23 protein-coding genes (1 of these 23 running past the window's edge) are annotated in these 57,671 nt (G+C 68.9%); 8 read left to right on the plus strand and 15 right to left on the minus strand.

Features of this window, described 5'->3' with window-relative positions:
- Nucleotides 1-153: 153 nt before the first annotated feature.
- Nucleotides 154-618 (minus strand): MarR family winged helix-turn-helix transcriptional regulator, encoded by a 465-nt coding sequence (locus ACWEV3_RS23285; protein ID WP_452616042.1) that lies wholly within the window; start codon nucleotides 616-618, stop codon nucleotides 154-156.
- A 163-nt stretch (nucleotides 619-781) separates the two neighbouring features.
- Here ACWEV3_RS23285 and ACWEV3_RS23290 point away from each other — a divergent pair, with 163 nt between their 5' ends.
- Nucleotides 782-1,984, plus strand: coding sequence for an MFS transporter (locus ACWEV3_RS23290; protein WP_452615935.1), 1,203 nt, complete (start codon nucleotides 782-784; stop codon nucleotides 1,982-1,984).
- Between the two features lie 57 nt (nucleotides 1,985-2,041).
- Nucleotides 2,042-2,860 (plus strand): aldo/keto reductase, encoded by an 819-nt coding sequence (locus tag ACWEV3_RS23295; protein ID WP_452615936.1) that lies wholly within the window; start codon nucleotides 2,042-2,044, stop codon nucleotides 2,858-2,860.
- Between the two features lie 64 nt (nucleotides 2,861-2,924).
- Here the strand turns inward: ACWEV3_RS23295 and ACWEV3_RS23300 are convergent, their stop codons facing one another.
- Nucleotides 2,925-3,824: a LysR family transcriptional regulator gene (locus ACWEV3_RS23300; protein WP_452615937.1), complete on the minus strand. Its 900-nt coding sequence runs from the start codon at nucleotides 3,822-3,824 to the stop codon at nucleotides 2,925-2,927.
- Nucleotides 3,825-3,966: 142 nt separating this feature from the next.
- Between ACWEV3_RS23300 and ACWEV3_RS23305 the strand changes: the two genes are divergently transcribed.
- Nucleotides 3,967-4,977 (plus strand): aldo/keto reductase, encoded by a 1,011-nt coding sequence (locus ACWEV3_RS23305; RefSeq protein WP_452615938.1) that lies wholly within the window; start codon nucleotides 3,967-3,969, stop codon nucleotides 4,975-4,977.
- 31 nt (nucleotides 4,978-5,008) lie between these two features.
- Nucleotides 5,009-5,422, plus strand: a complete 414-nt coding sequence (locus ACWEV3_RS23310; RefSeq protein ID WP_452615939.1) for an SRPBCC family protein — start codon at nucleotides 5,009-5,011, stop codon at nucleotides 5,420-5,422.
- A gap of 65 nt (nucleotides 5,423-5,487) precedes the next feature.
- Here the strand turns inward: ACWEV3_RS23310 and ACWEV3_RS23315 are convergent, their stop codons facing one another.
- From ACWEV3_RS23315 to ACWEV3_RS23325, 3 genes are read right to left on the minus strand one after another with little or no spacing between them, the layout of a single operon-like run.
- Nucleotides 5,488-6,585, minus strand: a complete 1,098-nt coding sequence (locus ACWEV3_RS23315) for an NAD(P)/FAD-dependent oxidoreductase (RefSeq protein WP_452615940.1) — start codon at nucleotides 6,583-6,585, stop codon at nucleotides 5,488-5,490.
- A 32-nt stretch (nucleotides 6,586-6,617) separates the two neighbouring features.
- A complete protein-coding gene (locus tag ACWEV3_RS23320) occupies nucleotides 6,618-8,096 on the minus strand; it encodes a peptide MFS transporter (protein WP_452615941.1) in 1,479 nt (492 codons plus the stop codon).
- Nucleotides 8,097-8,140: 44 nt separating this feature from the next.
- Nucleotides 8,141-8,764, minus strand: coding sequence for a helix-turn-helix domain-containing protein (locus ACWEV3_RS23325; protein ID WP_452615942.1), 624 nt, complete (start codon nucleotides 8,762-8,764; stop codon nucleotides 8,141-8,143).
- Nucleotides 8,765-9,031: 267 nt separating this feature from the next.
- Here ACWEV3_RS23325 and ACWEV3_RS23330 point away from each other — a divergent pair, with 267 nt between their 5' ends.
- Together ACWEV3_RS23330 and ACWEV3_RS23335 are read left to right on the plus strand one after the other, a co-directional pair.
- Complete coding sequence (locus ACWEV3_RS23330; protein WP_452615943.1) at nucleotides 9,032-9,574, plus strand: histidine kinase; 543 nt, start codon at nucleotides 9,032-9,034, stop codon at nucleotides 9,572-9,574.
- A 319-nt stretch (nucleotides 9,575-9,893) separates the two neighbouring features.
- Entirely contained in the window at nucleotides 9,894-10,301 is a 408-nt protein-coding gene (locus ACWEV3_RS23335) for a CAP domain-containing protein (RefSeq protein ID WP_452615944.1), read from the plus strand.
- A gap of 5 nt (nucleotides 10,302-10,306) precedes the next feature.
- Here the strand turns inward: ACWEV3_RS23335 and ACWEV3_RS23340 are convergent, their stop codons facing one another.
- The 4 genes from ACWEV3_RS23340 to ACWEV3_RS23355 form a co-directional block, all read right to left on the minus strand.
- Nucleotides 10,307-11,419: a sensor histidine kinase gene (locus ACWEV3_RS23340; RefSeq protein ID WP_452615945.1), complete on the minus strand. Its 1,113-nt coding sequence runs from the start codon at nucleotides 11,417-11,419 to the stop codon at nucleotides 10,307-10,309.
- Nucleotides 11,416-12,165 (minus strand): response regulator transcription factor, encoded by a 750-nt coding sequence (locus ACWEV3_RS23345; RefSeq protein WP_452615946.1) that lies wholly within the window; start codon nucleotides 12,163-12,165, stop codon nucleotides 11,416-11,418. The genes ACWEV3_RS23340 and ACWEV3_RS23345 overlap by 4 nt, the downstream gene beginning before the upstream one ends.
- 209 nt (nucleotides 12,166-12,374) lie before the next feature.
- Nucleotides 12,375-13,055: a helix-turn-helix transcriptional regulator gene (locus ACWEV3_RS23350; protein WP_452615947.1), complete on the minus strand. Its 681-nt coding sequence runs from the start codon at nucleotides 13,053-13,055 to the stop codon at nucleotides 12,375-12,377.
- 379 nt (nucleotides 13,056-13,434) lie between these two features.
- Complete coding sequence (locus ACWEV3_RS23355) at nucleotides 13,435-14,823, minus strand: helix-turn-helix transcriptional regulator (protein WP_452615948.1); 1,389 nt, start codon at nucleotides 14,821-14,823, stop codon at nucleotides 13,435-13,437.
- Between the two features lie 376 nt (nucleotides 14,824-15,199).
- Between ACWEV3_RS23355 and ACWEV3_RS23360 the strand changes: the two genes are divergently transcribed.
- Entirely contained in the window at nucleotides 15,200-17,857 is a 2,658-nt protein-coding gene (locus ACWEV3_RS23360) for an AAA family ATPase (RefSeq protein ID WP_452615949.1), read from the plus strand.
- Between the two features lie 8 nt (nucleotides 17,858-17,865).
- On the opposite strand, the gene ACWEV3_RS23365 is transcribed toward ACWEV3_RS23360, so the two are convergent.
- Together ACWEV3_RS23365 and ACWEV3_RS23370 are read right to left on the minus strand one after the other, a co-directional pair.
- On the minus strand, nucleotides 17,866-18,975 hold the full coding sequence (locus ACWEV3_RS23365) for a sensor histidine kinase (protein ID WP_452615950.1): 1,110 nt from the start codon (nucleotides 18,973-18,975) through the stop codon (nucleotides 17,866-17,868).
- 393 nt (nucleotides 18,976-19,368) lie between these two features.
- Complete coding sequence (locus ACWEV3_RS23370) at nucleotides 19,369-20,673, minus strand: aspartate aminotransferase family protein (RefSeq protein WP_452615951.1); 1,305 nt, start codon at nucleotides 20,671-20,673, stop codon at nucleotides 19,369-19,371.
- Between the two features lie 84 nt (nucleotides 20,674-20,757).
- Here ACWEV3_RS23370 and ACWEV3_RS23375 point away from each other — a divergent pair, with 84 nt between their 5' ends.
- Nucleotides 20,758-21,684 carry a LysR substrate-binding domain-containing protein gene (locus ACWEV3_RS23375; protein WP_452615952.1) on the plus strand — a complete coding sequence of 309 codons (927 nt, stop codon included), beginning with the start codon at nucleotides 20,758-20,760 and terminating at the stop codon, nucleotides 21,682-21,684.
- 126 nt (nucleotides 21,685-21,810) lie between these two features.
- Here ACWEV3_RS23375 and ACWEV3_RS23380 read toward each other — a convergent pair whose 3' ends face one another.
- The 4 genes from ACWEV3_RS23380 to ACWEV3_RS23395 form a co-directional block, all read right to left on the minus strand.
- Nucleotides 21,811-23,100 (minus strand): YrhB domain-containing protein, encoded by a 1,290-nt coding sequence (locus ACWEV3_RS23380; protein ID WP_452615953.1) that lies wholly within the window; start codon nucleotides 23,098-23,100, stop codon nucleotides 21,811-21,813.
- 167 nt (nucleotides 23,101-23,267) lie between these two features.
- The gene (locus tag ACWEV3_RS23385) at nucleotides 23,268-23,912 is read right to left on the minus strand and encodes a type VII secretion system-associated protein (protein ID WP_452615954.1); all 645 of its coding nucleotides are present in this window, start codon (nucleotides 23,910-23,912) and stop codon (nucleotides 23,268-23,270) included.
- A gap of 29 nt (nucleotides 23,913-23,941) precedes the next feature.
- Nucleotides 23,942-24,580, minus strand: coding sequence for a type VII secretion system-associated protein (locus ACWEV3_RS23390; RefSeq protein WP_452615955.1), 639 nt, complete (start codon nucleotides 24,578-24,580; stop codon nucleotides 23,942-23,944).
- 54 nt (nucleotides 24,581-24,634) lie between these two features.
- A protein-coding gene (locus tag ACWEV3_RS23395; protein WP_452615956.1) for a DnaJ domain-containing protein crosses the window boundary here: on the minus strand, nucleotides 24,635-57,671 show its 3' portion. The gene runs 887 nt beyond the window's last position; 33,037 of the gene's 33,924 nt are visible here — the last part of the coding sequence; its start codon lies beyond the right edge, outside the window; the stop codon is at nucleotides 24,635-24,637.

Here is a 57,671-nt window from a genome sequence, read left to right on the forward strand (position 1 = left end):
CACCCCATACACCCGCACCAAACACCCCACCCCACCCCCCACCCCCACCCCCCCCCACCCCCCCGCCCTCCGCCCCGGCCGACCACGTCCCACACCTGCCCACGCACCGGCCTGAAACGACCCCTGGGCCGAGGTTCCGTGCGCCGGCGCTGATCAGCGCGGCAGTGCCGGCGGGCGGTGCGCCAGCCCGTGCAGCGCCTCGACCAGCGGGGCGAGCTCCGGCGTTCGCCCCGCCGCGGCGAGTGCCGCTTCCAGCGCCGCGTCGTGGGTCGGACGCGCCTGCTCCAGCAGGGCTCGGCCCGCATCGGTGAGCTCGGTGTAGATCCCCCGCCGGTCCTCCTTGCAGAGCACGCGGGTCAGCAGCTCGCGGTCCTCCAGCCGGCTGACCAGGCGTGTCGTCGCACTGCCGCTGAGCGCCGTGGCGCGGGCGAGCTGCTGCATGCGCATGTGCCAGCCGTCCTGGCGGCCGAGCGCGTCGAGGACCGTGTACTCGACGACCGACAGGCCGTGTTCGGCCTGGAGCGCCTTCTCCAGCGCGGCGTCGAGCATCCCGTGCAACGCGGCAAGCGTGCGCCAGCCGTGGGCACGCACTTCGACGGCATCGTCGGCGATTCCCACGAGCACCTCCTGTCGGTCGACCTGCAACACCAAGCTTGCACCTTTATGACGCGCCTGCAACTATCTGCCACGTCACAATGCCTTCACATTGAACTAGAACGCGTCTGCAACTATTGTCGACGCTCGTAAGGTTCAGACGCAGTCATACAGGAAGGCCGTGCACATGCCTCTCGCGCTTCTGGCCCTCGCCATCGGCGCCTTCGGGATCGGCACCACCGAATTCGTGATCATGGGTGTGCTTCCGCAGGTCGCCGGCGAGTTCGGCGTCAGCATTCCCGCCGCGGGCTGGCTGGTGTCCGGCTACGCGCTCGGCGTCGTCATCGGCGCCCCGATCCTCACCGTCCTGGGCACCAAGGTCTCCCGCAAGAAGATGCTCCTGTTCCTGATGGGCGTCTTCATCGTGGGCAACGCGCTCTCCGCCGCCGCTCCCACCTTCGGCGTCATGCTCATCGGCCGGGTCGTCGCCTCGTTCGCCCACGGCGCGTTCTTCGGCATCGGGTCCGTGGTCGCCGCCAGCCTGGTCGCCCCCGAGAAGAAGGCCTCGGCCATCTCGCTGATGTTCATGGGGCTGACCATCGCCAACATCATCGGCGTCCCCGGCGGCACCTACGTCGGGCAGGCCGCCGGCTGGCGGTTCACCTTCGCCATCGTCGCCCTGCTCGGCGTGATCGGGTTCCTCGGCGTCGCCATGCTCGTCCCGGAGCAGGGCAAGCCCGAGGCCGCGAGGATCCGCACCGAGTTCACGGCCTTCCGCAACGTTCAGGTCTGGCTCGCGATGGCGATGACCGTCCTGGGATACGGCGGCGTGTTCGCCGCGATCACCTACATCGCGCCGATGATGACCGATGTCGCGGGCTACTCCGAGGGCGGCGTGACCTGGCTGCTCGTGCTGTTCGGCATCGGCATGTTCCTGGGCAACCTGCTGGGCGGCAAGTTCGCCGACAAGGCCCTGATGCCCATGCTCTTCGTCACGCTCGCCGCCCTCGCGGCCGCCCTGCTGCTGTTCACCGTGACGGCGCACAGCCAGGTCCTCGCCGCGATCACCCTGCCCACCATCGGCGCCCTGGGCTTCGCCACCGTGCCCCCGTTGCAGAAGTGGATCCTCGACCAGGCATCCGCCGCCCCGACCCTGGCCTCCGCAGCCAACATCGGCGCCTTCAACCTCGGCAACGCCCTCGCCGCCTGGCTGGGCGGTGTCGTGATCGCCGCCGGATTCGGCTACACCTCGCCCAACTGGATCGGAGCGATGCTCGCCGGCACGGCGCTGCTGCTGTCCTTCCTCGCGGCCTTCCTCGATCGCCGCAGCCGGGCGACCGGCCCCAGCACCGCGCCCGCGCCCGCCGAGCCAGTGGCCGCCCAGCGCTGATCCCGCTCCCCTGACGGGGACGCAAATCCGCAACACCCACAAGGAGTTCCGCACATCATGGTTCCCACCACCACCCTCAACAACGGCATCGAAATCCCGCAGCTCGGCTTCGGCGTCTTCCAGGTGCCGGACGCGGAGACCACGGCCGCGGTCGCGGCCGCCCTGCAGGCCGGTTACCGCTCCATCGACACCGCCGCGATCTACGGGAACGAGGCCGGGGTCGGCCGCGCCATCGCCGAGTCCGGGATCGCCCGCGACGAACTGTTCGTCACCACGAAGCTGTGGAACGCCGATCAGGGCTACGACACGACCCTCGAGGCGTTCGACCGCAGCCTGGACGCCCTCGGGCTGGACCACGTGGACATGTACCTCATCCACTGGCCCACCCCGGCCCGCGACCTGTACCTGGAGACCTGGAAGGCCATCGAGAAGCTGGTCGCGGACGGACGGGTTCGCGCCGCCGGCGTCTCGAACTTCCAGCCCGCGCACCTGCGTCGCCTGCTCGACAACAGCGCTCTCGTCCCGGCGGTGAACCAGATCGAACTGCACCCCGGGCTCCAGCAGCGCGAGCTGCGCGCCCTGCACGCCGAGCGCGGAATCGTCACCGAGGCCTGGAGCCCCCTGGCCCAGGGCGCGATGCTGCGCGAGAGCACGCTGACCGAAATCGCCGCTCGGCACGGCAAGTCGCCCGCCCAGGTCGTCATCCGCTGGCACCTGCAGCTGGGCAACATCGTGATCCCGAAGTCCGTCACCCCGTCCCGCATCCGCGAGAACATCGACGTCTTCGACTTCGCGCTGTCCGAGGACGAGATGACCGCGATCGCCGCGCTCGACCGCGGCCTGCGCACCGGGCCGGACCCCGACACCCTCAACTGACCATCCGCACAGGTCGCACGGGCGGATCTTCCCCGCCCGTGCGACCTTTCCGCGCGGTTGCGGGCTATTCGGCGCCGCTCGTGCGGAGGACGGTGGCGCGGAACGAGGTCACCACGGGCCGCAGGTCGACTCGGTGCCATGCGGCCCACAGCCGGACGCAGCCGTCGTGCCAAGGGAGTTCGCGCACCTCGACCTCCTCGGTGGTGGCGCCGGCCATGCTCCTCTGCACGAATGCGAGCCCGAGCCCGGAGGCGACCAGGCCGAGCGCGGTCAGCGGTTCGGCGGCGTCGAGGCGGATGTCCGGCGTGAAGCCGGCCGCGGCGCAGGAAGCGATGAACGTGTCCCGCCAGGCGGGATCCTGGGCGTTCTCGATCGCGATCCACGACTGACCGTCGAGATCGCCGGGAGCGATCTCCGCCTTGTCGGCGAGCGGGTGCCTCGCTGGCAGGACCAGCAGCAACGGGTCCTGGAACAGGGGCGCGGCCAGCAGGTCGGGATCGTCCGCGGATGGCGGTTCGTGGACGAGCGCGATGTCGAGGCTGCGCTGCCGAAGTCCTTCGAACTGCGCGTTGGGCACCAGGTTGTACAGCGCGATGTGGACGTCGGGGTTCGTGTCGTGCAGTGCGCGTAGTGCGCCGGGGAGGATGCCGGTGTGGATGGCGTCGGCGACGTAGCCGATGCACAGGCCGCCCTCTTCCCCACGGCCCAGCCGACGCCCCAGGTTCTCCAGGCGGTCGGCATGCCGCAGCAGTGCACGGGATTCGGCCAGGAAGACCTGGCCGTCCCGGGTGAGCCGGATTCGCTGCTGGCTGCGCTCGAACAGGGTCAGCCCCAGGTTCTTCTCGAGCTGCGCGATCTGCCGGCTCAGCGGCGACTGGGAGATGTGGAGCCGCTCGGCGGCCTGGCCGACGTGTTCGGTCTCGGCGACGGCGACGAAGTAGCGGAGTTGCCGCAAGTCCAACATTGTAAGACCTCAGAAGACTTAACTCCGTCCAAGTAAGTCTTGGACAGTCTCAAGTTTCGTCCCTAACCTCGAACTTGTCAATCGACGAAGCGACGCAGGAAGCACCTTCCCGTCGCACCTCGCACAGCAAGGAATCCGCACCATGTCCATCAATTCCTTCCTGCCCGGCCGGCTGGGCTTCGGCACCGCACCGCTGGGCAACATGTTCCGGGCCATCCCCGAAGAAGAGGCCGCGGCCACCGTGGAAGCCGCCTGGGACGGGGGAATCCGCTACTTCGACACCGCCCCCTTCTACGGCGCGGGCCTGGCCGAGATCCGGCTGGGCGACGGGCTGGCCGACCGCCCCCGCGACGAGTTCGTGCTGAGCACCAAGGTCGGCCGCGTCATCCTCGACGAGATCGAAGACCCCGCGGCCCGCGACCTGGGTGAGAAGGGCGGAATCTTCGAACACGGACGCCCCAACAAGATCGTCCCCGACTACTCGGCCGACGCGACGATGCGCTCCATTGAGGACAGTCTCAAGCGACTGAGGACGGACCGCCTCGACATCGTGTGGGTGCACGACGTCGCGCAGGACTTCTACGGCGACGAATGGCTGGCCGCATACGAGTCCGCCCGCACCGGCGCGTTCCGGGTCCTGCAGCAGCTGCGCGACGAAGGCGTCATCAAGGCCTGGGGCCTCGGCGTCAACCGCGTCGAGCCCCTGGAGCTGACGCTCGACCTCGACGAGGCGAAGCCGGACGCGTTCCTCCTCGCCGGCCGCTACACGCTGCTCGACCACGAGCGCGCCCTGCAGCGGCTGCTGCCGGCCGCCGAGGCGCAGAGCGTCGACATCGTCGTCGGCGGGCCGTACAGCTCCGGCATTCTCGCCGGCGGACAGCACTTCGAGTACCAGGAGGCCCCCGCCTCGATCATCGCCAAGGTGGAGCGCATCAAGTCGCTCGCAGCGCAGCACGGCGTGGGAATCAAGGCGGCGGCGCTGCAGTTCTCGCTCGCCCACCCCGCCGTCGCCGCGGCCATTCCCGGCGCTACGCGTCCGAGCCGCATCGCCGAGGACGTCGCCGCGCTCAACGAGACCGTCCCAGCGGCGTTCTGGGCTGCTCTGCGCGCCGAAGGGCTGGTCGCGCAGGACGCCCCTCTTCCCAACGCCTGACCCACCACCCCACCAGTTTCAGGAGACGACCGTGGCGACTACGACCGCGACCATCGACATCCAGGTATCCGCGGACCGCATCTGGCAGCTCATCGGAGGCTTCGACTCGCTGCCCGACTGGCTGCCCTACATCCCCACGAGCAAGCTCAGCGAGGGCGGACGCGTCCGCAGCCTCACCAACGAGGAGGGCGGCACCATCGTCGAACGCCTCGAAGCGTTCGACAACGACGCGCGCACGTACACCTACTCCATCGTCCAGGCCCCGTTCCCCGTCACCGGCTACCGCTCGACCATCACCGTGCACGAGGTGTCCGGCGCGCAGAGCCGCGTGGACTGGTCCGGCACCTTCACGCCGGTGGGAACGAGCGACGAGGAAGCGATCGCCCTGTTCCACGGCATCTACGCCGACGGCTTGGCCGCGCTGACGAAGACTCTGGGCGCGTGAGCCCGGATACGGGATGCCCGCGCGCCACAACCGCTGGGCCACGGCACGGGGCACCGGGCGGAACCTCAGCGCAGCGGGTCGTACGGCGCCAGGTCGATCCCCGGGTCGACCTGGCGGGCGAGCCGCGCCGCGACCGAACCCGCGTACGGGCCGATCGTCAGGCCCGAGGCCCCCAGACCGTTGACCACGACCAGCCCGGCGACCTGCGGAACCGCGCCGAGCAGCGGCCGGATGTCGGGTCCCATCGGGCGGAACCCGATGCGGGTCTCCACGTGCGTCGCACCCGCCAGCCCGGGGGCCACCGACAGCGCCTCGCCGAGCACCTCCGCCATCCCGGCCGCGGTCACCCGGTGGTCGAAGCCCGCGTCGTCCTCGCGGGTCGCGCCGACCACGACCCGCGAGTCGTCGAAGGCCAGGATGTAGTGCCGCGACTGCGGCAGCACGACCGGCCAGTTCGCGGTATCCGCGCCCGGCAGCCGCAGGTGCATGATCTGGCCGCGCTGCGGCGTGACCCGCACCTGGACGCCGATCGGTTCGAGCAGCTGCGGCGACCAAGCACCGGATGCGGCGATCACGGCGTCCGCGCCGATGAACACGTCGTCGACCCGCACTCCGCGGACCGCGCTGTCGGCGACGATCGCGGCCGTGCCGTTGATGATCCGAGCGCCGCGCCGGGCGGCGGCGCGGCGCATCGCGTCGCGGACCAAGCGGCCGTCCAGGCGCGCTGCGCCGGGGATGTGGATCGCCTTGCCGTCGTGTTCGAGCGGCGGGAACAGCTCGCCGGCCCGGCGACCGCTGATCAACTCCACTTCGCCGGCCATCGGGGACTCCGCGGCGCGCTCCGCCACCCGCTGGAACGCCTCCTCCGATTCGTCTTCGGAGACCAGCCGCAGCGAGCCGACCCGCCGGTAGCCGAGCTCGGTCTCGCCGTCGGCGGCCAACGCCGACAGCAGCTCCGGGTAGTGCTCCGCCCCGGCGACCGAGATCCGGTACCAGTCCGGATCGTCCACTTTGGACGACCATGGGCAGATGATGCCCGCACCGGCCGACGTGGCGCGGCCCGGGGCCGGCGAGTCCACCAGGACCACCTCCACCCCGGCCCGGGCCAGCTCGTACCCGGCTGCCGCACCGGCGATGCCGCTTCCGACGACCACCACCCGCATTTCCCGCTCCTCCCGGTTCGACCGACTTCTCCTCATCGCACACCGCCCATGCGCCGCTGCACCCAAGGCGCGATCAGGTGCATGACGACCCCGGCGGCCATCACCGCCGCGCCGACCCCGGCGAAGTACCCGACCTCGGTCTCCGCGCGGTAGAGCTGCACCAGCTGAGCGTTGATGCCTGCCGCCGCGGCGGAGGCCAAGAACCACAGGCTCATCATCTGGGCCAGGAACGCCCGCGGGGCGAGCTTGGTGGTGGCCGAAAGGCCCACCGGCGACAGGCACATCGACCCGCAGATCACCACGAAGTAGCTCGCGACGAGCCACCACGGGCTGGCGAGCGCGTCCACGCCGTGCAGCAGACCGGGCCCGGCCATCAGCACGAACGACGCCCCGCCGAGCAGCAGTCCGGTGGCGAACTTGCGCGGTGTGGTGGGCTGGCGGTCCCCGAGCTTGATCCACAGCCAGGCGAAGGTCGGGGCCAGCACGAGCGTGGCGATCGGGTTCAGCGACTGGAACCACGAGGACGGCACCGCGAACCCCAAGATCTCCAGATCGGTTCGCGTGTCGGCGAACTGCGCGAGCACCGAGCCGGACTGCTCGTTGACCACCCAGTAGCAGACCGCGCCGATGAACAGCGGGATGTAGGCGATCAACCGGGACCGCTCCACGGCATCGGTCTTCGGGCTGCGCAACATCGTGATCGTGTACGCCGCCGGCAACAGCACCGCGAGCACCGACACGGCGTTGATCAGCACCTGCACGGTCAAGAACCCGGTGGCACCGAGAACCGCGACCACCACCGCCAACACCGCGACGCCCACGGCTGCGCGCATCGCCACCTGGCGCCGCTCGCCGGCGCGAAGCGGATTCGTCGGCACGTCCCCGGCCTGGCCCAGCCGCGTCCGCCCCCGGACGTACACCACCAGGCCCGCGGCCATCCCGACGGCCGCGAGGCCGAAGCCGAGGTGGTAGTCGACCTGCTGCCCGAGCGTGCCCACGAGGTACGGCGCGATGAAAGCACCCAGGTTGATGCCCATGTAGAAGAGGGAGAACCCGGCGTCGCGGCGGTTGTCCGCCGGCGTGTACAGCTCCCCCACCATGCTGGACGCGTTGGGCTTCAGCAGCCCGGTGCCGACCACGATCAGCAGCATCGACACCAGCAGCGCGGGCAACCCGCCGGGCACCGCCAGCGCCAGGTGGCCGCACATGATCAGCAGGCCGCCCAGCAGGACCGCGCGGCGCATGCCCAGCAACCGGTCCGCCAGCCAGCCGCCGAGGATGCCGGACATGAACACCAGGGCGCCGTAGACCGACACCAGCGCCGACGAGGTCGGCTTGTCCAGCCCGAGCCCTCCATCGGAGGTCTGGTCGTACAGGTAGTACAGCAGGATCGCGGACATCCCGTAGTAGGAGAACCGCTCCCACATCTCCAGGAAGAACAACGTGGCCAGGCCGCGGGGGTGGCCGAAGAAACCTCGGTCGCTCGTGGGGATCTCCGTCTGCTCGCTCATGGCCGCCTTTCGATGGATGGCGTGCACCGGCGGGAGAAGCGCGGTCAGCGAGTCGTGCCGTCGGGTCGCCGCAGCAGCGGGCGGTCGACCGTCCAGAGCACCTCCGCGATCGCGGTGCCGCGGTTGTGGATGGCGTGCGGAATCCTGGACTTGAAGTGGATCGAGTCGCCGGCGCCGAGCACCGCGGTCTCGTCCGGCAGCAGGAACGTCAGCTCGCCGCGCAGCACGTAGCAGAACTCCTCGCCGTCGTGCTGGGTGACCGGTGACGGCTCGGCGGTCGGGTGCACCGCGGTGATCATCGCCTCGATGCACTGGCCGGGCAGGTCCGCGGTCAGCACGCGGTGCTCCCGCTCGCCCATCACCACCCGCGTGGCGTGCGGGTCGTCGTGCCGGGCGATCGAGTACTCGCGCCGGCTGCGGCGACCGGCCGCACCGAGCAGCTCGACCGCGTCCACCTCCAGCGCCCCGGCCAGCGCGAAGAGCGAGGTCAGCGAGATCGAGTTGATGCCGCGCTCGGCCAGCGAGAGGAAACCCGGCGACAGTCCGCAGCGTTCCGCCAGGTCTCGCAGCGTCAGACCGCGCTCGGTGCGGATCCGCTTGATCGCCGCCCCCACCAGCCGGGTCGGGCCATCGGCGGCGGGTTCGGCCGGATGAGCGCTGTCGGCCACGGTTCCTGCCTCCTTCCCTCGGGTACTGGCATTTAGTCACACCAAACAGGGGCAGTCAATACTGAACATCTCGGCAACCGGCCCCGGCAGAGCCCCTACCAGCGCCGCTTCAGCGAAGAATCCGATGTGGACAGTCCAGCGCGACTCCCGGCAGCGGACCGGACGCGGTCGTGGACCCGAACCGGCGCCGTGCACGGGAGATGAGGGATATCCCCGTCCTGCCGGGTTTGCATTCTTTCTCCCGGGCTTGACCGGGATGATGCTGTTATGACGACTGAAATCGCGCGCAGGTTCACCTGGCTGGGCAAGTTGCTGCCCGGCTGGTTGCGCGCGCCCGGCCGCAGCACCGTCAGGTACCGCTACGAGCTGGAACGAGAGCTGCACGACGGGCCGGCGGCGGGCCTGTCGGCACTGGCCCTCCAGCTCGGGCTGATCTCCGCCACGGCCGGTGACCCGCAGCTCTCCGCCCGGATCGACGCACTCCGGGACACCGTCTGCCTGCTCGTCGAACGCATGCGCCTGCTCGGCACGACCATCCACCCGCCGGCACTCGCCGCCGGTCTTGAACCGACGTGGATGTCCGTCGCCGAGCACGGCGACCTACGCCTACGACTCGACCTGCCGGAACACGATCTCGGCACGCAGCTCTCCGGCCGGACGGGTCTCCTCGTCGCCGATCACCTGCGCACGCTGGAACCCGGCACCACCGTGCAGGTGCGAGTGCGGGGCAAGAGGCTCGTGCGCGTGCACATCACCGAACAGCGGCCGGGAACCGCACAGCAGCAACATTTCCGGGCGGTACTGGGATGAAGGTGGCCATCGCCGAAGACGGCGCGCTGTTCCGGGAAGACCTGCTCCTGGAGGCGGGTCGCCGAATGCTGAACCTGTTGGTGGGTGGGGGAATCAGACCGCGCCGCGCGGAAGCGAGGGCTGTCTGAGGCCGATCGGGCGGCCCGTCGTGGTCTTCCGGTCGAAGCGACGGCCGGCGAGGGGCAACGGTGCGGCCGGAACGTTGCCCGAAAGTCGCGGATTCCTGCCCGTTCGCCGACTTCGCGGCCCGGCCGGTTCGTCCCGCCCGCCGCACGGGCGAAGCTGGTGCCGGTCGGTGAAGTTCGGGAGGCTCGGGAGAATGGCTTTAGGTTCCAGCCGCGATCTGGTGCGAACCCAGACCGAGGACAAGGTCGTCCGGCTGGTGAACGTGGAGCGGGCGAAGCGGCGGCTCGGCCCGTTGCACGTCGACGAGCGGTTGCGCCGCGCCGCGCGCGGGCACAGCGCCGACATGGCGCGGCGCGGCTTCTTCGCGCACCAGGCGACGCGCGGCCCGTCGCCGTTCGAACGGATGCTGGCCGCGGGTTTCGAAGACCCCGGCGGCGAGAACATCGCCGCCGGTCAGGAAACGCCCGCCGCGGTGGTGCACGCCTGGATGCAGAGCATCCCGCACCGCGCGAACATCCTGAACGCGGACTTCCGGTTCATCGGCGTGGGACTGCACGTCGACGCCACCGGCCCGTGGTGGACGCAGAACTTCGGCTACTGACGGCCTCAGGCCGCGGGCAGCGGGAGACGCACCTCGAAGCAGCAGCCGCCCGGAACGTTTCGCACCGACACGTTCCCGTTGTGCGCCTGCACGAGACCCTGCACGATGGCCAGGCCGAGACCGCCGCCGCTGCTGCCGCGCGTCCTCCGGTCCTCCCCGCGCCACCCCATGTCGAACACCGAGGCCAGGTCGCCTTCCGGAATTCCCCCGCACTCGTCGCTCACCGCGACGGCCGCCCAGCCCGCGACCGCGCGGATGTCCACGGTCACCGTCGAACCCTCCGGGGCGTACCGGATCGCGTTCCCCAGCAGGTTGTTGAACACCCGCGTGAAGGCGCGGTCGTCCACGTTGACCACGATCGGCTCGATCGTCCTCGCCCGCAGGCTGATCCCCCGGTCACCGGCCACCACTTCGAGCGCCGCCACCTCGTCGCTGATGAGGTCGTCCAGCGCCACCATCCGCGGGGCCAGGCGCAGCGTCCCGGACTGGATCCGGGAGAGTTCGAAGAGGTCGTCCACCATCTCCGACAGGACCTCGGTGTCGCCGCGGATCTTCCTGCAGTAGTCCGGCAGGTCGTCCACCACGCCGTCCTCAATGGACTCCGTCACGGCGCGCAGCCGCGCCAGCGGGCTGCGCAGGTCGTGCGAGATCCAGGCGACCAGCCGCCGCCGGGACGCGTCCATCGCCTGTTCCCGGCGCCGCGACTCGGCGAGCTTGTCGTTGGCGATCCGGAGCTCCTGCGCGAGCTCGGCGAACTCGGCGCTCGGCAGGTCGGCCGGCTGCTGGAACCGGTACCGCTGACCGAGCGAGCGCGTGGCATCGGTCAGCTGCCGGCTGCCGTTCATCACCGACCGGCCGAGCACCAGTCCGACGCCGATGGCCACCGCCCCGGCGATGAGGACTACCGCGAGGAGCAGGTCTGCGGGCAGCTCCGCCGACCGCGCGACGAGCACCACGGTGAGGGCGCTCGTGTTGATCGCGTACACGGTGATGATGATCACCGCCACCAGCGAATATCCCACCGGGTACTTGCGGAGCAGCCGCAGGACCACCATGCCGACGAGGCCCACGCCGACCGATTCGCACACCGCGATCAACGCGACCAGCAGCGGCGTCATGCTGGTCCGGCGCCGGTCTCGGGGAGGTCGAGCCGGTAGCCGACGCCCCAGACGGTCTTCAGCAGCGCGGGGCGGGACGGATCGTCCTCGATCTTCTCCCGCAGCCGCCGGACGTGCACCGTGACCGTGGAGGCGTCGCCGAAGTTGTGCGCCCAGACCTCGCGCATCAGCTCGTCCCGCCGCACCACCCGGCCCGCGTTGCGGATCATGAAGACCAGCAGCTCGAATTCCTTGATCGGCATGTTCAGCTCGCGTCCGGCCTTGCTGACCGTCCGCGCCGACCGGTCCACCAGGAGGTCGCCGACGCGCAGCACGCCGTCGACCCGGGCCGGCGGCATGGCGACCGTCCGGCGCAGCACGGACTGGACCCGCAGCACCAGCTCGCGCGGGCTGAACGGTTTGGTGAGGTAGTCGTCGGCGCCGGATTCCAGGCCCCGCAGCCGGTGCTCCTCCTCCCCCAGCGAGGTCAGCATGATGACCGGCACCTGGTTGGACGCGCGCAACTCGCGCAAGACCTGGATGCCGTCGAGCCCCGGCAGCATCACGTCGAGCACGACGAGGTCCGGCGACATCTGCCGCGCCAGCTCCAGCCCCATCGTGCCGTCCGAGGCGTGCACCGGGGTGTAGCCGGACCGGCGCAGGTAGCCGGTGACCACCTGGGCAACCGTCGGATCGTCCTCCACGACCAGGATCCGCGGTTCTCGCCCCCGGAATCGGTGATCCGCGCCAAGATCAGCCTGCGTCATCGTCGAAACCTGCTTCTTGCCGTTTTCATGCCACCCTAGTCCGAACCACCGAGCCGCGTGCAGGCGGCCGAAGTGCGCCGTGCCGCGAGATGCGTGCGCTCCCGCAACCGGAAACCGCGGTCGAGCACGGGCGCGCTCGCACGAGCGACCGCGAAAGTCGTTCCCCCGCAGGGACGACGTCCGTGCGCATCCCGGCGTCTCCGGATCGCTCAGATCACGCCCGTCCGCACACCGTATGCCACCAGCTGCGGCCGGTTGCGCAGTTTGAGCCGACTCGTCATGGCGTAGATGACGTTCTTCACCGTGCGCTCCGAGTAGCAGAGCTTCTTGCCGATCTCCTCGGTGTCCCAGCCTTCCGCCAGCAGCCGCAACACGCCGATCTCCCGGGAGGTGAAGCCTGCGGAGTTCAGGCCGCGCGGCTCCAGGACCTCGCGGTTGAGGTTCTCCACCTGCCGCAGCAACTCGCCCAGCAGGTTGGCCGGCAGCACACCTCCTCCCTCGGCCGCAACGCGGATCGCCTCGGCCAGCCGCTCGCCCGTGGCCACACCGCGGTGCAGCACCGCGACCACGCGGCACTCGACCACCCGCAGCAGCACGGCGCGCTCCAACTGCCTGGCCACCAGCACCGCGGGCGCCGCCGATTCCGAGGCCGCCTTGCTCATGCTGGCGAGGACTTCCGGGGTCACCCGGTCCGCGGCGAACACGAGCACGTCGACGTCGGCGGGAAACGCGTCCGCCGCGACGAACACGTCCGCGGTGCCCAAGAGCATTTCGGTCAGCCCGGTCAAGGTGATGGGGTCCGATGCCCACACCGCGACGCGAACCTGCTCGCCGGGCTCCCGCGCTGCCGAGTTCACCGTGTGCGTTGCCGATTCGACCTTGGTCATCATCGCGCTCTTCCTCCGACCTGCGTTTCGGGCGTGCTGTTCGACGCGACGCCCGATCTTCCGTTCCGCCCCGGCGCTCTCGGCGGCACAACGCGCGAGCCACATGATTCGAGTGTCCGGCGCCGGGAGGGCCGATCGCGGCCTCGGAGCGGGCTCGCGGGAATCCCCTCACCGGGTTTCCCCGACGACCGCGCCGATCCACTTGTCCCAAGGCGACACCGCATTCCCTGCGGCGCCACGAACGAACATCCTCGGAGAACATGACGAATCCGCAAGGCATTGTGGGTAGAACTCATTTCGCGACAAGGAATTCGTCCGTCCACGGCAGGATCCGACCAGTTCACCAACACAGCTTCGCGCCTGATGTCCACTTCGGACACGTTCAGGCCGCGGACCGGCCGCGCAGCGCGGCGCCCCGCAGGCTTCCGGCCGAGTTCGCGGCCGCCACGAGCGCCACGCGGGAGCGGCAGCCGGTCTTGGCGAACAACCGGGTGAGCTGGCTCTCCACGGTCTTCTCGCTCAATCCGAGCGCCGAGCCGATCCGGCGGTTGGTGAGCCCCATGCCGATCAGCTCGACGATGCGGGACTCGGTGGCCGACCAGGGTTGCGCGGCGGACGGGGGCTGCGCCGGGGCCGCCGTCAGCGGCGAACCGCCGGTTTCGCGGAGCAGCGCCGGTTTCGGGAACTCGGCCGCCGGGCCCGCCAGGCCGCGCACCGCGGCGCGCTCCTCGGCCACCGCGGAGACCGCGAGCGCCGGGCACAGGCAGCACAGCCGTCCCCGAAAATCCCCCACCAGCAAGCCGTTCTCGACGAGCTGGTCCACGGCCCGGCCGCACTCCGCGACGTCCTCGCCCAGCGCGTCCGCGACCGCGGGCAGGTCATCGATGCCGAACGCACCGAGCCAGGCCGTCGTGGCGAGCAGCCGCGGGCCGAGGCCGCCGAGCCGCCGGGCGCGCAGCAGCAGGTCGTGGTCGTAGGGCAGGCAGATGGATGCCTGGTCGTCGAGGCGGAGGCGGTCGCCATCGGCGACGAGCCGTCCCCTGTCCCGCAGCGCCTCGACCGTCGCCAGAACCGTGCCGGGGTTGCCGTACAACGGCCCGAGCGCCGCGCGCAGCGCCACGTGAACGCTCTCGTCCAGATCATCGCCCGCGAGGGCCTCGATGTGCTCGTCGGCGAGCGGGTCCAGGTCGATCACCTCGTCCGCCAGGTCGAGCAGTTCGGCGGATGCCGACGCCACCGCGTCGTCCCGCCGGATCGACGCGACGACCAGGCATCCGGGGCGGCGGGCCGCCTGCAGCAGCGGGACGGGGTCGGCGATGTCCAGCACGTCGTCGACGAGCACCGCGACGGGACCGCGGCTGCTGATCCGGCCGAAGACCCAGTTCAGCTCGGCAGCCACGGCGGGGAACCGCGCGGCCGGCTCCTCGGGCCGGCGCTGCTGGAACCGGGCCAGCGCGCTGATCGCGTCGACCAGCCCGCAGTCGCCGAGCCGGTCGAAGTCCTGCCGGAGCGCGTCGACGACCGCGCCGACCCCGTACCGGTCGGTGCCGGATTCCGCCGCCGTAGCGCGGGATCGGCCGCGCACCTGCGCCACCCGCGTGCCCCTGGCCCGCCAGCGGCGGCCCGCCGCGTCCAGCAGTCGCGTCTTCCCGATGCCGGCGTCGCCGCGGACGATCAGCAGGCGACCGCCGGGCGCGCTGGTCCGCAATGCGGACCGCAGCGCCGCCAGCGCGTCATCCCTGCCCTCGATCGCCATCTGTTCCCGCCCCATTGCCGTCCGTCCCCGTTCCCGGCGCCGTCGCGCCAGACTCGATGCACTTGCCGCGTCGGGGCGGACGCTAGCGCCGGATGGGCCGGGAACCGGGGCGTGGAAAGGCTCCTGAACGACAGAATTCAGAAATGCGCAAGGATTCCGAACCAGCGAGCGCCTTTCATCCTCTGTGCGGAATGCCTGTGTCTCCGGGTCGTGAGTGGTCATGGCTGCTGTGGCGACCACAGGCACTCACGACCCCTGTGCGTTCGGGACCGGATCCGACACCGCAGACCAGGATGAAAGCGCTCATCCGATGACCTGGCAAGAAAAGCTTAAGAATCTCCTCACGACTTGGCACTCGATGCGCCGGGGCGGGCTGGCAATACTGGGCTTCGTGCTGAACTCCCGACGGACGATCCCCACCCCGAACCGGACCATCCCGACCCTGCCCGAGGCCGCGGTCCGGCGGACACCCCGCGCCGCCAACGCTGCCCGAGAGGCCGGGCCGGATGCCCGTTCGTCCGGCCGCGAGGAACTGATCGCCCGCGTGCTCGACGTCTGCACGAGCCGCCCGGGGCGGCCGCTGGTCGTGATCACCGGTCCGGCCGGGATCGGCCGCAGCCGGGTGCTGGCGCAGCTGCGGACGCGGCTGTCCGAGCTGGACGTCTCCACTGCGGACGTCAGGGTTTCCGCCGGGGATCGCGATTTCCCCGGTCTCGTGGGCAGGATCGCCGACGAGCTGGGCGCGCCGCCGGTCCGCGGCGAGTCCGGCGCGGCCGCGGTGCGGCGGCTGTCGGCCGCACCGATCCGAGGAGGCCGGCTCGTCGTCCTCATCGACGACGCACACCGGCTCGACCCCGAATGCCTCCCCGCCGCGCTCGACGCGCTGGCCGGCGACCGGATCACGTTCGTCTGCACCGCCACCACGCCCAACGACGGCAGCGGCGCCGACTTGGCGTCGCTTCGCGCCCGCGGCCTGGTGCACGAGGAACGACTCCGGCCGCTGCCGGTGTCCGCAGTGGACGACGTCCTCACTTCACTCCTCGGGGCCAAGCCCACGCCGGGGCTGGCCGCCGAACTCCGCGACGCGTGCCGGGGCGTGCCCGCCCTGGTGCACGCCGCCATCGAGGGCTACCTGGCGGCCGATCGCCTGCGGGTCGTCGACCGCCGGGCGCACCTGATCGGCACCGGTGCGCCCCGGCTGCCGATCACCCACCCGCTGTTCGCGGCCCTGCGCGATCCGGCGATCTGGCCCGTGGCCAAGGCCCTGTCGGTGCTGCACCCGCTGGGCGAGGCGGCGCCGGCGCTGATCGCCGCGACTGCCGGGATCGGCGAAGACGAGGTCCTCGAAGTCCTTCGCGAGCTGCGCGCTTCGGGAGTGGTCGCGTTCCGGAACGGCTGGCGGTTCCGCGCGCCGATGCTCGCCGCGTTGCTGACCGCGTGCCTCGGCCCCTACGAGCGGAGCAGGAGCGCGCAGCTGGCCGTGACCGCGCTCTGGGAACGTGCCGCGACCTGCCCCGATGACGGCTACCTTCCGGATCGGATCGTGGACGCGGGCAGGCTGGTGGACGCCGAGCGGGCGGCGGCGGAGCTGCTGGCCCACGGCGAGGCGGCACCGGAAGACGCTCGCGCCGTCCGGTGGCGGTGGGCGGCGTGCGGGCTGATCGCCGATCCCGCCCGCCGCGCCGCGGCGCTGCACCGGCATTCCGTCCTCTGCGCCCAGCACCAGAGGTTGGCCCCCGCCGCCGAGGCGGCCGAGGCGGCGCTGCGCGACCACCAGGACTGGCTCGCGGCGGATTCCTTGCAGGAGCTGCAGATCATCGCCACCGCCGGGCTCGCGAGCAACGGGAACACGGCCGCGCTGCGCGACATCGCCGCGGCCGGATGGCACTCGGGCGGCGACGCGACCCGGCTCGTGACCCGCGCCGCCGCGCTCTGCCTGCTCGACCGCTGGTCCGACGCGCGCGACGAACTCCTCGCCGGGCACGGCAAGTGGCACGCGGGCGGCACCGGCCCGGCCGCGTTCGGGCAGGCCCTCACCGAGGCCGCGGTGGCGGTCGCGGGTGGGACGGCACCGACGGCCGCCCCACCCGCCGTCGAGGCGGCCCGGGCTCTGCTCCAGGCGCTCGGCTTGGGCTCCCCCGACGCTCCGGCGGATGGCGGGGCGGTCCGCGCCGCCAGGTCCGGGCAGTGGGACCGCTCGCTGGACCTCGCCCGGTCGGCCATCGCCACCGCGTCCCTCCACGGCGATCCGCCCGGACAGGCCGCGATGTTCCGGGAGATGGCGATCATCCTCACCGCGCGAGGCCGGCTGAACCGGGCCCGGGCCGCCATCGAGGACGCCCGCTCCCGGCACCTGCTGCTGCCGCACCGGCTAGCCCTCCCGGAAGCGTTGCTGGACCTGACGATCGGCGAACACAAGCAGTCGCGAGCCGTCGTCGAGCAAGCGCTCACCGCGGCCGCCCAAACCGGTGCGATCGCCGGGACCGAGGAGTTGTGGCTGCACATCGCCGAGCTGGAATCGCGGCGCGGGAACCAGGACGCGGCGAAGCGGTGCGCGGAACGGATCGAGCGGATCGCGGACGAGCTCGGCACCGCCGAGGCCCACCAGAACCGGCTGCTCGCGCGGGTATTCGTCGAAGGCGCCTCCGACGCCGCGGCGGAAGTGCTGGAACTCGCGGCGGAGCGGGGCCGGCCCTTCGAGTTCGCGACCACCGTCACCGCCGTGGCGGAACGCGGGTTCGCCGACCGGAAGCTCCTGCTCGCGGCGTACGAGGCTTTCGGCGAGCTCGGCGCCCTGATCCCCCGCGCGCGGCTGCGGTTGCTGATGCGGACGCGCAACGTGGCCGTCCCCGGCCGCAACGCGACGGTCGCGGAGAACGAGCGGCTGCTGGCCACCCTGATCACCGAGGGCCTGACCAATTCGCAGGTCGCCACCGTGCTGGGGACCAGCGAGAAGAGCGTTGAAGGACGGCTGACCAGGTACTTCCAGCGCACGGGTTACCGGTCGCGCGCCGAACTCGCGACCGCGACGCTCCGCGGCTGCGCCTGACCCGCGGCTCAGCGGATCAGGGGCAACCGGACGTCGAAGCAGCAGCCGCCGGGCACGTTGCGCACCGACACGTGGCCGCCGTGGGCTTGCACCAGCCCGTGCACGATGGTCAGCCCGAAACCGCCGCCCCGGGCCGCCCCGTTGTTCGCCTTGCGGCCACGCCATCCCATGTCGAAGACCGAACCCAGGTCCTGCGGCGGGATCCCGCCGCACTCGTCCGACACCGACACCACCGCCCAGCCGTTCACCGCGCGGACGTCGACCACCACCGTCGTCCGCTCCGGGCTGTACCGGATCGCGTTCGACAGCAGGTTGTTGAACACCCGGGTCATGGACCGGTCGTCCACCCGGACGGTGACCGGCTCGACCGTCCTGGCGCGCAACCGGATCCCGCGCCCCGCAGCCAGCACGTCGAGACCGGCCGCCTCGTCGCTGACGAGATCGTCGAGAGCCACCTCGCGCGGGTTCAGGCGCAGCGTCCCGGTCTGGATCTGGGAGAGCTGGAAGAGGTCGTCCACCATCGCGGTGAGGTGCTCGGTGTCCGCGCGGATCCTCCCGAGGTAGTCGTCCAGGTCGCCCACCACACCGTCCTCGATGGACTCCGCCACGGCCCGCAGCCTCGCCAGCGGGCTGCGCAGGTCGTGCGAGATCCAGGCGACCAGCTGCCGCCGGGACTGCTCGACCGCCCGTTCCCGCCGCCTGGACACCACCAGCTTGTCGCTGGTGATCCGCAATTCCCGCGCCAGCTCGGCGAGCTCCGCGCTCGGCGGGTCCTCCGGCAGCCGGAACCGCTCGGCCACGCCGAAGGTGCGGGTGGCATCGGCCAGCTGCCTGCTGCCCTTCATCACGGACCTGCCGAGCAGCAGGCCGATCCCGAGCGAAACCGCGCCGGCGACGAAGTTGACCAGCAGCGGCACCGCCACCGGCACTTCGGCGGACTGCGTCACGATGACGACGGTGATGGTGCCCGCGTTGGTGCCGCAGACGGTGATCACGATGACCGCGATCAGCGAGTTCCCGACCGGGTACCGCCGGAGCAAGCGCAGCGCCACGGCGCCGACGAGCCCCACGCCCACTGACTCGAACACCGCGATCAGCAGGATCAGCGACGTACTCACCGCGGACCGCCCGCGGGGCCGGGCCGACCGAACCGGTGGCCGATGACCGCCCGCGGTACGAGCTCACGAGAGCCTGAGCGCGACCGGTCATCTCCGGCCGGCTCCGGCCTCGCGCCCGGAACGATGACCGGCGAGAAGCCGGTCCGTCCCGGGCGGCCGGTGCGCACCTGAGCGACCACGAGGTCGTCCAGGATCCGCTGCCTTTCCTGATCGGGGCGGGGATCCGCGGCGTGATCCGTCTGCGTCATGTTCCGAACCTGCTTCAGAGCGTTGATCGGTCCACACTAGTCACCGATCAACACGACCCGGAAACGCTCTTGCCGTTGTGGCAAGTTCGACCCGCAGCGGGCGGTTCACGCCGTCACGATCGAATCGGGCGAGGACGCCGGATCGTCAGCGGCCGGTCGTCTCGGCCAGCGCGGTGTCGAGGATCGCCAGGCCGCGATCGATCTCGGCGTCGGAGGCGGTCAGCGGCGGCGCGATCCGGAACGTCCCGCCCATGCCGGGCAGCTGCACGATGTTCATGTGCAGGCCGAGTTCGGTGCAACGGCGGGTGACGGCGGCGCCGAGCTTGTCCGCGTCCTCGCCGCCCGGCCCGTCGACCAGCTCCAGTCCGACCAGCAGGCCGCGCCCGCGCACGTCGCCGATCACCGGATGCCGCGCGGCGAGCTCCTCCAGCCCGCCGCGAAGCCGCACGCCGAGCTCGCGGGCGCGCACGTCGAGGCGGTCGCGGCTGAGCACGTCCAGGACGGTGTTGCCGACGGCCGCCGGGAGCGGGTCGTTGACGTGCGTGGTGAAGAACAGGAATCCGCGGTCGTGGGCCTGCTGTTCGATCTCGGCGCTGGTCAGCACGGCCGCGAGGGGCAGCCCGGCGCCGAGTGTCTTGGACAGGACCAGGATGTCCGGGACGACGCCGTCGCGCTCGAACGCGTACCAGTCACCGGTGCGGCACAGCCCGGTCTGGGCCTCGTCCAGGATCAGCAGCATGCCCCGCTCGCGGCACTTGTCCCGCAGCGCCGCCAGGTAGCCCGGCGGGAGGTCGATGACGCCGCCCGAGCTCAGCACGGGCTCGACCAGGCAGGCCGCGAGGCTGCCGACCGACTGGGCGTCGATCAGCTCGAAGCCGAGGTCGAGCTGCCGGCGCCAGTCCAGGTTCCCGTCGGCGTCGACGATTCCCGGCCGGAACCGGTCGGGGACCGGCAGGGCGAAGTTCCCCGGAGCTGCGGGACCGTACCCGACTCGCCCGGCGCTGTAGGTGGCGTTCGCCGCGGCCTGGGTCATGCCGTGCCAGGACCGGGCGAACGAAACGACCTCGTGCCCGCCGGTGACGAGCTTGGCGATCCGCAGCGCGGCCTCGTTCGCCTCGGCACCGGTGGTCAGGAACATCGCCTTGTCCAGCGGCTCCGGCAACGTCCCCGCGAGCCGCTCGGCGAGGTCGAGCACCGGGCGGCTCAGCATCCCGCTGTAGAGGTGGTCGAGCCGGGCGACCTGTTCGCGAACGGTCGCGACGATCTCCGGGTGGGCGTGGCCGAGGATCGCGCTCATCTGCCCCGACGTGAAGTCGAGCAGCTCGCGCCCGTCCTCGGTGAACACCGAGCTCCCCTCGGCGCGGGCGATGATCCCGGGGCTGAAGGCGCCGCGCCCCGAGTAGCGGACCAGGTGGCGTTCGGGTGCGGTGCCCGCGATGTCGTCCAGCATGGCCCCGACGCTACGAACGGACGTAGCTTCACGTCCATCACACGATTTCGATGATGCTGTTCGATGGAACCGCACAATGGTGGCATGCTCAACCCGTGGCGCCTGCGCCTGCTCGGGCTGCTCGACAGCCTCGGCACCGTCCGCGCGGTGGCCGAGACGCTGCACATGAGCCCGTCGACGGTGTCCCAGCAATTAGCCGTGCTCGAAACCGAAACGCGCAGCCGGCTCATCGAGCGGTCCGGGCGCCGGGTGCGGCTGACCCGGACCGGGATCGCGCTCGCCCGCCGGGGCCGCGAGATCCTGGCCCAGATCGCCGAGGCGGAGGCCGAGCTGCGCGCCCTCAACGACGAGCCGATCGGCACCGTCCGGCTCGGGGTGTTCCAGAGCGCGATCTACACGCTCGCCGTGCCGGCGGCGGCCCGGTTGGCGGACTCGCACCCGCACCTGCACGTGGAGCTGATCGAGTCCGAACCCCACGAGAGCGGGGCCGCGCTGCGCACCGGCGAGGTGGACGTGATCGTGACGACCACGGACTACGTCAAGTTCCCGTGGGACCGGGACCTCGAAGTCGTCCCGCTGGGGACCGACCCGGTGGTGCTGGTCCTGCCGCCGGACCATCCGCTCGCGAGGCGCCGGGTGATCGACCTCGCCGCATGCGCGGAGGAGACCTGGGCGTGCGACCGGCCGGGCTCGTACATGGCGGAGCTGACCCAGCGGCTGTGCCACGAGTCCGGCTTCGAACCCCGGGTGGCCTGCCGGTTCAGCAATTGCCTGCTGCTGCTCCAGCACGTCGAGTCCGGCCGGTCGGTGGCACTGCTGCCGGCGCTGGCAGTTCCGCCCGGCACCCCGGTCGTCACCCGCGAGCTCAGCACGCCGGTGCACCGCAACGTCGCGATCGTGCGGCGCCGGGAGGCGGGACTGCGCGCGGCCGTGGACGCCGTCGTCGAGACGCTGCTCGACCACCCGGAAATCCCGGCCCTGTCCGCCCCCGGCTCCGCCGGACACCGGTGACAGCCCGCTTCGGCGCCCGCGTGACGTTCGAACCGGTCGTGAGTGCGTACCGGGGCTCCGGCCCGGGTGCGCACCCACGACTACATTGTGGACGGTGGTCGGCGTGGCGCGAACCGCGCCGACCTGTCACGAGCCGTAGCGGATGACGTGCAGGGCCAAGGGATCCTGGTCGAAGGATGGTTGCCCGTTCTCCGCCAGCGAGTCGATGAGCCGCACCTCGCCGCCCTCGTTGACCGCCACCAGCAGGTTGCCCACCGATTCCCGGCCGCGGAAGTCCGTTCGGCGGATCCACACCAGCGCCTTCGCGCCCGTCGGGGCGCTCGCGATCTCGGTCAGGACCTCGCCCCAGCCCTGGTGGATGGTGGCGCTCAGCGGCGGGCCGAGCTCGCGCATCGTGGGCTCGAACCACGCCGCGGCGGCGGGGCCCGGGGGCGCGGAAAGCCCGTCCTGCCGCGCGTCCCACCCCATCAGGTAGCTCCACGGGTCGTTGTTCGGCAGGCCGAACGGGGCCTCGCCCGCTTCCTTCGGCACCACCAAGGCGGCATCCAGCATCTGGTCCCGCCAGTCGCCGGACTCCTGGAAACGCCGGGTGGTGCAGGCGAACAGCCAGCCGCGTTCGGTCTCGTCCGCCTCGTCCGGGTGCACCACGACGACCGGCTCCTGGTAGGTGTGGTCGAGCCAGCTGTTCGCCTTCTCCAGCGCGGCCTGCAGGTCCGGCGCGGCGTTCTCCCAGGGCGCCCGGAGCACCTCGACACCGTCCACGGCAGGCCGGTGGAAGCGGGCCACCACGAGCTGCCCGATCTCGTCGTCGTCCAGCCTCGCCAGCGAACCCCGTTGCCCGTCCAGGAAAATGGCCTTGCCGTCGTCGTTGAACGCGTAGAGCAGGTGACCGGTGATCTCCACCCCGGAGTGCTGTCTGCGCAGCCACACCGCGCTGCGCGTGCCGGGCCCGCCTTCGAGGAGCATCGACGTCACGTCCGCCCAGGTGGAACAGGTGGATACCTCCGCGGTCGGGAAATGCGCGGACAGCATCCGGTCCCACCAGCCGGGCGCCTCGTCCAGCGGCTCCCACGGCAGCGCCGAAGCCGGGCGGCGGTCCACCGCGGCGTCCGTCGCGACCAGGCAGCTGCGCGCGTTGACCCGCCAGCGCCACGGCTGCTGGTCGGAGAATCCTGCCGCCGCGTTGAGCTCCTCGTCCAGCGGGTCGGCGTTGGCGACCGGGAACGGCTGGCCGCCATCCTTGGGCACCGCGATGGTGGCGGCCAGCAGCGGCTCGGCGGAGCCGCCCGCGTAGTCGCAGCCGAACAGCTGGGTCCGCTCGCCGTCGACCAGGGGCTGGTCATCGGTCAGGGTGACCAGGTCCCCGTACGTGCGGTCCAGCCAGTCGGCGGCCCTGCGGGAGAGATCGTCGCTCATCGTCACCTCGGTCAATGCTCGTCCGACAGCTCGGACCTCTTGGATCTGTTCAGTACGCGGCGGAAGCCACTTGCAGCGTGGGCCACCGCCGCCGCCGAGGGGCGCGCTCGGCCGCCGCGCACGGGAAATCCCCCACCACCGCGCAGGCGTCTCGGGCGCTCGCCGCGTCATCCCAGCAATGTGACGTCCGCAGTCCCAGCGACTCCTGCCTGTTCTGCCGCGGGTGCGGGCGCACCGGCCGTGTCCGCGTGGTCGCCGCCCGGACCGCGCACCGCATCCCGGAACTCCTGCGCCCCGATGCGCGTGGATGCGGGCGCGCCCGGGTTGAGCAGCACGTCGACGCCTTCTTCGGGCAGGGCGTCGGCGACCTCCTCGGCGGTGATCTCCGCCCACGCCGGGACGGTCAACCGCTCCGCGTGCGCGAAGGCGGTCAGCACCAGCACCGACGGCTTGCCGTCCGGTGCGCGGGTGACGATCGGTGTGTGCTCCTCGTCCAGGCCGATGACCAGGTGCGAACCGGGCAGTGATGCCAGCAGTTCGGGAACGGGCAGCTCGCCCCGCATCACCAGCCGCAGCGTGGCGTCCACCGGGTCGGTCGGCGAGTCCGGGCTGGACGGCTGGTAGGCGCGGTTCGGGCGGAAGTCCCGCAGCGAGCCGTCGCCGTCGATGTACCAGGAACCGACGATCGCGGTTTCCGGCGGCTGTTGCTGCTCCTGCTCGGGCTTCCAGTCGGGGTCGATGAGCACCACCCACTGGTCGACGGGCTCGCCCTCGGCAACCGGGGCGGATTCGGGCGTTTCGTCCTCGGACATCGAAGGCTCCTCGCTGCTTCCTGTCGGCTTCAACGTTGTTCCGCAGGCGGCTCGGGCGGAGTTCCGGCCGCGCCCGGATCGCCGGTTCCGGCGTCGGCCATCGCGTGCTTGAGCGAGCTCGCCAGCACCCGCATGGACGTCGGCGCGCCCGGGTTGAGCAGCACGTCGACCCCTTCCTCGGGCAGTGAGTCGGCCAGCGCCTTCGCCGTGATCTCCTGCCAGGTCGGCACGTCGACCCGCCGGGCGTGCACCGGCGAAGTGGCGACCAGCACTGACGGCACCTCGTCCGGGGAGAGTGTGACGACGGCGTTGCCATCGTCGTCCAGCGCGATCAGCAGCAGCGCCTCGCGCATGGCCTCCAGCAGCGCCTCGCCGCTGTAGTCGCCGCGTACTACCAGTTGCAGCACCGCGTCCACCGGGTCGGTGGCGGAATCCTCGCGGGAGGGCTGGTAGTCCGGGTTGGCCTGGAACGTGCTGACGGTGCCGTCGGCTCCGATGTGCCAGGAACCGAGGACGGCCTCGTTCGGCGGCTCTTCCTCGTCGGACTCGGGCTGCCAGGCCGGGTCGATCACGAGGGCCCACGCCTCCTGGTCGGGACCGGCGGGTGTTTCCTCGCTGGGACCAGCGGGAGCTTCGCCCTCCTCCGGAGTGGGGTGGTCACTGGTCACTGTGGATTCCTTTCTGCATGCGCAGTGCCTGGTAACGCCGGTGAGGCGGGAAGGCTAGCGCGGTTTGAGCTTGGGGAGTTTCTTGAGTTCTTTCGGGCTGTACTGGGTTTCCCCGTGCACCTTGATGCGTTCACGGCCTTCCTCGTCGGGGTAGCTGCTGGCCCAGCCCGCGTTGTTCGAAGCGGTGACCGGAATGGTCGTGAACACGTCATCCCGGCCGGCGTCGTAGATGTTCTTGAAGCCAAGCTCGCGAGCTGTTGCCACCGAGTCCCGCAGCAGCGTCGCGGCTTGCTTGGGCTGGCGGTCCGCGAAACCGGTCTCCGTGCCCTCGGCGGCCCGGCAGAACATGAACAGCAGGCGGCCCTTCGGGTTCGCCGCATGCATGCGGTGGAACTCTTCCCGCTGGAACAGCACCTTGGTCAGGGTCGCCCCGGACACCGACAGCTTGATGCCGCGTTTCAGGCGGAGCGCGGCGGTCTTCTTGTTCCCGTGTCCGGCGAAGAGGTTCGGGCCCGCCTTCACCCGGACCTGAGCGCCCGTGTCGGGGTGGGTGAGAGTGGTGGTGACCGGCGCGAACGGACTGGGCGCCAGCCGTTTCAACGGATCCCGGCGGTGCACGTCTTCGTGGCGGAGGGCCGTCGGGCCGTCTTCCATCGGCCTGGTTCGCCCCACGGAGCCCATGCTGTCGAGTTCCTTGGCGAGCAACTTGTCGGGCAGCTGCTGGCCGAGATCCAGCGCCAGGCCGTTGACCCGTGCCCATCCGGTGCTGGTGCTGGTGAGCTCGAACGCCTCCACTTCGCGTGCGTAGAACTCGACCTCCTTGCCATTGGCCTGGTCGATTCCGGTCAATCGCTGGTCGGCGTCCAGGATGTGCGAGGCGTTCGGGAGGAAGCGCTCGAAGAACTCGATGTTGGCGATGTTGCCAGGCGAGTACTTGTTGTTGACCTGGCTCGTCCAGCGATTGGTGTGTTCGGTCCAGCCCTGGTTGTCGGACGCGCCGAAGCGGCCGTCCGGCAGCTGGGACACCTCGCCCTCGGTTCCTTCGACCGAGCCCAAGAAGCGCGAGTCCGCCAGCTGCTTGGCAGTGGCGTTCAGCTCCGCGTTGCGCGAGGTCAGCAACCGGACCTTGACTCCAGGGGCACGGACGAGATATCGGAACTTCCCGAGGTTCATCAGGATGGCGGTGAGGCCATCGCTGCCGATGCGCACGTCACGACCGTCCCGCAACGGCATCGCGTACTTCAGCCTCGGCCCGGCGCTGTCGATGTCGACGTGGAAGACGTCTTCGGTCTGCTCGGTCGTCGGATCGGGGCGCTTGGGGTGGCGTGCCGCTTCGGCCGGCGTTTCGCCGGGCATCGTCGCAATGGTCCGGCGGTAGTCGCCGGTCAGGTCGTACTTGTTGGCGCGGGTGAACGACACCCCGTGCCCGTCTCCCCGCATCATCGCGTACGCGAGGTCGGTCATCCGGACGGTGGTCTCCCGGTCACCGTCCCACGCCCGCACCGTGACATCGGGGTCCAGGAAATCGTCCAGGAAATCGGAGCGCACCGGCACGATCCGGCCGGGATTCGTCGAGCCGCGGCGGGTAGAGCCGATGAGGCGGGAAAGCAAGCCCGGTTTGAGCTTGGGGAGCTTCTTGAGTTCTTTCGGGCTGTACTGGGTTTCCCCGTGCACCTTGATGCGTTCACGGCCTTCCTCGTCGGGGTAGCTGCTGGCCCAGCCCGCGTTGTTCGAGGCGATGACCGGGACCTTCGCTGCCACGCCATCCCGGCCGGCGTAGACGACGTTGTCGAAGCCGAGTTCACGGGTCGTTGCCACAAAGTCCCGCAGCAGCGTCGCGGCTTGCTTGGGCTGGCTGTCCGCGAAGCCGGTTTTCGTGTCCGTGGCGGCGTGGCAGAACAGGAACAGCATGCCGCCGTTCGGGTTCGCCGCGTGCATGCGGTGGAACTCTTCCCGCTGGAACAGCCACTTGGCCAGAGTCTCCCCGGACACCGCCAGCTCGAGGCCGCCGATGTAGAGCTTGGCGCTGTGCTTGTAGCCGTGTCCGGTGAAGTAGTTCGGGCCTACCTTCACCTGGACCTGAGCACCGGTGTCGGGATGGGTGAGAGTGGTGATGACCGGCGCGAACGGACTGGGCGCCAGCCGGTTCAGCGGATCGCTGTCGTGCAGATCCACGGAGCCGATTCCGTCTTCGTTGCGGAGAGCGTCCACGCCGTCTTCCATTGGCCTGGTTCGCGCCACGGAATCCATGCTGTCGAGATTCTCGGCGACCAACTCGTCGGCCGGCCCCTGGCCGCGAACCAGCGTCAGGCCGTTGACCCGTTCCCATCCGGTGCTCGTGCTGGTGGTGAGCTTGAGATCCACCTCGTCCGCGTAGAACTTAATCTCGCGAAACCCGACCTCGTCGCGGAAGCGCGTGGTCAACGGCTGGTCGGCGTCCAGGATGTGCGAGGCGTTCGGGAGGAAGCGCTCGAAGAACTTGATGTTGGCGATGTTGCCAGGTGAGAACTTGTTGTTGACCTGCCTCTTTCCGCTGCGGTCGTACTCGGTCCAGCCCTGGTTGTCGGACACGCCGAAGCGGCCGTCCGGCAACTGGGACACCTCACCCTCGGTTCCTTCGACCGAGCCCTTGAAGCCCGAGTCCGCCAGCTGCTTGGCAGTGGCGTTCAGCTCCGCGTTGTGCGAAGTCAGCAACCGGACCTTGACGCCAGGGACACGGAAGAGAACTCGGAACTCGCCGAAGTTCATCAGGATGGCGGCGAGGCCATCGCTGCCGATGCGCACGTCACGACCATCCCGCAACGGCATCGCGTACTTCCGGCCCGGCCCGGCGCTGTCGATGTCGACGTGGAAAAGGTCCTTGGTCTGCTCGGTCGTCGGAGCGGGGCGCTTGGGGTGTCGTGCCGCTTCGGCGAGCGTTTCGCCGGGCATCGTCTTGATGGTCCGACGGTAGTCGCCGGTCAAGTCGAACTTGTTGGCGCGGGTGAACGACACCCCGCGTTTCTGCTGCATCATCGCGTACGCGAGGTCGGTTATCCGGATGGTGGTTTCCCGGTCCCCGTCCCACGCCCGCACCTTGAGACCGGGGTCCAGGAAATCGGAGCGCACCGGCACGGTCCGGTGGGCGGAGCCGTGCCTGGTGAAGCCGATGAGACGGGAGAGCAGGCGTGGTTTGAACTTGGGGGTCTTCTTGAGTTCTTTCTCGCTGTACCGGGTTTCCGGGTGCACCTTGATGCGTTCATCGCCGTCCTCGCCTGGGTAGCTGCTGGCCCAACCTGCGTTGTTGAAGACGGTGGCCATTTGAGCCACCCCCACGTCATCCCGGCCGGCGTAGTAGACGTTCTCGAAGCCGAATTCGCGGGCTGTCGCCACCGAGTCCCGCAGCAGCGTCGCGGCTTGCTTGGGTTGGCGGTTCGCGAAACCGGTCTCCGTGCCCCCAGCGGCGTGGCAGAACATGAACAGCATGCGACCGCTCGGGTTCGCCGCGTGCATGCGGTGGAACTCTTCCCGCTGGAACTGCACCTTGGTCAGCGTTGACCCGGACACTCCAAGCTTGATGGTCTTGCCGCTGCGGTTGATCTTGAGCTCGGCGTACTCCTTGTGGCCGTGTCCGGCGAAGAGATTCGGGCCCGCCTTCACCTGGACCTGGGCGCCCGTGTCGGGGTGGGTGAGCGTGGTGGTGACCGGCGCGAACGGACTGGGCGTGAGCCGCTTCAACGGATCCTTGCCGTGCAGCTTGCCGAAGTTCTCCCCGCTGTCGGCGTACGCTTGCTCGCCGCTCTCGTTCGGCCTGGTTCGCACCACGGCTTTCGTGATGTCGAGCTCGTCGGCGAACTCTTGGTCGCTGGCCCGGTTTTCGTTGGCCAGCGTCAGGCCGTTGACCCGCTTCCATCCCGTGCGCTTGGTGGTGAACTCGTCCACCTGCACCTCGTGCGCGTAGAACTTGACCTCCGCGCCGCTGTCCAGGTCGATTCCGGTCAACGGCTGGTCGGCGTCCGGGATGTAGGAGGCATTCGGGAGGAAACGCTCGAAGAACTCGATGTTGGCGATGTTGCCCGGCGAATACCTGTTGTGGACCTGCCTGTTTCCGCCGTGATCGTATTCGGTCCAGCCCTGGTTGTCGGACACGCCGAAGCGGCCGTCCGGCAACTGGGACACCTCGCCCAGGGTTCCTTCGAGCGAGTTCTTGAATCCCAGTCCCGCCAACTTCCCGATGGTGCGCTCCAACAGCACGTTGCGCGAGGTCCACATCCGGACTTTGTAATGCTCACCTAGACCGGCGAAAGACCGGAACTCCTCGGAGTTCATCAGGATGGTCGCGATGCCTTCGTCGTCGACGCGAACGTCACTGCCGTCCCGCAACGGCGTGACGTACTTCTTTCCGTCGATTTCGATATCGATGTTGAAGACGTTCTTGGTTCGTCCGGGCGCTATTTTGGGTCGGTTGGGGTGCTTTGCGGCCTCGGCAGCCGTTTCGCCGGGCATCGTCGGAACAGTTTGGTCATCACTATCGCCCACATTGAGCTTGTTGTCGCGCGTGAACGACACACCGAGTCCGTAGCCCCGCATCTGGTGGATCTCGAGGTCGGCCAACCGGACTCTGGTCTTCCGGCCCTTGTCATCCCATGCCTGCACCGTGACATCGGGGTCCACGAACTCCCATGACACCGGTACGGACCCGCCCCGGGCTGTGCTGATGGGGCCGGAATTCGGCTTCGGTACGAACTTGGGGTACTTCGCTAGTTCTTCTGCGCTGTAACGGGTTTCCTCGTGGACCTTGATGTGTTCACTGCCGTCCTCGGCGAGGGAGCTGGTGAGCCAGCCCGCGTTGTTCGAGGCGAGCGGAATCTGGTTCACCGCCACCATGTCCCGGCTGGCGATGTAGGGGTTGTCGAAGCCGAGTTCGCGGGCGGTCGCCACCGAGTCCCGCAGCAGCGTCGCGGCTTCGTCGGGTTTGCCGTCGGCGAAGCCGGACTGCATGTCCTTGGCGGCGTAGCAGAACATGAACAGCATGCGGCCGTTCGGGTTCGCCGCGTGCATGCGGTGGAATTCTTCGCGCTGGAACTGCATCTTGGTCAAGGTCGCCCCGGACACGTGCAACTTGTAGGTCCTGCCGCCGCGGTTGATATTGAGTTTGGCGCTCTTCCCGTTCTTGAGGCCGTGTGCGGTGAAGAGGTTCGGACCTGCTGTCGCCTGGACCTGAGCACCTGTATCCGGATGGGTGAGAGTGGTGAGGACGGGTACGAACGGACTGATCGCCAGCCGCTTCAACGGATCGTGCGCGTACAGCTGGCTGAAGTTCCTGTCGGTGCCTCCGAAAGCATCCAAATTGTCTTCGTTCGGCCTGGTTCGCAACACGTGGTACGCGTAGTCGAGCCTGGCGGCGAAACGCTGGTCGACCTGCCGCCTTTCGGGGACCAGCGTCAGGCCGTTGACCCGCTCCCATCCGGTGCTGCTGCTGGTGAGTTCGTACGCCTCCACTTCGTGGGCGTAGAACTCGAACTCCGACCCATCCAGGGTTCCGACCAATGGCTCGTCGGCGTCCAGGATGTACGAGGCGTTCGGGAGGAAGCGCTCGAAGAACTCGATGTTGGCGGCGGTGCCCGGCGAGTACTTGCCGGTGACCTGGTGCGAGAGCTTGGAGGGGTCCTCGATCCAGCCCTTGTTGTCGGAAACGCCGAAGCGGCCGTCCGGAAGCTGGGACACCTCGCCCTGGGGTCCTTCGACCACGTCCCCGAACCCCGACTTCGCCATCTGCTGGACAACGCGCTCCAGTTGCCTGCTGTGCGGAGTCAGCAACCGGATCTTGAGGTCGGGATCGTTGTAGGAGAGATCGCCGATCCCTCTGAGGTTCATCAGGATCTTGCCGAGGCCCGTGCCGTCGATGTTCACCGAACGGCCGTCTCGCAACGGCATGGCGTAGTACCGCCCAGAGCTGTCGATGTCGTTGTCGACGTGGAAGACGCCTCTGGATTCCCCGGCATCGGCTCCGGGGCGGTTGGGGTGCTGTGCGGCACTGGCGGGTGTTTCGCCGGGCATCGTCTTGATGGTGTGGAGGTAGTCGCCGCTCAGGACGTACTTGTTGTCGCGGGTGAACGCTATGCCGACCCCGTCTCCGCGCATCCGGTGGTACGCGAGTTCGGCCATCCCGATCCTGACCTTCTGATTTCCGTCGTACGCCGCCACCGTGAGATTGGGGTTCAGGAAATCGGCCAGCACCGGCACGGTCCGACGGGGATTCGCCGGTCCGCGCTGGTAAAGGCTCGGGTCGGTGCTTTCCGGCGTCGGTCCGCCGTGCCGCTGCGCGGAGCTGGATCCGGTGTTCGAGTTCGGCGTGTACGCGGGAAGGTTGCTGAGTTCAGCTGCGCTGTACTGGGTTCTCCTGTGCACCTTGATGTAGTCGCGGCCGTCCTTGACGAGGTAGCTGCTGGCCCAGCCCGCGTTGTTCGATGCGGTGACCGGGTTGGTCGCCGCCACGACAGCTCGGCCGGCGTCGTAGATGTTCTTGAAGCCGAGCTCACGGGCCGTTGCGACCGAGTCCCGCAGCAGTGTCGCGGCTTGCTCGGGTTGGCGGTTCGCGAAACCGGCTTCCGTGCCCTCGGCGGCGTGGCAGAACATGAACAGCATGCGGCCGTTCGGGTTCGCCGCGTGCATGCGGTGGAACTCTTCCCGCTGGAACTGCACCTTGGTCAGCGTTGACCCGGATACCTCCAGCTCGATGTCCTCGCCGTCGCGGTTGATGTGGAGATAAGCGTGCTCCTTTTCGCCGTGTCCGGCGAAGATGTTCGGTCCCACCTCCACCTGGACCTGAGCACCGGTGTCGGGGTGGGTGAGCGTGGTGGTGCTCGGCGCGAACGGACTCGGCGCGAGCCGTTTCAACGGATCGCTGTCTGCCAGCTTGGCAAAGCTTCCACCGTTGCCGAGGAAAATCCCCACGTTGTCTTCATTCAACCTGGTTCGCGCCACGGAAGACATGCCGTCGAGCTCGCCGGCGAGCTCCTCGTCGAACCGCCGCGCTTCGGGCGGGGACAGCGTCACGCCGTTGACCCGTTCCCACCCGGTGCTGTCGCTGGTGAGCTTGCGGGCCACCACCTCGTGCGCGTAGAAGGTGAACTCCTTGCCATCCGAGGACCTTCTTCCGACGAGTGGCTCGTCGGCGTCCAGGATGTACGAGGCGTCCGGGAGAAAGCGCTCGAAGAACCTGATGTTGGCGAGGTTTTCCGGCGAGTACTTGCCGGTTCGGCGCTTCTCGCCGTTGCGGTATTCGATCCAGCCCTTGTTGTCGGAAACGCCGAAGCGGCCGTCCGGCAGCTGGGACACCTTGCCGTTGGTTCCTTCGACCGTACCGGTGAACCCCGATTTCGCCAGCCTCTTGGCAGTGCTCCCCAGGTCCAAGTTGTCCGAGGTCAGCAACCGGATCTTGAGGTCCGGATCACTGGCCGCGAGGTCTTGGACATCCCTGAGGTTCATCAGGATGGCGCTGAGGGCCTTGTCGTCGACGTTCACCGAACGACCGTCCTTATGCAACGTCATGACGTAGCTCTTCACGTCGTGATCGATGTCGACGTGGAAGGTGTTCTGCTCGGTCGTGGTTCCGGGACGGTTGGGGTGTTGTGCCGCTTCCGCGGGCTTTTCCCCGGGCATCGTCTTGATGGTCCGGAGGTGGTCGCCGCTCAAGTCGTACTTGTTCTCGCGCGTGAACGACACACCGTGGCCGGTACCCCGCATCCGCTGGTACGCGAGGTCGCCCATCCGGACCTTGATCTCCTGGCCCGTCCTCCTGTCCCGCACCCGCACCCTGGCATCGGGATCCACGAAACCGGTCCGCATCGGCACGGTCCGGTGGGGATTCGCCGAGCGCCCGGACGACGGTTGCTTGGACAAAGATCGGAGGTCGACTCCCCCGGCCGGTGCCCCGATCAAGAGCCTCCGGTCCAATTGAGTTCCGCCGAGCGGCGCCGTGCCGGTGTTGAGGAGCGGGATGTACCCGCGGACCTCGTCCGGGTCGACGTCCGCGATCGTCTCGCGGTGCGGGTCCACGAACACCGGGGCTTCGGTTCCGCGGCTCTCGACCAGCACGCCGTGCGCCACGAACCGGTTCCCCTTCAGAACCACGACCCCGAAGGAACCCTCCGGCTGGTCGCGCGTATGCGTCAAGACCTGGTCGTACGTCGCTTCCACCGCAGTGGCATCGAGAGCTTCCTCCAACGAGCTGACCTTCATCGGACCGCCGGGGTCGGCAACGACCGTCACGCCTCCGGTGGCCCCGGTGAGGGTCCGCTCGGCCGCGATCAACACCAGCGCGCAGTTCCGGGTTCGTCCGAACGCACCCCGCGCGTAGCCGTTCTCGTTCACCCCTCGCAATGCCGGGTAACGATGCCGGTAGGCCGCGGCAGCGCTCGCCTCGTCGGGGAAGGAAGCGGCGGTGATCACCGACCCCAGGGGCAGCGACGGCCACGCCCCGGCAACCTCGGCGTATGCGGGTGGGTCCGCCGGGCGGGGGTCGGCGTACGCGGGTGGGTCCACCGGGCGCACGTAAAGCGGAAGCGGCTCCACGTCGTTCAAAGCCAACGTGCTGAGCTGCTGGATCTCCTCCGGCGCGAACCGGGTGTAGGTGTAGCTGGAGATGGTGCCGTCCGGCTGGAAGCTGAACCAGCCGCCGTTGTGGCTGACCGTGATCGCGGACCGGCCGGGATTCGGCGAGCGGTCCGGCGCAACGGCCAGCGTCGTGCCGCCTCCGACGTGGATGACGACGGGATCGTTGTTCTGGTGAGCCGCTGTGGCGAGCTGATCGGTGGCGTCCTGCTCGACGTCGTCGGTGAGCAGGACGATGTCGGAGTTGGTGTTGTAGGCGCGCAGCGACCGGTATTCGGGCATCTCGCGGAGGATCCGGTAGTAGGTGTCGCCGGAGACGGAGACGTCGACGAGATCTTTGCCTCGCTCCACCCGGAGGTGGAAGCGGTCGCCATGGATGCCGATGGCGAGCCAGACCGGATCAACGGTCCAGGGCGCCGGCACGTTCCCGTTCGTCCGCCCCGGGTGGAGGGCGGCATGCGGGATGGTCTCGTGGGGCATCGTGCGCATCACGTGCTGCACCCGCTCCATGCCTGCCGCCCACCTGTTCAGCTCCTCGTGCGACGTGGGCTGGGTGCCGAAGCTGAGGACCCGTGCTTGTCGCTGCACGTTCACCACGAGCAGGCGGTCGACATCGCGGCTGCGGAACTCGAACGGCTGGCCGTCGTCCAGCCGGTGCCCGCTGTGCAGCTCGCCGTCCGCGCTCCGCGTCCCGGGGAACAGGTGCGCGAGCGATGATCCCGGTGCAGGCCCCGCCTGCTCCGCACCGGTCAGTTCTTGTTCGATCGCGCGGATCTGGGCGACTTCCTCCGCCGAGAAACGGGTTTCGTCGTGGACGACTCGCCGTCCCCCGATGCGATGGCTTTCCCAGCCCTGGTTTTCGCCGACGCAGATCGCGGACGGGTCCTCCCGGTTCGCGGGAAGGAGCCCGTACGGACCCCGTGGGCCGAAAACGGTGGCGTCGCCGCCGTTCTCGTGACCGGTTCGGGCGAAGAGCCCGAGTCCCGGGGAGTTCTCGTCGCGGTCGTGGACCAGGACGATCCCGGGGTCACCGTGGCTCTCGAACCAGCCCCGGTTCTCGGTGACGTGCCAGAATTCGTCACCCGCGACCACGACGGTTTCGGACTGCTTGCCTCGGCGCAGCGGCACGGAGAAGGTTTCGCCGTCCGATTCGACGAAGAGCCAGCCGGGATCGCGCCAGGGTGCCTGGACGTAGCTCCCGGGGCGGAACAGCACCGAGGGCGCGCGCAACGTGGTCTCGCCCGGGAGGGAGCGCAGGACGTCGCGCATGCGCCCGAACCCGGCCGCCCATTCGCGGACGGCATCGGACTCCTGCGGCCTGAGGTTGACGACGGGCGCCCGGTCCTCGTCGGTGCGCATCACCTCGGCGTCGACGTCGCGGGCGTCGAAGACGACGGGTGCGCCCTGTTGGTCGAAACCGAACCGGATCGCCGGATCGGGATCGCCCGACGCGGGTTGGGCGATGTCGTTGCGGATGGTGCCGTGGACGGTGCCGACCGCCAGGCCCTTGAAGCGGCCGATCATGGTGCCGTGGATGATGGCGTCGTCGACCGAGATACGTCCCGCTACGGACCTGGTGCCCTCCGCACGGGTCGTGACCACGCCGTAGATCTTGCCGGTGAAGGCGCCGATGAAGGCGCCGTCGACGACGCCTTCGCGGACGCCCGCGAAGGGTTCGGCGAAGGTCCGGTCCGCGACCCGCTCGACCGGCGCCGAGTCGTGCCCCGGCAAGCCCTCGTCCCAGCGCCGCACCAACGGACCACTGCGGCCGGAATCCCCTGCGTCGGACTCGCCCGGACGATCGGATGGCAGACCCTCGTCCTCCCGCTGCAACGACGCCCTTGGAGCACCACCCGTCCGGCGCCGATTGCCCCGACCATCGAAATCCTGTGCCGTGGGCTCACCCTGGCGATCGGACGCCAAGCCCGCATCCTCGCGCTGCAACGGCCTCGGAGCACCACCACCGGTCCGACGCGGATTGCGCCCACCACCACCGGAATCCCGATTCGGCATCCCGACCAGGAGGTTCGGGTCCAGCTCCGTACCGGGCAACGGCGTCGCTCCGGTCTCGGTCAGCGGCAGGAAGCCCACCACGTCGTCCGGTCCGGGTTCGGCCATCTCGCCTTGGTGCACGTCCGGGTACCTGACACGGCCGTCCGCGCCGGTCTCCACGAGCACGCCGTGCACCATGCCGCGCGGGCCGCGGAGGAACGCCGCGCCCCAGGCACCCGGCTGCGCGCCCATGTGCGCCTCGACCTGGTCGCGGGTCGCCACGACGGCCTGCCCGCCGAACTCCTCCTGCAACGACGCCACGGTGACCGGACCGCCGGCGTCGGCCGCGACCGTGACCCCGCCGGAGCGGGTCTGCGCGGCCGCGATCAACGCCAGTCCGCAGTTCTCCGTGTGCCCCGGCCGGTTTTGCCGGTAGTTCTCCGCGTTCACGCCCCACAGCTGCGGGTAGCGATCCCGGAACTCCCCGGCGGAGGCGCGGTCCGGCGTTTCGAGCCACACCTCCACCTCCGTCGGCCCCTCGGAGCGCACGAAGTGCGGCGCCACGTCGAAGCCGAGGTCGCTGCGGCCGAGCCGCTCAGCGCTCGGCGTCGCCGACTGCGCCAGCTTGAGCAGGCGGTCCAATTCCTTTGCGGTGGCGGAGAAATCGACCGCCGCACGCGACGATTCGACATCACCGTGAACCCGGTACCGCACGGTCGGTCGCGCACCGGACTCGTGCGCGGCCAACACCTGCCGCACCAGCGGGTACAGCTTGCCGCGCTCCCCCAACGGGAGCCGGTCCGCGCCGACGGGGAACACCACGCGCACGTCGGGTTCCACGCCGCCGAGGCCCGGGTCCTGCCGGGCGTGCGCCAGTTCCTGCTCGTAGACCTGCTTCGCCCGCCAGAACGCCGCCGCGGCGGCCTGCTCGGCTTCGGCGGCATCCCGGAAGACGGACTCGGCGTCCACCTGGGCGCCCAGGTCACCGTCCGGATCGTCCAGCCCGAACGGGTTGGCGGCGCGCCACCGGCCGTGGGCCGCCGTCCACTCCGCGTCCCGCGCGGCGAGCTCCTTGGCCGCCTTGACCAGCGGCTCGGACAGCAGATCGTTGCGGTCCGCACGACGGACCTCGTAACCCTGCGCGAAGTCGACGTCCACGACGGCGGTGCGCCGCAAGCCGACCCTGGACGTCGGCTCGACGACGAACCGGAAACCGGCGCCGTGCAACCAGGCGCTGGTGATCCCGTCCGTGGCGGGCTTGTCACCGGCCTTGGGCAGCTCGCTGCCACCGGTCTCGTCGACGTCTCGGTGCTCGTGCCCGGTTTGCCTGGCGCCGAGCGGCTCCATCATCAGCGCCCAGCCGCTCATCGAGCCGAACGGCTTCCGGTCGGGGTAGTTGGCCGAGTCCGGGTGCTGGGGCACGCCCGCCGCGACCAACGGGACCGCCGCCAGCATGGTCGAGTTGCTCGAGCCGGCCTCCGTCTCCGACGTGCCGTGCGACGTCTTGGCGCCGACGATGCGGATGCGGTCGCTGACGCCCCTGAGCTCGCCATGACCGGGCAGCTTCGGGTACACGCCCAGTTTCAGCCCGAGACCCGGCGGCAGCTCCAGCTGCGCCGCCTCGGTGCCGTACATGCTCTGGATCGCGCTCACGCGGCTCGGGGTGAGTTCGGCACGCAGCATCCTGCGGGTGTGCGAGTCCACCTTGCCGCCCGCCGCTTCGATGGCCTGCTCCGCCGCGCGGACCAGGTCCGCGACGTCGCCCTTGAAGTCCATCACCCGGAACTGGTTCGGGTCGTCCGGCAGCGCCGCCGGGGTGTCGGCGGCGCGCCACTCCGCGAGGCGCTGCTCGTCGGCGTCCTCGGCGGAGCGCCGGACGACGTTGCCCCCGCGGGACTTCTCCCCGGCATCGGAAACCGCGGTGTCCTCGATCGGGGTGTGCGCGGTGACGGTGCGCCAGACAGGTGCCGCCGCGATGCGCTCGCCGTGGCGCTCGATGCGCACGTCGAACAACACGTCCGCGCGGTGCTCGGCCAGCGCGGCGTCCGTCACCGTCTCGGTGTGCACGAGCTCGGTGGAGCGAACGCTCCTGGTCCCCCGGACCTGCTTGAGCCATTCGACCACGTGCCCGAGCCCGAAGCCGAGGTTCGCGTACGCCGCGCCGTGGTCGCCGGGCTTCGCCGCGGCATCCGCCGCGGCGGACTCGTTCTGGAACGTCCCGGCGGGCAGCAGGACGGTGAAGAACTCGGCCAGCGTCCTGGTGAACTTGCGGCTGGAGCTCTCCTGGAAGGTCGCCTTGGTGGCCCTGGTCAGCCCGCCGTGCTTGATCCCGGCCGGCGTCGGCGTGCTCAGCAGCTCGGCGTCCACCCGCAGCTCGTAGGTCTCACCGGTGATCCGGTCCTGCAACCGCAGCGGAGTGCCGGTGCCGCCGTTGGCGAGATCGCCCAGGGATGCCTGGACATGCGACAGGTACCGCTTGGCCTCGCTGGGGTTGTCGTGCTCGGTCGCCAACGAGAAGGAAGGCAACAACAGGTCGGCCCGCTCCTGGCCGAGACGCTGCACCAGGCCCTCGCGCAGCCTGTCGATGGTTTCGGAGAGGTCGATCGGCTCGGTGACGCCGTCGGCCCACTTCGGGGCGCCGATGTCGTGCCCCTCCGGCACGGGGCTGAGCCCGTCGGCGTCGGTCGGCGCGTCCGGTTCCCGTGGCGCCGGCGGTTCCTGCCCGGCGCGCCGCGCGTCCTCCTCGGCCTGCCTGATCCGGATCTCGTGCAGTTGCTCGTCGTCGACCCAGGCCTCCACGGCGCGCGGCAGTTCGAAGCGCTCGGCGGCCCGGCCCGTCTTCGGCTTGAACAGCGCCATGATGGGCGCCAGCGCAACGGACATGGCCGAGCGCGCGGTGACCTCGCCGACCTTCGGCTTGAACAGCTTCCAGCGGTCCAGGTTGCTCCAGTCCACCGTCTCGACCGCCATCGTGGCCTCCGCGGTGGCGATGATCCGGTGCATGCGGCGGGGCTCCCCGGACACCGAGCGCCCGTGGGAAACGGTGGTGCGGTGGCCTTTCTCGCGGCCGAAGCTGACCAACCACGGACTCACCTCGTGCAGGATCAGCCCCATGCCCTGGGTGATCGTGCCGGGGATGTCGTCCGAGGTCTCGCTGGTCGGGCCGATGAATGGTTCGATCTGGGTTTTCGCGGTCCAGGTGCCGCCTTGTTCGCTGCTGGTGGTGCTGCCGCCGGCCGCCGACCGGTTCGATGGCTGCCAGACGGTCTCGAGCACCTCCGGGTCGCGCAGCATGAAGGACACCGCGGCCTTGGCCTCCGCGTCCGTCCGCCTGCGGCTCCAGTGCAGCAGGAACTCGTTGCCCTGCAACGAGAGCTTCTGGTCGCGCAGGCCCGAGGTGTCGCCGTCCTCGAACTGGTAGATCGGGTCGTTCGAGGCATGCACCAGCAGCGAACGCAGCTTGTTGCGCACGTGCTCCAGCCCGTGGAACGACACGATCTGCAACCCGTCGAGCTTTCGGGACGCGCCGCGACGGAGTTCCCTGCTCCAGTTGATCGAAATGTCGTTGAGCTGCGCGTGGTTGACCGGTGCCACGTCGGCGCGCGGAACACGGTACGAGGCGGGTAGTTCGAGTACTACGTCGACGATGACCGTGCCCGGTTCGCGGCCCTGCTCGGCGGCCGAGGGGTCCACGATCGTCAGCGGGTTCAGCTGCGGGGTTTTCTTCCCGGGGAGGCCGAGCGAGATGCCTCGGATCAGCGCGGTGTGCCGGGACCAGTGGTTTCCGGAAACGCTGAGCTTGACTCGCGCCCGGTACCGCCGCAACGGTTCGGGGCGCACGTTGCCGGACTCGTCGAGTTCCGAACCGCGCACGCCGCCGCCGCTGGAAATCTTCGTTTCCTGCGCCATTCCGGACGTCTTCGAGCGGTGGTAGGAGATCTTCGGGAGGTTGACGGTCAGCATCGCCCCCAACATCGACATGTACACGCGGGCGATGATGCCGCCGGAGAGCATCCAGTTCCGGCCCTTGGTGTAGCTGCCGCTCGTCACCTCCGAGAGCTCCTCGGCCGTGTTGGGGCCGCCGGCAAGGTCGTCCAGGGGTTCCAGGTCGCCTTCCAGGCTTGCCTGCAACTTGAGCGAGGCGTGGTAGTCGTGGGCCAACCCGGGTTCCGGTTCGAGGTCCAGCACCAGCGGGCGGCGGTCGGCCAGGATGTCCGATGCGTGGCGGGCCAGGTGCTCGGCGGTGATCTCGCCGCGGATCTTCTCGACCCTGCCCAGTTTCCGCTCGTCCTTCGGGGTGATGCCGTCGGCCAGGTCGGGGTCGTCGAGTTCGGTGCCGAACTTGGTGGTCCGCACCCCCTTCGATCGGTAGTGTTCGAGCATTTTGGCCGTGGAATCCCGCATGATCTTGCTCAGCAGTCCAGCGGCCTCGTCGAGCTGCAACGCCGCGCGGGCCGCGGTGTCGGCCAGCTCTTGGCGTCCGGGTGCCTTCCCCGCCGCGACGGCGCTGATACCGGCACGTTCCGCGTCCGCCTGCTCCGCCAAGTGGATGCCGTTCACGGCTCCGGCGAACTTGAGCGGAGAATGCCCGGGCTTGCGGACCTGCAAGTCGTAGCGGGTGTAGTAGCGGGTCACCGAACCGGTGTAGGAACGGGTGGTCTCGGCACTCTCCGCGCGGTCCAGGTCCTGCGCATGGCTGCTGCCGTACGCCCCGCCCGTGGAGATACCGGCGCCGACCGATATCTCGCCGACGTCGTAGACGGGACCTCCCGCGATCGTGAAGCTCGCGTCGTGGTGCGCCTGGTGGGAGCCCTTGGTGGCGGCGGTCTTCGAGGTGGTCTTCTCGATGTGCGAGCCGTCGATGACCTGGTCGAAGTAGACGCGCCGGGCGACGAGGCGCATCTGCACCCGCTGGCTCCTGGGGCGGAACAGCCTCTTGAGCGGATTGCGCTTCCGCGGCAATTCGGGCGAGGACACCCAGCCGTCGCCCCGCGCGGCCTGTTCCGGGGTCACCGCCATCTCCGGCAGGCGCTTCTTGATGTTGCGGGAGCCGACGAACTCCCGAAGGGTGCTCAGGCCCTCCTTCGTCAACGAACCGACGTACTTGTGAACCTCGTCGAACGGGTCTTCGTGGACGTCGGCGTGCTCGACCCCCGAAATGGGCAGCTCCGAGGGCAGCGACGGAACCTCGGTCCCGCCGCCGTTCAGCCCGAGGGGCACGCTCAGCTCGACCGACACCGGGGTGTCGTCGCGGCCCACGGCCCGTCCGACCCGCATCGTGGGCAGGGTCGGTTTCCCGTCGTCGCCGAGCCGGCTGAGGAAGAACGTCGCCGGGGCGCGCATCGGGAGCATTCCCCGGAAGCCGGTCTCGCTCGTCGGGTTCTCCGGGAACGAGACGCTGGTCCGCACGAGATGCGAGTTCCGCTGCGAGAGGCCGCGGGAGGTCGACGCGCCCGTCGGCGCGTTGGCGGTGCCGGTGAGGAACAGGCCCGGAGCCATCGGGACGAAGTAGAACCACCGCGACATCGCGGTGCGGCCGGCCGAGGTTCCGGCGGTGGAGGCCCGCGCCTGTTCGGCGCTCACCGAACTCGTCCCCGCGTTCGCGTCGATGGGCTCGGCGCGCGACAAGTCCACTTCGACGCGGACCAGGACGCGTTCCCCGCCCAAGGTCACTACTCGGCCGTTGTCCATGAACGACTCGGAATCGTTCTCCACGGCCGCCCGCAGGTCCTCGAGTTCCTGAGCGGTCGGCGCACCGTTCGCCACGCTCTTGGCGGCGGCGACCACCCGGTCGGCGCCTTCGGTGCGGGTGAGCTGCTTGCCCACACCGAGACCCCGGTTGCGGCGCATGTAGCGCGGCAGGAGCCGCCGCCAGCCGCGCGGAGCGGACGACTCGTTCCGGGCGGGCTCGGTGGTGGAGGTGTGCTCCGCCGCGTCAGTGGCGTCGCGGTGCTCGACGACCTCGGTCTCGGCGCGCCGCTCCGCTGACACGCCATCGCGGTTCTCGATGGTCGTGCTCTCGTCGCGCTGCTGCGCGGCGGTGGCGTCATCGCGGCTCCCGGCGGTGTCCTCCGGTGCCTCCTGCCGTGAACCGCTCACCACGTGCCGGCTCTCCGTCGGCCGGGCCTGCTCGTCGGTGTCCGGCCGGGCCGTCCGATCGGCTTCGGCCGTGGTGCTGCCGTCGAAACCGGTGGCTTGCTCCGCCGATTCCAGGACTGCTGCGGAGTCCGGGCGCTGGCGGATCTCGGCGTTGCCGAGCAGCCGGGCCACGTCCTGGACAGCCCGCGGTGCCTCCACGTCCCCGATCTCCAGCACGAGCCTGCGGTCCTGGTCGAAACCGGGATGCAGGCGCACGTAGTTCACGAAGGATCGAGGAGTGTAGTTCTTCCCGTCCCACAGGGTGATCTGCTCGCCGTCCGGGCTGGGCGTGAACCTGATGACCTGCTCATCAGGGTTCGGCCGGGCGTCCCGAGCCTGCTGGACCAGCCTGCCCACGTCCTCGTGCGGGCTCGGGTAGTGCAACCCGTCCCGGGTGCGCACGGCCAGCGTCTGGAAGTCAGCCGTCGCGCCGCTTCGGCGCCACGGCTGGGTGGCGGCGAACAGCTGCACCATCTGCCGCTCCGCCGCCTTGCTCAGCGGCAGCACCTCCAGCAGGTCCAGCAGATCGTTCAGCTGTTCCTCTTCGGTGCGGGCACGGGTTTCGTCACCGAGCAACCGCGGGTCGCCGAGGAGTTCCTCGATGCGGGCACGCTTCTGCGGGTCGTTCGCTGCGGCGGGCATCGCGGCACCCAATTCCACGCAGGTTTGCAACTCGCCCAGGTGCACGCGGCCGACGGGCAGCCGGTGTTCCCAGCGGTCGTCCGGCCCGCCCTTGATGTGTTCGAAGTTGATGTCCTCGTTGCGGCTGGCGTTGAGCGAGCGAACGTCCTCCGGGGTTCGCACGTCGGTGGCTCGCGGTGGAACCGGCAGCGTGCCTGCCCAGCCCAGATCGCGCTGCGGTCCTCCCATCGTGGGGTTCGCCATCCGGTACCGGGACTGCTCACGTGCCTTGGCGAGGCCGGCCAGTGCCACGTTGGCTTCGGGGCTGAAGTCCTGGCCCTCGAAGCTGACGTTGACGTGCACGTCGCCCGCTTCCACCGAGCCGCCGTACTTCTGCACGACCGAACGAATGATGTCGACGCCGGTGGCGAACCGCTGCCAGGACTCCGGACGGCCGCCCAGCTTCTCCGACACCACCTCGATCCCGTTCTCCAGGGCTTCCTCGTCCACCACGCGCCAGCGGTCGGGTGCCATCTTGACGAGGCCGGAGGGCAGCCCCTGACCGTCGCGCCAGTCGGCGAGACCCGCGTCCCGCAACTTGGTGCCGATTTCGTGCACCGCCGCGTCGAAGTGCTCCTCGGGGGTGGTGAACTCGATCTCGGTGCCGAACCGGGCGTCCGGGCGGCTGCTCACGCCACCTGGGATGCCGTCGGCGTGGTACTCGACGGGGTTGACGCCCGCGGCGACTGCGGACCGCGCGGCCTGGTACGTATTCAGCATCGCAGCGAAGCGCTGTTCGCGGGGCACGCTGTCAGCCGGCGCGTCGTCGGCCAGGTCCTCGTAGTCCTGCCGGTCACCTGGCCCGTTGCCGGCAGAGTCCGAGTCCTGCGCGTCGTTGCGGGCGCCGGAAGCGGTGTCGCCCGATGTCTTCGGCTCCGCACCCTCCGGGCGGGAGAACTCCTCCCCAGCCCCGCCGGTCCAGGACTCATCGATGCCGTCCACATCCGACACGTCCGAACGCTCGGCGTCGGTGCGGCCGGGCAGCTCCAGCGAGTCGACGCCATTCTGCCTGGCGGTGTCGAAGAGGTCCCGCAGCATCCGGGCCTCGTCGCCCGGGCGCCCGCCATCGTCGCCCGTCAACAACCGGATCACGTCCTGGCGGCTGGCGTGTCCGGCGAACGGGCCACCGCCCGCCAGCCGGTCCAGCTCGCGTGCCACCGCCAGGTCCTGCTCGTCCAGATGCCTGCCTGCGTCCAGGCCGTACAGGTCGCGCACCCGGTTCTGCTCCGCCCGGTCGGCGTGACCGGGCTCTCCGATCTCCTTGCCCAGCTCGACATTCAGGTCCGGGTGGGCGGAGCGCAGGTCGGCGACCAACTGCTCGGCCCCGGCTCTGGTCAAGACGGGCTGGTCCTCGACGCTGATCCCGACCCGACCCCAGTTGACCACCACCTTGTCCACGAGGGAAAGGGAAAGCGGGCCGTGGATCTGCGCTTCCAGGAAATTGTGCGTGCTCGGCCCCGGGGCGTCCTTCAGCTTGGGGTCGTAGGAATAATCGGTGGCTTCGGCCACGAGGTGCCGGAACAGCTCCACGTCGCTGTAGGCGAGCAACGGGTACAGGTGCTCTTTGTCGGTGTAGGTGACCGCATTCGTGTCCTCGTCCGCGCCCAACGAGTCGCCGGGCGTGAACGTGCTGCGGGCACGGACATCGTTGTTCCAGTGCAACACGACGGTGCCGTACTGGATGGAAGAGCCCTCGGTCCGGCGCGGCGGGATCACCGCGCTGTAGCGCGGCATCTCGGCCGGATCCGCGACCGTCGTGCCGTCGCCGCGTTGGAAGGACGAGGAATAGCCGAACAGCCATTCCGCCTTGCCACGCTGGCTGAAGTCGGTGGATCCCTGCGAAACACCCGTCTCCCACAGGTTCCGGATCGGCTGCCCCTCGGAGAGCAATCGCATCAGCGGGGCGTGCCCGCCGTTGCCGTCGGGCACCATCCGGTTCGGGAACAGGTTGGTGACGATAGGCCAGGACTTGAGCTTCTCGTGTGCGGCGGCAGCGATCTCGGCTCGTTCGGCCTTGCTGGTCGGGTATTTCGCGCCGTAGTTGTTGAGCATGCGGACCCGGTTGGTGGCCTCGTTGAGATCGCGCTGGTTGAACTGCTCGCCGCGCAGCTCCGCAGCCATCAGGGCCCACGACTGCGCCGGGCTCAGCTCGTCCCAGCCCGGCCGGTAGTTCGGCGAGTTGGGGTTGCGCGCCTCGGCGAGCCGCTCGACTTCCGCTCCATCGGGCACCATCCAGCGGCTTTCATTCACCGGGTTCCCGTGGTCGTCCAGGTCCAGGTCGCGGCTGTGCACGCTCAGCGGGATCGTGCGTCCGTCGTCGAGGCGGACCGGTGTGTGCACCGGCGTCAGGTCCTTGTCCGAGGTCACCGGCGAGAACGACGCCGCCACCGGAGTACCGCCGGAAGCGGTGTCGCCCGATGTCTTCGGCTCCGCACCCTCCGGGCGGGAGAACTCCTCCCCAGCCCCGCCGGTCCAGGACTCATCGATGTCGTCTTCACCCGACGCGTCCCCGCCATCGTCGCTCACCGGCGACGCACCACCGAAACCGAACCGGCGCTCGTCGTCGTGCTCCTGCCGAGCGTGTGGATCTGACAAGATCTCCGACGACCGACCACCCCAACCACGAGCCCGCTCAACAGCACGAGCACGGGCAAGGGCCATTTCGATATCCTCGGGCCTCGGCCTGAACAAGAACCGACTCTTCAGTTCTGCTTCCAAAAAGCGCTCCCAGCGCTCCGCCTCCTCCTCACGTCCTTCCTCGCGGCGAGGCTGCTCCTCACGCAGCTCCGCTTCAAACTCCTCGCGGATTGACGGAAGGGAATCATCCACCCACCTCCACCAGTCCACTTTCTTAGCACGGGCAATGGCCTTTTCGATCTTCTTCGGATTCGCAATCTCAAACAGGAACCGACTCCTCAGTTCCGCTTCCAAAAAGCGCTCCCAGCGCTCCGCGTCCTCGTCCCAACGTCCTTCCTCGCGGAGGGCCTGCTCCTCACGCAGCTCCGCTTCAAACTCCTCGTGGATTGACGGAAGGGAATCATCCACCCACCTGTACCAGTCCTCTTTCTTACGACGCTCCCGGCGATTCGCGTCCTTCTGCTTACGTTCTTCCTGCTCGAGAAGCGCCTCTTCCTCGCGACGCTCCTCCTCCGCCCGGCGGGCCTTCTCCGCCGCCCTGCGGACCTTCTCCTCGCTTTCTTCCCGCGCGCGACTCGCCTCTTCAGCCTCGCGGCGAGCCTGCTCCGCCTTGCGGCCTGCCTCCGCGCGCGCATCCGACGTCCGCTCCCGGCGAGGCTTCTGGGACGGGCCGGACTCGTCCCGCTGTCGGGCCACGGAGCCCGAATCCGTTCTCCTAGTACGAGATCCGCGCGGCTGCTCATCCTGCCGCGGCCGACGGGACTCCTCCCGCTGGCCGCTTTTCCGCTCCACGCGCGATTCGCGGTGCTCCTCGCGAGCCGATTCACCGTCCCCCCGAACGGCTTCGGGCCTGCTTTCCCCACCGAAGCGGGTCTCGGACCAGGTGGTCCTCTTCACGACCGTCTCGTCCTTCTTGTCCTTCATCTTGAACAAGAAGCGACTGACCTCGTAGTGCGTGGTTTTCGTTTGGGTACTGATGTTCACCAGACCAGCGTCGGCAAGCACGACAATCCGGCCCGGGTCTGCCAGCACCGTCACTCCCTTGGGGGTGTTGACAGTGAGGCCGGGTACCGCCTTGACCAGCTCATTGGCGACCTTGACCGAGGTTCCCGGCCTGTCGGCACCGAGCGTCAGCAGCAGCACCGACGAGCTGTTGCCGCCCCTGATGATGTTGCCGAGGATCCTCGTGGCCGTGGAGTGGTCCACCACGGCTATTTCGGTCTTTCCACGCTTGCCGATCACCGGGACCGCGAGGGCGCTGCCGTCGGTGTCGATCGCGAGGATGAGGTCCGACTCGAACGGTGCCGTGATCTCACGGTCGGGCCCAGCCGCCAGAGCAGTGGTCGTCGACTCACCGGGACGGGTACGCACCACCCGAAGGGGACCATCGATCGAATCCAACCAGCCCTCGAAGGCACCGAGCTCGGGGTCGGAGAGCAGCGCAATGCTCGCAGGGCTGTGACTGGTGGAGCGCCGGTCGGTGATGCGCAGGTCGCTGTGCTTGAAGGTGGCCGGCTTCGAGGAAATCGTTCCCCTGTACTCCGGGTCCCTGCCGCCGCCCAGGCCCGGCTCGCCCTTCCCGACGGCCCCTACCGGTGTGTACACCGGGGTCAGGACCTTGTCCGAGGTCACCGGCGAGAACCACACCTCCACCGGAGAACCCAACCTCACAAGCGAATGCGACTCCCCGTCGTAGAACACCACATCCCCACCACGCTTGTGCACGGTGAAGAAATGACCACCACGATCAGCGAATTCCGCATACACCAGGCCATACGCGCCATCGGCGTCCTTGCCCGCCACGAAATCAATCACATCGTCATAACCCCGGTCCTGCTTCGCCATCGGCGGCAGACACGTCTTCTCCACCTCATCCCGATGCACCACACCACTCGGACCGGCCACGAACTCGTTCGCCCGATCCGGACGCATCTCCCGGTTCAACGCCTGAATCGACGACGGCTGGCAATTCGTATCATGCCCCGCAACACCCGCGACATAATTGTCCCGGTTGATCCCCTCCATACCCGCGAAATTCTCACTCACATACGCATCATGACCAGCCGGATCACCCTCAAACGACTCCGCCGACACCACACCCGGCCGCACCGACGCCGCACCCACCGACACCGACGACGCACCACCAAAACCGAACCAACTCGGTCCCTGGCTTTGCCGGCGACTGCGGGACGTCCTGTCGCCGCGATAGTCCCGGCCACTCCTCCCCGGGTTCGCGGGGCGGCGCGGGATATCCCAAAAGCTCGGCCCCGGCGCCGGGAAATCCCACGGATTCGGCCGCGGGTGCGTCCGCTCGGACTTCGCCCGCAGCTCCTCCATTTCGCACCCGTAGTCGTAATTCTGCCGCTGTTGTTTATCTGACAAGACGTCGTAGGCGCTCTGGACCTTCTGGAAGTTCTCCTGGGCCTCAGGGGTCTTGTTCTTGTCCGGGTGCCACTTCAGGGCCAGCTTCCGATGCGCCTTCTTGATCTCGGTGTCGTCCGCATTCGGCTTGACACCCAGCGCCGCGTAGTAGCCCTTCGGATCCGCGAACGACTGCTTCGGCCCATCCTGCTGTCCCTGCTGCTGACCGGTCCCCGGCGCCTCCTGCCGAGCCGACGACTCCGCACCCGGGCGAGACCCGGCCTGCTCGCTCGGACCCGATGGCTTCGGCTCAGAACTCGACCCGGCCGGGCCGGGCCGCGACGTCCTTGCCTCGGGGCGAGGAGCTTCCTTCTCGGGCCGCCCGGTGGGCTTCGGCTTAGGCTTCGGCTCCGTCTTGGTCTTCGACTCCGGCTTCGGCTCCGCCTTGGACTTCCGCTCCGGCTTCGGCGGCGGCCCGGTGGGCCGGGAGGTCGACTCGGGACGCGGCTGCGCGCCGGAGGACTCCTCGCTCTGGGCGCCATTGGCCTGCTTCAGCTTGGTGAACGCATCGTTGACGTCCTGGAGCTCCGCGGCGGAGAGATTCGCCATTCGCAGCCGATCGACCGCCCGCTCAATCCGGTGGAACGGCCAATCACGGTCGACCTTCAGCACCTCATAGGGGTCCATCGACGGGCTCTCCGGAGCCGGTCGCGCACCGGATGTGCTCGGCCGCGAGCCAGACGCAGGCGGTCGTGCACCGGGTGCGTCCGGGCGCGGACGCGGCTCCGAGTGGTCCGCTTCACGCCGGCGAATCTCGTCGCGCAGTTCGTCGGTGGCGAAACTGCCTTCCGCCCAGAAGTAGGACAGGACTTCTTGCTCCGAGCCGGTGTAGGACGGGACCGTCTGGGTGTAGTAGCCCAGCCAATTTCCGTTGTCCCTGGCCCCGATGCGCCCACCAGACGCCAGTCCCATCTCGGTGTCCGCGGTGAACACCCGCAACGGAAGCCCGCGCCAGTGCAAGCGAGCGGTCAGGTCCCTGACGCCGCTTGCTTGCGAGGCCCCGTGCACCGGCAGCAACAGCGAATCGAATCCCCGGAGCCGAATGGCTTCCTCGACCCGTTCGGAATCGGCGATGAAGTTCGCCAACGTGGTTCCGCTGACCCAGATCTCGGTGGTGCCTCGGTCGGGGTCGACCGGGATCATGAACCCGTGCCTGACGGGACTGACCGCGAGGACCAGTGAGTTCGCGAAGGGAGAGTCTGCGATCTCGCTGTTGGGCCGGGTCCCGCTCCTGCGCCTTGCTTCGCCGACCGATTCGCCGGGCATGGTGCGCACCACGCGGATCGGGCCCCGGATGCCCTTGGCCCAATCGCGGAACTCCGCCTTTGTGGCCGGATCCGCCAGCAACTCGAATCCACGCCGCCCGTCCGCGTCGCGCAGCGCGCCGAACTTCGCATCCTCTCGAGCGAAAGTGACGGAACGGTTGGAATCATTCAGTCCGGGGTACAACTCGGGCGCAGCCGGCCGGGGTGCGGGCCGATCGTACGGACGGGAATCCGCGCGAGGCCGGGTCTCCGGTTCCGGCCGAACCGTTGACCGTCGATTGATTTCGTCGATCTCGGCCCGCGAGAAGCGGGTCGGGCCATAAGCGATGTCCGTGGTGCCACGGAAGGTCCGCATTCCGCCGTTGTCCAGCACGACCAGGCGTCCACCGTCATGCAGTTCCATCGGGCCGTCACCGGTGCTCACCGCGAGTTCAGGCTTGGCATCGGCCAGCTCACGACCGAGTTTCACGGGGGCATCGGGCGAATAGGAGCCCGATAGCAGCAGTAGCATGGAGTTGGCTCGGCGGACGCTCGTCGATTCGGCCACGAGCGCCTGCGCGGCAATCTCCGCATTCACCCAGACCCGGAGTACCCCGCTACGGGTGAGGACGGGCAGCGCGTACCTGCCGTCCCCCCGGGCGCTGACCGCCAGAACCGCCGCACCGTCGAATCTCATGGTCACTTCGGCGTTACGAGCCCAGCTGTTCTCCACGGCATTGGCCGCTGATTCGCCGGGCATCGTGCGCACCACGCTGAACGTGGCGTCGCGGACACCTTGCAGCCAGCGCTTCACCTCGTTGGCAAGACCGGTGTCCGGCAGCGCGGAGACCAGCCTCATATCGCCTGCATCGATCCCCTTCACAGCCACTTCGCCATGCCCGAACTTGACCTGGCGCCCCGCGTCATCCTTGCCCAGGTAAGGCGACGAACCACCGCCCCAACCGGACGGTTGCCTGACCTCCGAGCTGCCAGGAACCGAATCGGACTCTTCAGCCGCGATTCGTTCGGCCGCCGAGCGCGTGCCGACCGGCGAGTACATCGGTGTCAGCACCACGCCCTGGGGAGCCTCCCAGAACTCCACCTTCGACGGAGAATCCCAGAACTGCTGGCTCTCCTCCTGAGGATTCAGGAGAATTGGGCGATCTTTCTTGACAGCCGCGAAATAGTGGCCACCGTCAGGGTAATACGCGAGCACCATGCCGGACGCGCCGCGCTCCAGGCGTGACAGATATTCCTCGACATCGGCAACTCCCGAGAACTCGCCCACATACCTCAGACCCGAACCCTCGATCCGATCCCGATGCACCTCCCCACTCGGCCCGGCCACGAATTCCTTGGCCCGATCAGGATGCGCCAACCGGTTCAAGAACTGAATCGTCGCCGCAGCACAATTCGTCCGATACCCCAGATCGCCATCGACATCGCCATCGAAATTATCCTTGTTCACCCCGCGCATGAGCTCAAAAAGCTCTTGATCCTCTTGCGCAAACTCCGCCGACACCACACCCCGCCGCACCGACGACGCACCACCGAAACCGGTGGGACGCCCAGCCCTGGTTGCTCCCTCCGGCCGGCCCCCTGTCGTGGAACCCGGCCCGCCCTTGCGGTCTCGAAGCTCGCTGATGCGGTCCTGCTGCTCGGCGCGGACCTCGCCGCGGACGGCCTGGATCCGGTCGAGGACGTAGCGGAACTGCTTCAGCAGCTCCGCGCGGCCGTCCTGCGCGGGGACGTCCCTCAGCTCAAGCCTCCGGCTGCCGAGGTCGCGATCCATCATGTGCTCGACGTTGATCGCCTGGTAGTGCGAGGGAGCGCTGCGGATGTTGGCCTTGGCGGCGTCGCTGATGTTGAGGTGATCCAACGCCGGGTTGGTCAGGCTCGCGTTGAACTCGTTGATCGCAGCGGTCGCGGCCGGGATGTCGAGGTGCCCGGTGCGGACCTTCGCCAGCATTTCCTGGATTTCGGCCCCGAACGCTTCCAGCGCATTGCTGCCGCTCTTGCCGGCCGGCGGGGGGAAATCGCTCAGCCAGGGCGAGTTCGCCAGGTCTTCGGCGTTCTGGAACGCTTCCTTCCAGTCCCGGTGCCCGTCCTGGAGGCTCTTGATCGTGGTCAGGAACAGCTCCGGGCTGCCACCGAACGCGGTATTCGCATCGACCGACAGATGCCCGCCGCCGCCGTGCACGGACTTGTCGATCTCGAAGCCCAAGCCCTTGGCCTGCTTGAAGATGTCGTTGTCGACGATCGTGGCGATCCAGCCCCGCTCGAACGCAGCCGCCGGGACGGGCTTCGTCTGCGTCTCCAGGCAGCCGTCGTCCAGGCTCACCGACCACCACCAGGTCTCGCCGTCCTTGGTGTAGGTGAACTTCCTGCCGTCGCTGGAAGTCTCCACCTCCAAGTCGATGCCCTGGCCCTTGAGGGTGCGGGCGTCCGCTTCCACGCGCTTGGCCCAGTCGTTGATCAAACGCGCGGCCTTCTTCGAGATCTGCTCCTGGAGCCTCTTCCCTTCCTTGTCCGTCGGCGGGGAGGTGACGACGAGTCCGTTGATGCTCTCCTGCTTGAAGGTGAACTCGGTCCCGAAGCGCACCGAATTCCCGAGCGCGCTCCACGAATCCGCGAATGCCGTGGCGGTGATCTTCCGGACGGCGAGTTCCTGCTCCATCCCCTTGAGGATGTGCACCGCCGCGTCCACTTGTCCGGCGTCCGCCGCCGGACGAGGCCCACCCCCATACGCGCGGGAGAGCAACTGGGCAGCGCCCCGCTCCTCCCGGCTCATGTCGGCTGGCTTCTTGTTCAGCCATTTCGCCAGGAGAAGGTCGGCACCGAGCCGCTTCTTGCCCGTCACATCCGCGATTACGTCGAGGTAGCCGTCGATGATCTCCTTCGCCTTGGCCAAGGAGTCCGTCGCCGCGGATCGGTGGCCGGTGTTCGGCGGGGCACCAGCAAAGCCGCTCCTGCCCTGCGGATTCTCGGCCTGCTCCCCAACCGGAGCCTGCTCGGTACCGCGGGCCGCGTTGTCGTCGAGCTTCACCGACGACGCCTCGCCACCCCGATGGCTCGGCTCACGCCGATCGTGGTCGTCCTGGACGATCAGCCCCTCGTCCCCGCGCGGGGATTGCTGGTCGGTCCCGGCATGGACCCTGCTGATGTCGAACCGCAGCTGGAAGTTGCCGGAGCCGTCCCGCCTGACGCCACCACCCGAGATGTGGAACTTCTGGTCGTCGGGCAGCTGCTTCAACTCGTTGAACGTGTCCACGATGTTCTTCGTGGACTTACCGTTCACCGTCTTCATGACCTCGGCGTAGACACCATCGCGGGCACCGAAGTCCACGCCGTTCCTGCCGGCCAGCAAGTTGCCGAAGATTTCCTTCGCCGGATTGCCGGAGATGTTCTGCTGGAAGATGGTGTCCGGAAGCCGATCCGGAACATCCTCGGGTTTCGTCTTCCTGCCGAACAGCTTCGGAGCCCGCTTATCGATCTCCTTCGCCTTGGTTACCTCATTGAACAGCGCCTCCGCCTGAGACCACTGGTGGAGGAAAGCATCGCTGGCGGTGTACCTCTCCCCCCTGGCCCGGTAGATCTCCACCATCACCGCGACACTGCCCACGTCGTCCCGCCCGAAGAGGTTGTGGAAGTGCCCGCCGGACTCCGGGGCCTCGCTCTCCGGTTTCGTGGGATGCGGTCGGTAGTCGGCGGTCTGCTCGTCCACGTCGACCAGCTTCTGGCTGGGGATCGGCCGGCCGAACTCGGCAAGCGCCGCGGACCGGCGCGCGTGCATGGTTTCGCGCTCACCGCCCTCCACAGCGGCGAGGTAATGCGCCAGCCGCTCCTCCGGCGGATCGAAACGCTGCCGCCCCGGAGAAACCTGCTGGTTGACCGTGGCGTCACCGATGCTGTGCCGCTGACCGTCCTGATGGCTGACGTGGAAGTCTTTCAGGCGCTCCGCCAGCCCCGGCACACCATCGTCGCCACGCCACTGGTTGAACCCGGTAGAACGCTCCTCGTGCGGGCCCGGGCGGGAGAACTCCTCTCCAGCCCCGCCGGTCCAGGACTCATCGATGCCGTCCTCATCCGACCCGTCATCGACGCTCTTGCCCTGCGGATCCTGCCCTCTCCGGTTGTCGTCGATGACGTTCTGGAGCAGCCGGAAGCCGCTCGCCGACACGTCGGCTTCCGTTCCGCGGTCAGCTCGGCGGGGCCGCTGGGGATCGTCCGGATCGACTTTCAGGATCTTGTACGAGCCGAACTCGGAAAGTCCGTCGAAAGCCTGCTCCGAAAGCGCTCTCGCTAGCAGGTCTTCCTGGCCTCCGAGTGATACGAACGTGATGCGCTCAAACCACTGACGACGCTCCCGTACCGGAAATCTGTCATCAGAGAGAACCTTCCGAGAAATCTTCTTCAACGAGGAAGTATCGTCGTCCTCGTGGACCCCAAGAGCATGCACCACCGGCGCGTGCGGTCCCTCGGCTGCGTTCAGGTATTGCTGGAGGTAGTACTGCGCCGCGATCAACGAAAGTCCCGATTGGACATAGTCGATCAACAGCACATTCCGGCCGCGGGGCAAATCGGCCAAGAACTCGTTGAAGTGCGCGGCGAGCAGCTCCAGTTGCTCATATGTTGGCGGGCTGAACCCCATTTCCTCGAACATGTGGTGCAGGACGGAGTCCGGCAACGGCGCCGGCCGGAAGCTTGACAACGGTAGGTTGATGGCGCCGTGGCCACGAGACTGGAGCGCCGCGACGACCGGCGCTGGACTGCGACCGATGCCCACGTAGCTGAACCCATCGGACGGATACGCCCTGAGGACGTAGTCCGTCAAACGGTTGACCGCGCTCTCGACACGCTTCTGCTCGTTCAAGTGGTGCCGGCCCGCCAGGTGCCGGATCGTCTCGTAGAAGCGCTGCGCCTCATCGATCCCGTAGGTCCGCCCAGCCATGTCGGCCGGACCATCATAGATATAGTTCAAACCCCCATCGGGAGCTCCGCTCTGGGTGTTCAGCGGGCCGCTGAGGTACACCTTCGCGGCCAGGTCGACGCCGCCCTTCTGGGGATAGATGTACCCGCTTTCGGCCAGCCACGCCCGCGCTATTTGCGGAGTCAGCCAGACCCCTTGCGCACCGGCAAGAAGCAACGTGTGCTTGGATTCGGCCGGATGCCTCAGGAGCTCGGCTTGCGACACGTCGACGTCAGAATCGTCGATCGCCTCGCTGTCGTCGATGATCCGATTGAGTCGAGCCTCAAGTTCCTCTGGGGTCGCCTCGAGATGCGGAGGAGACAGCGGGACGCTCTCCTCAGTTCCCGGGCGGGAGAACTCCTCGCCAGCCCCGCCGGTCCAGGAATCATCGATGCCGACGTGGCCGAAGGACGATCCCAGGCTGTTCTCGGCGTCCCACAGCGCCATTTCGAATTCCCGCAGGGCCGCTTTGTAATCCGGCATGCGCGACATGACCTGAGCGGCGGGAATGTTCTGCAGCGCCTGAAGAACATTCTCCATCTTGCCGAGCCGGGGCCGGAGGCCTTCCATTCCCTTGGGCAACGCCCCTTGCCCGATCTCGTGGATGTCCTGCGCGGCGTCCATGGCGGATGTGGATATCAACCGCCAAGTCCTGTTCGTCAGGCGCTCGCCCTGCCTGGTGACGGCGTCGTGGAATTCGGAAAGCTCCGTCCACGCCCGGTTGAGCCGATCGACGACTTCGACAGCGCGCGCCTCCTCCGGTGAGGCAGGTCGTTGATCGGACAACAGGGAACTGTTGTGGCGTGCGGCATACCCGTACTCCCCGGCTGTCGCGTGGAACATCCGCCCGTTCAACGGCAGGTCCTTAGGGCGATAAGGAGCACCGCGCTTCTCGTACAGGAACAACCTGTTCACTTCGTCCACGCCCATCGCGCCCATGCCGTAGTCGACATCCAGGTTGCCGGTGTGCAATGGGTAACCGGGGGGAGGCGACAACAGATCCTTCTTGAACGCTCCCTCGTCACGGCCGTGCGCGATCGAACTCAGCCAGTCGACGATCCGCGGACCGGCCGATTTCGTGGTTTTCGACGTGTCGTACGGCTTCGCGAAGACCCGATCAGTTGCCTGGCGACCCAGTGCCGCCATGAAGTCCGGGACGTCCTGACCTGGCTTCGCAAGAATCAGCCTGTCGACCTGCCGCCGGTCGGCGTCGGTGAGCAACTTCTCGTAGATGGAGACGAAGTCGCTTCGGCTGTTCAACAGGAACCTTGCATGGGCGGTACCACCACCGAATGTGTCCGCGCCGGCGCGTTCGAGGTACATGGCGATCAGTTCCACGAACCCGCGGGAATCGCCCGACAGGGAGTCGGAGTATCTCTGCTCGTAGAACAGCCGGACCCGGTCCGCGGCCTGGTGGATCTTCTTTGCCTGCTTGGCCGACAGGAGTTCGTCGATCTCCTTGGCGAGATTCGCCAGACCGATGCCGTACGTCGCTTGCATACGCGCTTGGAAGCGGATGTCCTCGACGATGACGGGTGTGTCCTTGCGGAGATGTACCTCTCGCGGCGATCCGCTCGTCACCTGCGACAGCGAGAACGTCTGGTTGGTCAACGCGAATTCTCGCATCTTGGCGACCACGCCCACGATGTCCCTGATCGCGTCATTGATCTGTTGCAGGCTTGACATGGGGGACAGCACGAACTCGAGATCGGAACGAGTGGAATTCGTGACAGCGTCGGTTTCCAGCCGCCACCCGACACCCTCGAGCAGAACCTCGCCGCGGGAGGAGAACGGTACCCTCACTCCCCCCAGCTCCAGTTCGAAGCCCACCTCGGCTTTCACCGACGGCGAAGTGCGCGCGAGAGCCTTCCCACCGGTCAACGAATCGTCGATGTCGGTGTCAGCCGGTGCGGGACCTGTGTCGCCGACGGCTGGGGGCGCGGTCTTGATCGGGCCGGCGGGGTGCCCCGGCGGGATCGACAGCAGAAGGATCGTGTTGTCGGGATCCTGCGGCAGGAAAGCCGGACGTCCCTTCCGGTCCTGGGCATCGACATAGGTCACCCGGCCTGCGTCGTTCTTCTCCGCGAAGAAGAAGTGCCCCTTGCCCTTGGTGGACCTGATGTACACGACCCCCTGCGCACCAGGCTCCCAGGTGTCCAGAATGGTCTTGTTGAGAGTGGCCGGACCGCCCTTCTGCTCCTTGAACCGCGCCCCGAAGTACTTCCGCATCTCGCGCAGCGTCATTTCCCGGGACGACGGTCCAGCGTGGAACTGCCGGCCGTGCTTCCTGCTGCGGAATTCCTGAATCGTGGCAACGCCACAGTTGATCCGGCGCCCAGGCGCATCATCCGCCAGCGCGGGGTCGGTGTTGCCTTCCGGAGCCCGGTTCACCTTGAGGGACTCCGGGAACTCCCGCCGCATGATTTCCGCGGCAACATCGTCGTCCGGGAAGCTCTCCAGCGACACCACCTGAGGCAGCGGACCCTGCCAATTCTCGATATGGGACAGATCGCGCGAAGCGGTCTCGGCCGGAGTCTCCGACGGGCTCTGGACAGCTACGTCGGGATCGGACTCATCCCGACTTTCATAGCCTTCATCGACGAACGAGTCCTTCACCGGGGCCACCGTCGGGACAGCACCCGCCGGCTGGTCCGTGACCGACGCCGGGGCGGTCTCCGGCGCGTCCCGGACGAACGACACGTCCCCATCGTGCTGGGACTCGTCCTCGCTCACATAACCTTCGTCGCCGAGCGAGCTTTCCACCCGCACCACCGGCTGTTCCGGCGCCACCTGCAGCTGCGGTTCACCGCCGCTCTTCGGCGTTCCGGCCTTGCCGGACGTGGTCGAACTCGTCCGCTGATCGCTGCTGGAGGACACAGTGGACGGCGCGTCGCGCTGGGTCAGGGGCTGGTTCCCGGTCGACGTCGCACCCGTCGGCGCTTCGGAGGACAGCTGCGTCGAAAGCCGGGACGGGCCGTCCTTCTCGCCGACGGCCGACTGGTCGGACTTGTCCCGGGACACGTCCTGGAGCGAGGTGCTCGGCGTGCCGGCGGGGTTCGAGGGTGCCTGCGAATTGCCGGTCTGACCGGACGGCGTGGACGTGGCGCTCGGCGTCCCCGCCGGTTGCCCAGGCCCGGCCTGCTGGCCGGACGGACGGAGCTGCGTGGACCCGTTCCCGCCCTGCTCCTGCTGGTCCGCTCGCGGCTGGTCGCGCTCGAGCGACACCGCGTTCTGGTCGAGGCCGCGCTGACCAGCGTTCTGCTGGCTTGGCGCCGACTGCTCCGGCGACTGCTGCCCCTGAACCTGCTGGTTCGGGGTCTGCTGACCCGGGTTCTGGCCGGGCGACTGCTGATTCGAGATCTGCTGGTTCGGCGACTGCTGATTCGGCGGCTGCTGTCCCGGGGCCTGCTGATTCGGCGACTGCTGTCCCGGCGACTGCTCGCCGCCCGGCTGCTCGACGGGCGTGTGCCGCACCGGCGGCTGCTCGGCGGACGGTTGCTGGGACTGGGGATTCTGGTCACCGACCACCGGATCCACGCCCTGCGGCGTGTTACCCGGTGACGTCGTCGTGTCGAAACCGGGCAAACCCTGATTCGAGCCGACATCCTGCGGCCCGCCGGTAGCCGGCGGCTGCCCAACCGGTTGCTCCACCGAAACCGGACCGGTTTCGACGCCCGCAGGCGGCGTCGTTTGCCCGCCGATGCCCGGCGGCGGAGACCCCACAGGCGGAGCCGATGCAGGCGGCGGAACCGACGCGGGTGGCGGAGAGCCCGCGGGCGGAGACCCCACAGGTGACACACCCGCAGGCGGCGGAACCGAACCAGGCGGTGGGGAGCCCGCGGGCGGAGACCCCACGGGCGACACACCCGCAGGCGGCGGAACCGAACCAGGCGGTGGGGAGCCCGCGGGCTGCTCCGCGGCCGGGGGCTGGTAGGCGGGCGGCGGTTCCCCGGCCGGGGACTGGTAGGCGGGCGGGGGCTGTTCGTTCCCAGACACCTCATTGGACGGTGGCGCCTCACCACGCGGCGAGTACGGGGGCGGCGGGACATCGGAAGGCTTCCCGGCCGGAGAATCCACGGGTGCCTTCGAATCCGACCCAATCGGCGGCACCTTCGAATCCGATCCGACCGGCGGTGCCTTCGAATCCGACCCAACCGGCGGCACCTTCGTGTCCGACCCAACCGGCGGCACCTTCGAATCCGATCCGACCGGCGGTGCCTTCGAATCCGACCCAACCGGCGGCACCTTCGTGTCCGACCCAACCGGCGGTGCCTTCGTGTCCGACCCAACCGGCGGCACCTTCGAATCCGGGCCTCCGCCGGGAGTGTCCTCGCCACCGGGCAGGCCCTTACCGTCCGGGTTGTAGGACGGCGGCGGCTGCTGGTCCGGGCCTCCGGCCGGCGAGTTGTTCGTG

This window comes from Saccharopolyspora sp. NPDC003752 (assembly GCF_053605825.1).

Bases quoted from the DNA above. Each gene is read 5' to 3' on its own strand.
- ACWEV3_RS23290 (WP_452615935.1), top strand. From the start codon at position 782: ATGCCTCTCGCGCTTCTGGCCCTCGCCATCGGCGCCTTCGGGATCGGC.
- ACWEV3_RS23295 (WP_452615936.1), top strand. From the start codon at position 2,042: ATGGTTCCCACCACCACCCTCAACAACGGCATCGAAATCCCGCAGCTC.
- ACWEV3_RS23300 (WP_452615937.1), bottom strand. From the start codon at position 3,824: ATGTTGGACTTGCGGCAACTCCGCTACTTCGTCGCCGTCGCCGAGACC.
- ACWEV3_RS23305 (WP_452615938.1), top strand. From the start codon at position 3,967: ATGTCCATCAATTCCTTCCTGCCCGGCCGGCTGGGCTTCGGCACCGCA.
- ACWEV3_RS23315 (WP_452615940.1), bottom strand. From the start codon at position 6,585: ATGCGGGTGGTGGTCGTCGGAAGCGGCATCGCCGGTGCGGCAGCCGGG.
- ACWEV3_RS23320 (WP_452615941.1), bottom strand. From the start codon at position 8,096: ATGAGCGAGCAGACGGAGATCCCCACGAGCGACCGAGGTTTCTTCGGC.
- ACWEV3_RS23330 (WP_452615943.1), top strand. From the start codon at position 9,032: ATGACGACTGAAATCGCGCGCAGGTTCACCTGGCTGGGCAAGTTGCTG.
- ACWEV3_RS23335 (WP_452615944.1), top strand. From the start codon at position 9,894: ATGGCTTTAGGTTCCAGCCGCGATCTGGTGCGAACCCAGACCGAGGAC.
- ACWEV3_RS23340 (WP_452615945.1), bottom strand. From the start codon at position 11,419: ATGACGCCGCTGCTGGTCGCGTTGATCGCGGTGTGCGAATCGGTCGGC.
- ACWEV3_RS23345 (WP_452615946.1), bottom strand. From the start codon at position 12,165: ATGACGCAGGCTGATCTTGGCGCGGATCACCGATTCCGGGGGCGAGAA.
- ACWEV3_RS23350 (WP_452615947.1), bottom strand. From the start codon at position 13,055: ATGATGACCAAGGTCGAATCGGCAACGCACACGGTGAACTCGGCAGCG.
- ACWEV3_RS23355 (WP_452615948.1), bottom strand. From the start codon at position 14,823: ATGGGGCGGGAACAGATGGCGATCGAGGGCAGGGATGACGCGCTGGCG.
- ACWEV3_RS23370 (WP_452615951.1), bottom strand. From the start codon at position 20,673: ATGCTGGACGACATCGCGGGCACCGCACCCGAACGCCACCTGGTCCGC.
- ACWEV3_RS23375 (WP_452615952.1), top strand. From the start codon at position 20,758: ATGCTCAACCCGTGGCGCCTGCGCCTGCTCGGGCTGCTCGACAGCCTC.
- ACWEV3_RS23380 (WP_452615953.1), bottom strand. From the start codon at position 23,100: ATGAGCGACGATCTCTCCCGCAGGGCCGCCGACTGGCTGGACCGCACG.
- ACWEV3_RS23385 (WP_452615954.1), bottom strand. From the start codon at position 23,912: ATGTCCGAGGACGAAACGCCCGAATCCGCCCCGGTTGCCGAGGGCGAG.